At 57.9% G+C, this 55,097-nt stretch carries 46 protein-coding genes and 1 tRNA gene; 16 read left to right on the top strand and 31 right to left on the bottom strand.

All coding sequences use genetic code 11. From position 1 onward, the window contains the following. Positions 1-341: 341 nt before the first annotated feature. Positions 342-2,543, bottom strand: a complete 2,202-nt coding sequence (gene katG / locus AC2FIO_RS22040) for a catalase/peroxidase HPI (protein ID WP_496699982.1) — start codon at positions 2,541-2,543, stop codon at positions 342-344. A gap of 268 nt (positions 2,544-2,811) precedes the next feature. Continuing rightward, entirely contained in the window at positions 2,812-3,657 is an 846-nt protein-coding gene (locus tag AC2FIO_RS22035) for an SDR family oxidoreductase (RefSeq protein WP_496699981.1), read from the bottom strand. A 90-nt stretch (positions 3,658-3,747) separates the two neighbouring features. Between AC2FIO_RS22035 and AC2FIO_RS22030 the strand changes: the two genes are divergently transcribed. Continuing rightward, a complete protein-coding gene (locus tag AC2FIO_RS22030; RefSeq protein ID WP_496699980.1) occupies positions 3,748-4,380 on the top strand; it encodes a class I SAM-dependent DNA methyltransferase in 633 nt (210 codons plus the stop codon). Positions 4,381-4,385: 5 nt separating this feature from the next. Here AC2FIO_RS22030 and AC2FIO_RS22025 read toward each other — a convergent pair whose 3' ends face one another. From AC2FIO_RS22025 to AC2FIO_RS22015, 3 genes are read right to left on the bottom strand one after another with little or no spacing between them, the layout of a single operon-like run. Next, on the bottom strand, positions 4,386-5,165 hold the full coding sequence (locus tag AC2FIO_RS22025; RefSeq protein WP_496699979.1) for a carnitinyl-CoA dehydratase: 780 nt from the start codon (positions 5,163-5,165) through the stop codon (positions 4,386-4,388). Then, entirely contained in the window at positions 5,162-7,177 is a 2,016-nt protein-coding gene (locus AC2FIO_RS22020; protein ID WP_496699978.1) for an acetate--CoA ligase family protein, read from the bottom strand. The genes AC2FIO_RS22025 and AC2FIO_RS22020 overlap by 4 nt, the downstream gene beginning before the upstream one ends. 16 nt (positions 7,178-7,193) lie before the next feature. Further along, entirely contained in the window at positions 7,194-8,354 is a 1,161-nt protein-coding gene (locus AC2FIO_RS22015) for an acyl-CoA dehydrogenase family protein (RefSeq protein ID WP_109313076.1), read from the bottom strand. 78 nt (positions 8,355-8,432) lie between these two features. Here AC2FIO_RS22015 and AC2FIO_RS22010 point away from each other — a divergent pair, with 78 nt between their 5' ends. Further along, positions 8,433-9,374: a GlxA family transcriptional regulator gene (locus AC2FIO_RS22010; protein WP_472722444.1), complete on the top strand. Its 942-nt coding sequence runs from the start codon at positions 8,433-8,435 to the stop codon at positions 9,372-9,374. Here AC2FIO_RS22010 and AC2FIO_RS22005 read toward each other — a convergent pair. Together AC2FIO_RS22005 and AC2FIO_RS22000 are read right to left on the bottom strand one after the other, a co-directional pair. Next, positions 9,371-10,360, bottom strand: a complete 990-nt coding sequence (locus AC2FIO_RS22005; protein ID WP_496699977.1) for a sterol desaturase family protein — start codon at positions 10,358-10,360, stop codon at positions 9,371-9,373. The two genes, AC2FIO_RS22010 and AC2FIO_RS22005, sit on opposite strands and share 4 nt — an antisense overlap. Before the next feature lie 22 nt (positions 10,361-10,382). After that, positions 10,383-11,138, bottom strand: a complete 756-nt coding sequence (locus AC2FIO_RS22000; RefSeq protein ID WP_496699976.1) for a class II aldolase and adducin N-terminal domain-containing protein — start codon at positions 11,136-11,138, stop codon at positions 10,383-10,385. Positions 11,139-11,256: 118 nt separating this feature from the next. Between AC2FIO_RS22000 and AC2FIO_RS21995 the strand changes: the two genes are divergently transcribed. The 4 genes from AC2FIO_RS21995 (at position 11,257) to AC2FIO_RS21980 (ending at position 15,957) form a co-directional block, all read left to right on the top strand. Continuing rightward, on the top strand, positions 11,257-12,132 hold the full coding sequence (locus tag AC2FIO_RS21995; protein ID WP_108860449.1) for a LysR family transcriptional regulator: 876 nt from the start codon (positions 11,257-11,259) through the stop codon (positions 12,130-12,132). A gap of 144 nt (positions 12,133-12,276) precedes the next feature. Next, positions 12,277-14,079 (top strand): adenine deaminase, encoded by a 1,803-nt coding sequence (gene ade / locus AC2FIO_RS21990; protein WP_496699975.1) that lies wholly within the window; start codon positions 12,277-12,279, stop codon positions 14,077-14,079. Continuing rightward, entirely contained in the window at positions 14,076-15,539 is a 1,464-nt protein-coding gene (locus tag AC2FIO_RS21985; RefSeq protein WP_282154110.1) for an AMP nucleosidase, read from the top strand. The genes ade and AC2FIO_RS21985 overlap by 4 nt, the downstream gene beginning before the upstream one ends. Positions 15,540-15,669: 130 nt before the next feature. After that, a complete protein-coding gene (locus AC2FIO_RS21980; RefSeq protein ID WP_039533371.1) occupies positions 15,670-15,957 on the top strand; it encodes an HU family DNA-binding protein in 288 nt (95 codons plus the stop codon). A 99-nt stretch (positions 15,958-16,056) separates the two neighbouring features. Here AC2FIO_RS21980 and AC2FIO_RS21975 read toward each other — a convergent pair whose 3' ends face one another. Both AC2FIO_RS21975 and AC2FIO_RS21970 read right to left on the bottom strand, forming a co-directional pair. Beyond that, positions 16,057-17,952: an amidohydrolase gene (locus AC2FIO_RS21975; protein WP_496699974.1), complete on the bottom strand. Its 1,896-nt coding sequence runs from the start codon at positions 17,950-17,952 to the stop codon at positions 16,057-16,059. A gap of 182 nt (positions 17,953-18,134) precedes the next feature. Further along, positions 18,135-19,343: a BCCT family transporter gene (locus AC2FIO_RS21970; RefSeq protein WP_496699973.1), complete on the bottom strand. Its 1,209-nt coding sequence runs from the start codon at positions 19,341-19,343 to the stop codon at positions 18,135-18,137. A gap of 169 nt (positions 19,344-19,512) precedes the next feature. On the opposite strand from AC2FIO_RS21970, the gene AC2FIO_RS21965 reads away from it, so the two are divergent. Then, a complete protein-coding gene (locus tag AC2FIO_RS21965) occupies positions 19,513-20,400 on the top strand; it encodes a DMT family transporter (protein WP_496699972.1) in 888 nt (295 codons plus the stop codon). On the opposite strand, the gene AC2FIO_RS21960 is transcribed toward AC2FIO_RS21965, so the two are convergent. After that, positions 20,376-20,897 carry a glutathione peroxidase gene (locus tag AC2FIO_RS21960; protein WP_496699971.1) on the bottom strand — a complete coding sequence of 174 codons (522 nt, stop codon included), beginning with the start codon at positions 20,895-20,897 and terminating at the stop codon, positions 20,376-20,378. The genes AC2FIO_RS21965 and AC2FIO_RS21960 overlap by 25 nt on opposite strands. A 145-nt stretch (positions 20,898-21,042) precedes the next feature. Here AC2FIO_RS21960 and msrB point away from each other — a divergent pair, with 145 nt between their 5' ends. After that, positions 21,043-21,492: a peptide-methionine (R)-S-oxide reductase MsrB gene (gene msrB / locus AC2FIO_RS21955; protein ID WP_496699970.1), complete on the top strand. Its 450-nt coding sequence runs from the start codon at positions 21,043-21,045 to the stop codon at positions 21,490-21,492. Then, on the top strand, positions 21,489-21,998 hold the full coding sequence (gene msrA, locus AC2FIO_RS21950; RefSeq protein WP_496699969.1) for a peptide-methionine (S)-S-oxide reductase MsrA: 510 nt from the start codon (positions 21,489-21,491) through the stop codon (positions 21,996-21,998). The genes msrB and msrA overlap by 4 nt, the downstream gene beginning before the upstream one ends. A 26-nt stretch (positions 21,999-22,024) precedes the next feature. Here msrA and AC2FIO_RS21945 read toward each other — a convergent pair whose 3' ends face one another. From AC2FIO_RS21945 to AC2FIO_RS21915, 7 genes are all read right to left on the bottom strand, one after another. Next, positions 22,025-24,028: a hydantoinase/oxoprolinase family protein gene (locus AC2FIO_RS21945; protein ID WP_496699968.1), complete on the bottom strand. Its 2,004-nt coding sequence runs from the start codon at positions 24,026-24,028 to the stop codon at positions 22,025-22,027. Positions 24,029-24,100: 72 nt separating this feature from the next. Further along, on the bottom strand, positions 24,101-25,138 hold the full coding sequence (queG, locus tag AC2FIO_RS21940) for a tRNA epoxyqueuosine(34) reductase QueG (RefSeq protein WP_496699967.1): 1,038 nt from the start codon (positions 25,136-25,138) through the stop codon (positions 24,101-24,103). 80 nt (positions 25,139-25,218) lie between these two features. Further along, on the bottom strand, positions 25,219-25,884 hold the full coding sequence (fzlA, locus tag AC2FIO_RS21935) for an FtsZ-binding protein FzlA (protein WP_058275204.1): 666 nt from the start codon (positions 25,882-25,884) through the stop codon (positions 25,219-25,221). Between the two features lie 58 nt (positions 25,885-25,942). After that, positions 25,943-26,677 carry a monofunctional biosynthetic peptidoglycan transglycosylase gene (gene mtgA / locus AC2FIO_RS21930; RefSeq protein ID WP_496699966.1) on the bottom strand — a complete coding sequence of 245 codons (735 nt, stop codon included), beginning with the start codon at positions 26,675-26,677 and terminating at the stop codon, positions 25,943-25,945. A gap of 161 nt (positions 26,678-26,838) precedes the next feature. Beyond that, entirely contained in the window at positions 26,839-31,371 is a 4,533-nt protein-coding gene (gene gltB / locus AC2FIO_RS21925; RefSeq protein ID WP_496699965.1) for a glutamate synthase large subunit, read from the bottom strand. Continuing rightward, the gene (locus AC2FIO_RS21920) at positions 31,368-31,802 is read right to left on the bottom strand and encodes a GFA family protein (protein ID WP_496699964.1); all 435 of its coding nucleotides are present in this window, start codon (positions 31,800-31,802) and stop codon (positions 31,368-31,370) included. The genes gltB and AC2FIO_RS21920 overlap by 4 nt, the downstream gene beginning before the upstream one ends. Positions 31,803-31,828: 26 nt before the next feature. Then, the gene (locus AC2FIO_RS21915; protein ID WP_108860463.1) at positions 31,829-33,262 is read right to left on the bottom strand and encodes an NAD(P)-dependent oxidoreductase; all 1,434 of its coding nucleotides are present in this window, start codon (positions 33,260-33,262) and stop codon (positions 31,829-31,831) included. A gap of 229 nt (positions 33,263-33,491) precedes the next feature. Between AC2FIO_RS21915 and AC2FIO_RS21910 the strand changes: the two genes are divergently transcribed. After that, positions 33,492-34,295, top strand: a complete 804-nt coding sequence (locus AC2FIO_RS21910) for an undecaprenyl-diphosphate phosphatase (RefSeq protein ID WP_496699963.1) — start codon at positions 33,492-33,494, stop codon at positions 34,293-34,295. On the opposite strand, the gene AC2FIO_RS21905 is transcribed toward AC2FIO_RS21910, so the two are convergent. Then, complete coding sequence (locus tag AC2FIO_RS21905; RefSeq protein WP_496699962.1) at positions 34,296-35,279, bottom strand: complex I NDUFA9 subunit family protein; 984 nt, start codon at positions 35,277-35,279, stop codon at positions 34,296-34,298. A gap of 198 nt (positions 35,280-35,477) precedes the next feature. On the opposite strand from AC2FIO_RS21905, the gene AC2FIO_RS21900 reads away from it, so the two are divergent. Beyond that, positions 35,478-35,564: transfer RNA gene (locus tag AC2FIO_RS21900), tRNA-Leu, on the top strand. A 103-nt stretch (positions 35,565-35,667) separates the two neighbouring features. On the opposite strand, the gene AC2FIO_RS21895 is transcribed toward AC2FIO_RS21900, so the two are convergent. The 11 genes from AC2FIO_RS21895 to AC2FIO_RS21845 all read right to left on the bottom strand — a co-directional run bounded on the left by AC2FIO_RS21895 (position 35,668) and on the right by AC2FIO_RS21845 (position 47,354). Further along, a complete protein-coding gene (locus tag AC2FIO_RS21895; RefSeq protein WP_109313033.1) occupies positions 35,668-36,120 on the bottom strand; it encodes an SRPBCC family protein in 453 nt (150 codons plus the stop codon). A gap of 106 nt (positions 36,121-36,226) precedes the next feature. Then, positions 36,227-37,039, bottom strand: coding sequence for an XdhC family protein (locus AC2FIO_RS21890; RefSeq protein ID WP_282121213.1), 813 nt, complete (start codon positions 37,037-37,039; stop codon positions 36,227-36,229). An 11-nt stretch (positions 37,040-37,050) separates the two neighbouring features. Then, positions 37,051-38,238: a vWA domain-containing protein gene (locus AC2FIO_RS21885; RefSeq protein WP_496699961.1), complete on the bottom strand. Its 1,188-nt coding sequence runs from the start codon at positions 38,236-38,238 to the stop codon at positions 37,051-37,053. After that, the gene (locus AC2FIO_RS21880; protein WP_496699960.1) at positions 38,238-39,104 is read right to left on the bottom strand and encodes an AAA family ATPase; all 867 of its coding nucleotides are present in this window, start codon (positions 39,102-39,104) and stop codon (positions 38,238-38,240) included. Before AC2FIO_RS21880 ends, AC2FIO_RS21885 begins: the two co-directional genes overlap by 1 nt. A 105-nt stretch (positions 39,105-39,209) precedes the next feature. Then, positions 39,210-41,627: an aerobic carbon-monoxide dehydrogenase large subunit gene (locus tag AC2FIO_RS21875; RefSeq protein WP_496699959.1), complete on the bottom strand. Its 2,418-nt coding sequence runs from the start codon at positions 41,625-41,627 to the stop codon at positions 39,210-39,212. Continuing rightward, positions 41,624-42,118 carry a (2Fe-2S)-binding protein gene (locus tag AC2FIO_RS21870; protein WP_058279311.1) on the bottom strand — a complete coding sequence of 165 codons (495 nt, stop codon included), beginning with the start codon at positions 42,116-42,118 and terminating at the stop codon, positions 41,624-41,626. The genes AC2FIO_RS21875 and AC2FIO_RS21870 overlap by 4 nt, the downstream gene beginning before the upstream one ends. Before the next feature lie 14 nt (positions 42,119-42,132). After that, positions 42,133-42,966 (bottom strand): FAD binding domain-containing protein, encoded by an 834-nt coding sequence (locus AC2FIO_RS21865; protein WP_058275190.1) that lies wholly within the window; start codon positions 42,964-42,966, stop codon positions 42,133-42,135. 139 nt (positions 42,967-43,105) lie between these two features. Then, entirely contained in the window at positions 43,106-44,203 is a 1,098-nt protein-coding gene (locus AC2FIO_RS21860; RefSeq protein WP_496699958.1) for an MHYT domain-containing protein, read from the bottom strand. Positions 44,204-44,345: 142 nt separating this feature from the next. Continuing rightward, positions 44,346-45,350 (bottom strand): ABC transporter substrate-binding protein, encoded by a 1,005-nt coding sequence (locus AC2FIO_RS21855; RefSeq protein ID WP_496699957.1) that lies wholly within the window; start codon positions 45,348-45,350, stop codon positions 44,346-44,348. After that, complete coding sequence (locus AC2FIO_RS21850; protein WP_496699956.1) at positions 45,329-46,696, bottom strand: sensor histidine kinase; 1,368 nt, start codon at positions 46,694-46,696, stop codon at positions 45,329-45,331. The genes AC2FIO_RS21855 and AC2FIO_RS21850 overlap by 22 nt, the downstream gene beginning before the upstream one ends. Next, a complete protein-coding gene (locus AC2FIO_RS21845) occupies positions 46,686-47,354 on the bottom strand; it encodes a response regulator transcription factor (protein ID WP_282154090.1) in 669 nt (222 codons plus the stop codon). Before AC2FIO_RS21845 ends, AC2FIO_RS21850 begins: the two co-directional genes overlap by 11 nt. A gap of 108 nt (positions 47,355-47,462) precedes the next feature. Here AC2FIO_RS21845 and AC2FIO_RS21840 point away from each other — a divergent pair, with 108 nt between their 5' ends. The 5 genes from AC2FIO_RS21840 (at position 47,463) to AC2FIO_RS21820 (ending at position 52,458) form a co-directional block, all read left to right on the top strand. Further along, positions 47,463-48,440, top strand: a complete 978-nt coding sequence (locus AC2FIO_RS21840; RefSeq protein ID WP_058275185.1) for a tripartite tricarboxylate transporter substrate binding protein — start codon at positions 47,463-47,465, stop codon at positions 48,438-48,440. A gap of 69 nt (positions 48,441-48,509) precedes the next feature. Continuing rightward, complete coding sequence (locus AC2FIO_RS21835) at positions 48,510-48,992, top strand: tripartite tricarboxylate transporter TctB family protein (protein WP_058275184.1); 483 nt, start codon at positions 48,510-48,512, stop codon at positions 48,990-48,992. Between the two features lies 1 nt (position 48,993). Next, positions 48,994-50,505 carry a tripartite tricarboxylate transporter permease gene (locus AC2FIO_RS21830; RefSeq protein WP_058275183.1) on the top strand — a complete coding sequence of 504 codons (1,512 nt, stop codon included), beginning with the start codon at positions 48,994-48,996 and terminating at the stop codon, positions 50,503-50,505. After that, on the top strand, positions 50,495-51,682 hold the full coding sequence (locus tag AC2FIO_RS21825) for a CaiB/BaiF CoA transferase family protein (protein ID WP_496699955.1): 1,188 nt from the start codon (positions 50,495-50,497) through the stop codon (positions 51,680-51,682). The genes AC2FIO_RS21830 and AC2FIO_RS21825 overlap by 11 nt, the downstream gene beginning before the upstream one ends. Continuing rightward, positions 51,679-52,458, top strand: a complete 780-nt coding sequence (locus AC2FIO_RS21820; protein ID WP_496699954.1) for a citryl-CoA lyase — start codon at positions 51,679-51,681, stop codon at positions 52,456-52,458. The genes AC2FIO_RS21825 and AC2FIO_RS21820 overlap by 4 nt, the downstream gene beginning before the upstream one ends. A 4-nt stretch (positions 52,459-52,462) precedes the next feature. Here AC2FIO_RS21820 and AC2FIO_RS21815 read toward each other — a convergent pair whose 3' ends face one another. Next, positions 52,463-53,977 (bottom strand): heme biosynthesis protein HemY, encoded by a 1,515-nt coding sequence (locus tag AC2FIO_RS21815; RefSeq protein ID WP_496699953.1) that lies wholly within the window; start codon positions 53,975-53,977, stop codon positions 52,463-52,465. Positions 53,978-53,987: 10 nt separating this feature from the next. Further along, the coding region (locus AC2FIO_RS21810; RefSeq protein ID WP_496699952.1) for a COG4223 family protein at positions 53,988-55,097 on the bottom strand (1,110 nt) is incomplete at its 5' end.

Raw genomic sequence — 55,097 nt, 5'->3', positions numbered from 1 at the left:
CGTCTCCACCGTCTCTCCGATGCGTCCGGCCGTCTCTCCGACCCGTCAGCGCCGCCTCAGCAGCGCCGGTGAAGGGGTATTTACGGATTAGGTCTGGGACCTGCAACCCCCATTTTGAAAAAACTTCACATTTCTCTGCTGAAACTCGCCCATATTAATGAAAACAATAAGTTAGCTTAATAATTTGGGTAAGAAACTCGATCGGGCGCTGCGTGATGCGGGGGTTTGTCAGAGCTTTAGGCGGAATCGTACCCAATGGTTGGTATGCCTGCGGGATCCGACCCAAAGAAAACGCCGCCCGAGTCCCCTCGGGCGGCGCTATCTCTGCGATGATCGTCGATTTACTTCAGATCAAAACGATCCGCGTTCATCACCTTGTTCCAGGCCGAGACAAAGTCGCAGACAAATTTACCCTCGGCACCCGTCTGACCGTAGACCTCGGCGAGCGCCCGCAGTTGCGAGTTGGAACCGAAGACCAGATCGACGCGTGTACCGGTCCATTTGACCTCACCGCTGGCGCGGTCACGACCTTCATAGACGCCCTTGCCGGCCGGTTTCCACTCGGTGTCCATATCCAGAATGTTGGTGAAGAAGTCATTGCTGAGTACACCCACACGATCCGTGAACACCCCATGCTTGGCGTCACCGAAATTGGCACCAAGAACTCGCAGGCCACCGACAAGTGCCGTCATCTCTGGTGCGGACAAGGTCAACAATTGTGCGCGATCGACCAGCAACTCTTCGGGCGAGACGGTGTAGTCGGCCTTTTGGTAGTTGCGGAAACCGTCTGCTGCGGGTTCCAGCACTGCGACACTGTCCACATCGGTCTGCTCTTGCGATGCATCGGTGCGGCCCGGGGTGAACGGAACCTCAACATCCTGACCGCCAGCTTTGGCAGCCTGCTCGATGCCGACGGCACCGGCCAGAACGATCAGGTCGGCCAGCGACACTTTCTTGTTGCCTGACTGCGCGCCGTTGAACGCCTCTTGAACGCCTGCCAGCGCATCCAGCGCCTTGGACAGTTTCATTGGCTCGTTGACGTCCCAATCCTTCTGAGGCGCAAGACGGATACGGGCGCCGTTGGCACCGCCCCGCTTGTCCGACCCGCGGAAGGTCGAGGCCGAGGCCCATGCGGTCGAGATCAGCTCGGACACCGACAGACCGGATGCAGCGATCTTGGCTTTCAAATCCGCTACATCGGCATCATCAACCAGGTCGTGATCCACCGCAGGCACGTTGTCCTGCCAGATCAACTCCTCGGTCGGGGCTTCCGAACCGATATAGTTCGAACGCGGACCCATGTCGCGGTGAGTCAGCTTGAACCAGGCGCGCGCGAAGGCATCTGCGAACTCTTCCGGGTTCTCGTGGAAGCGTTTCGAGATCGGGCCATAGATCGGATCCATGCGCATCGCCATGTCGGCGGTGGTCATCATGGTTTTGACCTTCTTGGTCGGATCACCGGCCGCCGGGGCCATGTCCTCTTCCTTGACGCCGATCGGCTCCCATATCCATGCGCCTGCGGGGCTTTTGGTCAGGTTCCACTCGTATCCGAACAGCAGGTCAAAGTATCCATTGTCCCATTTGATCGGGTTTGCGGTCCATGCGCCCTCGATGCCCGAGGTCGTGGTATCGTCACCGACACCCGAACCGAACTTGTTGATCCAGCCAAGGCCCATCTCTTCGATCGGTGCCGCTTCGGGTTCGGGGCCGACCAGATCAGGATCACCCGCGCCGTGCGCCTTACCAAAGGTGTGGCCACCAGCAACCAGTGCGACGGTTTCCTCGTCATTCATCGCCATCCGGCCAAAGGTGTCGCGGATATCCCGACCCGAGGCCAGTACGTTTGGTTCACCATCCGGGCCCTCGGGGTTCACATAGATCAGACCCATCTGAACGGCAGCCAGCGGGTTTTCCATGTCGCGCTCACCAGAGTACCGGCTGTGCGGGTTGTCGGTGGGGGCAAGCCACTCAGTTTCGGAACCCCAATAGATGTCTTCTTCAGGCGCCCAGATGTCCGCGCGACCACCAGCAAAGCCAAATGTCTTGCCGCCCATGGATTCAATGGCGCAATTGCCGGCAAGGATCATCAGGTCGGCCCAGGAAATCTGGTTGCCGTATTTCTGTTTGATCGGCCACAATAGACGGCGCGCTTTGTCGAGGTTGCCGTTATCCGGCCAGCTGTTCAGTGGCGCAAACCGCTGGTTCCCGGTCGAGGCACCGCCACGGCCATCCGCCGTGCGATATGTACCGGCGCTGTGCCAGGCCATGCGGATGAACAGACCGCCGTAATGACCATAGTCCGCAGGCCACCAGTCCTGAGAATCGGTCATCAGCGCGTACAGGTCTTCTTTCAGCGCCTTCATGTCCAGCTTCTTGAATTCTTCAGCGTAGTCGAAATCAGGCCCCAGCGGGTTCGACGCAGGCGAATTCTGATGCAGGATCGACAGGTTCAGCTGGTTCGGCCACCAATCCCGGTTTGACCGGGTTCCTGCGCCGTGCATTACAGGGCATCCGCCCGTTTTGGGGTTATCACTTCCGTCCATGTCGATCTCCAATCCTGGCTAAAATCCGGCTCGTTCGCGCGGTGAGAAACGCGGGCGATCAAGAACATATATAGATGACACTTTTACCTCTTTTAGATGCGCGGCTTGGATTGCGCGCATTCTGTCAAAGGTATTGGCGACTCTTGTCTTGTCGCCGCCAGACCTAGCAAATTCGAACCATGCAAATAAGTTTTCTTTATGGATGGTTCTGATAACCAAAAACTATCACTAAGCATCCGGGCGCATCACCGCAAATCAGGGCGATAGCTCAGTCACCGGTCATCAGCGACCGCAGCCCGACCCGATAGTTCGGATACATCAGGTTTACACCCAGCTCATCCTTGATCCGATCGTTCCTGACCCGCTTGTTCTCATTGTAAAAGCTGCGCGCCATAGGGGTCATGTCGGCCTCGTCAAACGGTACTTCGGGCGGCAATGGCAATCCCTGCAATTCGGCCGCATAGGCGATGACATCCTGCGGTGGAACGGGTTCATCATCACATACGTTGTAAATCGCCCCCGGATTAGGCGCAGACATGGACGCAGCAAGAACCTGGGCAATGTCGGCGACATGAATTCGGGAAAAGACCTGCCCCGGCTTGATGATACGTCGCATACCCACGCGCTTGAGCTTGGAAAACGGCCCACGCCCGGGACCATAGATGCCCGCAAGGCGAAAGATGTGTGTCGGCAAGCCGGGGATGTTCTGCCACTGCTCTTCAGCCTGCACCCGCCATTTGCCGCGCTGCGCAGTTGGCGTCGCAGGGGTGGCCTCGTCGACCCAGTCGCCCTGATGATCGCCATACACGGCCGTGGTCGACAGGTAGCCAACCCATTTGAATTGCGCCGCCCGTTCGGCAATCTCATCTGCCAATGCAGCCAGAACCGGATCTCCGTCCGCGTTTGGCGCGGCCGAGATCAAAAGATGCGTCACCCCATCCAGCTGTGGCACTTGCCCCGGCCAAATCACCGGCTCTGCGCCGGACGCCTTGACCACCTGCGATTGGGCCGGATCACGCGTCGTGCCCAAGATACGCCAACCATGGGGTTGCAACTGACGGGACAAGGCCTGTGCCGAGTACCCGTGACCGAAGGAAAATAGTGTGCCTGTCATACGCTCTTAGATGATCCGCAATTTCGCCAGATGCAAGAACTCTGCCAAGGATACTTGATTCGAATCCCCCAATGCGCCTTTCTTTTGGGTATGAGTGACAAAACACCAGACCTGCATGCCGCCTACGCGCTGGATTCCCCGGAAGACCACAAGCGTCTCTATGCTGAATGGGCCGGGGATTACGACGAAGGCTTTGCCACGCGCGAGGATTATCAGCTGCACATCCATACCGCCCGCGCCTTTGTCGGCGCCGGCGGGCAAGGGCCTGTGCTTGATGTAGGTGCAGGCACTGGCCTGTGCGGCGCGGTTCTGGCCCGGCTGGGTGTGGGACCGATAGATGCCACCGATATCAGCGCCGAGATGCTGGATCAGGCCATGCGCAAGGATATCTACCGCGACGCCATTGAGGCCGATCTGAACGAAGGCATCCCGGCGCCGCGCGAAAGTTACTCCGGAATCGTTTCATCCGGTTCGTTCACCCATGGCCACCTCGGGCCAGAAGCTTTGACTGCACTGCTGCGTGTGGCCCGCCCCGGTGCTCAATTCGCGCTGTCGATCAATGCCCAACATTATGAAAAGCTGGGATTTGCCGAAGCCCTGCACCGGTTAGCGCAAGGCCAGATTCGAAACCTGACCCTGCCCGAAGTTCGCATCTATGGCGATCTTGCATCTGGCCCCAACAAGGATGACACAGCGCTGATAGCCCTGTTTGAACGCGCTTAGGCCGACTATCGACCTTTCCACACGGGATCACGCTTTTCAGCAAAAGCGCGGGCGCCTTCCAGATTGTCTTCAGAGCCATAAAGAGTATCAACCGTCGGCAATTGCCGCCCGGTGATCCGGTTCATGGCATCCTGAAATTTGGAATCTTCGGCATCGCGTACGATTGCCTTGATCGCGGCATAAACCAAGGGCGGGCCGCTGGCCAAAAGACGCGCCAGTTCCCACGCCCGATCCATCAGTTGATCACCCGGAATGACCTCGTTCACCAACCCCCAGTTCTTTGCCTCATGCGGATCGAACCAGCGCCCGGTCAGCAGCAGTTCCATCGCCACATGATACGGAATGCGTTTGGGCAGTTTTACGCTGGCGGCATCGGCCACTGTGCCTGAGCGGATTTCCGGCAGCGCAAAACTGGCGTGTTCCGCAGCAAGGATCATGTCGGCGCTCAGGGCCAATTCTAACCCGCCGCCGCAGGCAATCCCGTTGACGGCTGCGATGACCGGCTTGTTCATGTCCCGCAGCTCCTGCAGCCCGCCAAAGCCACCAACGCCATAGTCTCCGTCGACTGCGTCTCCGTCAGCGGCTGCTTTTAAATCCCAGCCAGGGCAAAAGAACTTCTCGCCACCCCCGGTCAGGATCGCGACGCGCAGATCAGGATCATCACGGAAGTCACGAAACACCTCGCCCATGACGCGGCTGGTCGCCAAATCAATCGCGTTCGCTTTGGGACGGTCCAAAGTGACTTCCAGAATTGCGCCATCACGCTTGGTTTTGACTGGGTTCATATACTTGCCTTTCGGATTAGAGCATCCACCGCTATGGCACGGTCCGGTGTGCAGATCAGTGGGTTTATTTCAACTTCGCTGACATGGGATGCATTGGCAATGACGTAGGCCTGCACCGCATCGACAGCGTCCAGGATGGCCTCAATCTCTGCCGCTGGATTGCCGCGATATCCCGCCAGCAAAGGGGCGCAGTTCAAATTACCCAGCGCCTCTTTCACCGCGGTGCGAGAGGATGGGATCAAAAGTGAAACCGTGTCGCGCAGGATTTCAGTCAACACACCCCCTGCACCCAGCGTCAGAACGAACCCGTGGGCCGCGTCTCGGGTCACGCCGACCAACAATTCTGCCACGCCGCCAACAGCCATTTCCTCAATAAGGACCTCTTCGGTTCCGATATCCGCCGCGACTTCACCCACAGCGTCAGCGTGAACCTCAAGGCGCACGGCCGCATGTTCCGACTTATGCGCCAGCCCGACGCCCTTGATCGCAAAAGGACCAGTCAGCGCGGCAGAGGCTTGTTTCGCCAGATCTGCCGACACAACAACGTTGTGCGGTACACGCACACCGAATTCCGCAAGAGCCTGCTTGGCTTCTGCTTCGGTCAGAACATGATCCGCAACGGTATCCGAGGGCAGCAGAACCGGTTCGGCCTCCGTTGCTTGCGGCCGCGCGGCCGCCTCAATTGCCGCAAGCGCTTCGTGCAATCCGGCAAAAGGGACAACACCGCCATCGAGTAACCGCTGCGCAACGTCTTCGGGTAAAAGCTCCGGCAGGGTCGCCGTTACTGCAAAGGGACGCCCCGTCTGAGCGACGCAGTTCAACGCAGCCTGCGTGGCGCATTCCCAATCGGTGGCGTCCGTGTGCGGATAGTCGAGAATCGCCATAGTCAGGGCCTGTTCAGGGTTCATCATTGCGGACCACGCCCGTGTCATGGCCTGCGTATCCCGCCAGATATAGGTGTGATAATCCAGCGGGTTCGCCAGTGCTACCATCGGTCCCAAGGCATCGCGCAGGTCAGCTTTTTGTGCTTGCGACAACGGCGGGAAGTGCAGATTGCGCCCCTCGGCCATGTCGGCAGCCAGACTTGCCTCACCACCCGAACAACTGATCGATCCCAAACCGTTCGTATCCAACCGCCCGGTCACGTGCAGCAGCTTGAGGCATTCCAGGAAACTGGGAATGTCATCCAAACGCGCGATCCCGAGCCGATCCAGAAATGCCTGCGCGCCCGCATCACCACCCGCCAACGAGGCTGTATGGGAAATCGTCGCCGCCTGTGCATGGGCGGACCGGCCCACTTTCAGCGCAACAATCGGCACGTTACGATCCCGAGCCTTTTTGGCCAGCGCCTCCCATTTACGCAGGTCACCGAACCCCTCGATATGGACGCCAATCGCTGTGATCCGGTCATCATCCAACAGGGCCGAGGCGATGTCGGCCTGATGGGTCTGCGCCTGGTTCCCACTGGTCAGCATAAAGGCCAGCGGCAAGGCCCGGCGCTGCATCGTCATATTGATCGCTATGTTCGAACTTTGCGTCAGGATCGCCACACCGCGATCTACCGGTCGCATGCCGTGCTGATCGGGCCAAACAGCGGCACGGTCTAGCCCGTTGACGAAGCCATAACAGTTTGGCCCGAGGATCGGCATCTCGCCTGCGGCCTGCACCAAACGGACCTGCAAATCTGCACCCTGATCGTCCTCGGCATGCGCTTCGGTAAATCCCGAGGCAAAACACACTGCACCCCCGGCCCCCATGGCCGAAAGGATCGCGATCGTCTCGATCGTTGCATGACGGTTGATGCCAACAAAGGCTACGTCGGGGGCCGCTGGAAGGTCCTCAAGGCGTGCAAAGGCACTCAGACCCGCGATTTGACCGGCTTTTGGGTGGACCGGCCAGATGTCGCCCTGAAACCCGAATTTCCGGGCCTGTTCGATCACTGAGACGCACCAGGCGCCGCCGCCAATCACGGCGATCGATGTGGGGTGCAAAACGCGTGACAGGGAAGACATCAGGCGGGCCCCACCATCACGCACCGAGTGCCCTCAGAAGATCGCGACTGATAATGTGGCGCTGAATTTCGCTGGTCCCGTCCCAGATACGTTCGACACGCGCGTCGCGCCAGAACCGCTCAAGCGGGTAATCGTCCATCAGACCCATGCCGCCGTGGATTTGGATGGCGGCATCGGTGACCCGCGCGAGCATTTCCGAGGCATAGAGCTTGGCCGAGGCGATTTCGCGGTTTGCGGGCAGGCCTTTGTCCAGGCGGTCGGCTGCGGCCAGCGTCAACAAGTCCGCTGCGTCAATCTCGGTGATCATATCCGCGATTTGGAAGGACACGCCCTGAAACTTGCCGATCTTCTGGCCGAACTGTTCGCGCGTGGCGGAATAGTCCAGCGCATAGTCGAAAGCGCGGCGTGCGCGGCCTACGGACATGGCAGCAACCGTGATACGGGTCGCATAAAGCCAGGTGTTCATCACTTCAAAGCCGCCATCAACCTCACCTAGAACCTGGGCGTCCGGCAGACGGCAATCATCGAAATCAAGAACCATGTTCTTGTAACCGCGATGACTGACCGATTTGTACCCGTCCCGGATGGTGAAACCGGGCGTTCCGCGATCCACCAGAAACGCCGTAATGCGTTTTTTGGGGCCTTTTGGCGTCTGATCCTCGCCGGTCGCGATAAAAACGATGATGAAATCCGCGTGCTCCGCGCCCGAGATGAAATGCTTGGTGCCATTGACCACCCAGTCTCCGCCATCCCGCACCGCGGCGCACTTCATTCCACGAACATCTGACCCGGCACCGGGCTCGGTCATTGCCAGCGCGTCCATCCTTTCGCCACGCACGGCGGGCATCAAGTATCGTTCGACCTGCTCGCCCTCACACGCCATCAGGATGTTCTGAGGACGCCCGAAGAAGTGATTCAGCGCCATGGACCCGCGGCCCAGCTCACGTTCGACCAGCGCGAACTCCAGATGGTTCAACCCTGCACAACCGACGCTTTCGGGAAAATTACAGGCATAAAAACCCAGTTCAATCGTCTTGCGCTTGATCTCATCCGCGATCTCTTCCGGGACTTCGCCGGTGCGCTCGACCAGCGCCTCATGCGGGTAGATTTCGTTTTCCACAAAGCTGCGAACGGTAGAGACGATCATCTCTTGTTCGTCGGACAATCCATATTGCATCGGGCGTCTCCACATCTGGCGTTGCGGCATATTCTGACGCGGCTTGTCATTTGAAACGTGCAGAAATAGAAGTTTACCATGCAAGAATGGACTAAATCACCCTCTGCACCGCAGCAAATCGGGGTTCTTCTGTTCGACGGATTCTCGAACCATTGCCTGGCCAACACGGTCGAGCCGCTGCGCGCTGCAAACACTCTGGCCGGACGTAATTTGTACGATTGGCAGTTCCTTGCGTTGGAGGGTGGTCCGGTGACATCCTCATCCGGGCTGCAGGTCGCGCCGCATCGCCCACTCCAGATCGCCAGTGGGGACATGCTGATGGTCATGCCATCTTATGGATTCCGCACGCATGGCGGGTGGCGCACTCTTTCAGGCCTGCGTTCTGCGGATCAGCGGTTCAAAGTGCTGGCGGGCCTCGACACTGGCAGCTGGCTTTTGGCTCAAGCAGGGCTGCTGGACGGGCATCGCGCCACGATACACTGGGAAGAGCTGACCGGATTTACAGAAAGGTTCCCCGATGTCGAAGCCCACCGCGAGCGCTATGTCATCGACCGCAATCGCATCACCTGTTCCGGGGCCATGGCGGCCTTTGATCTGGTGCTTCATCTGATTGCACGGGATCAGGGACAGGCCCTGGCGCTGGAAGTGTCGCAACTGTTCATGACCCGCGATTCAGCGCGCTCGCATGCGGGCGGTGCCGGCGCGACCAGCGGTTACGTGAACAAGGCGCTGGCCTTGATGCAGGAACACCTTGAGATCCCCTTGCCAGTGTCCGAAATCGCAAGCCGGGTTGGCCGATCGCAGAAAGCCTTGTCCGTCCGCATGCAGTCCGAGCTGGGCGCGGGTCCCGCGCAGGTTTACCGCCGCCTGCGCCTGAATCTTGCGCGCAAACTGGTGGCAGAAACCGACCTGAGCATCGGTGAGGTTGCCCTGCGCGCGGGCTATGACGACCCCAGCGCCCTGACCCGTGCCTTCAAAGCCGAATTCGGGGTCACGCCGCGCGCGCTTCGGGCCAGCTAGGTATACATCTGTTTCTTGTAGGCCCTTGTCCGGGTCGTCGCCTCGGCCGATCCGTCATGATATGTGCCAAACCACTTGTCGAACGGAATTTCAGAGGTGCCGTAGTTGCATTCAAAATACCGGTGGTGAAGCTGGTGAAAGAAATCACCGGCACGGGCGGCATCCGTGTCTCCGGCCTTTAGTTTTTCAAACCCGGAATGAGACAACACGGGGCTGATCTGCTGGAAGGAGGCGTGGAACAGTACATGCAAAGGGTGCGACGGCACGATCAGGTGAATGAAATAGGTCGTGAAGTACAGCAAGTTCTCGTACCAGTGGTTCGAGATTCCCGACCAAGGCCCAATGTTCACGTTTCGATGATGCACAGCATGCACGTATTTGTAGAGCTTCGGGTGATGTTCCAGCCGGTGCACCCAGTAAAAGTGCAGACCTGACCACATCGGGATAAACACCATCCACACAACGAACCAGACCGGCGCGCCGGACCACGTGATGGTTGGCACATAGCCGTTGGCCATCGCCCAGTAGATGATCCACTGATAAACGGTCGCGACGGTCATCGCGCTGCCCAGCGTCCACCAGATATTGTCCAGAACCTGATTGCGGAATGTGAACGTACCATTGTTGCGGGTCAGGTCGCGGCGGTCGAACTTTTTGTACATGCCCTGCCCTTTTCGCATGTACAGCCACCAGTGCAGCCCACCTGCGACGAGTATCTGGGGCACCATGTTCAGCAGCCAAATGCGAAACATCCAACCCGGGGCAAAGCTTTGCATACTTTCCAAGGACGGGAAAAAGATAGCATAGGCGGTAACCGCCAGCGCAAGGCACAAGGTCAATGCCGTAATCTGCAGCCACGCCCCGCTGTACCATTTCAGCACGGCTGACGGACGTGGTGGCCAATTGAACAAGGGGTTTAACCCCACCGGACCTTCAGGATGATAGTGCCAGCGGGCGGATTCCGGATTCTGTGTAGTGTCAGACATGGTCGTTACCCTGATAAGGTTGTCATGTGGCGTAGTCAGAGCCGCCATCGTCCAATATGGCCTTGATCTCTCGCAGATGAGCCTGGGCCTGATCGGGATAGTCTTCCAATTCTTGGGCAGTCTTTTCGGCAATCTCATCTGGCAGGACGCGCAATGGCTGGCCGGTCTGCAGCGCTCGGATGTAGGTTTCCGCTGCGCGTTCAAAATAATAAAGCCTGTTAAAGGCATCTGCCGGGTCACTGCCGATCACAAGAACACCGTGATTGCCCATGATCATGACCTTTTTCTTGGGGTCCGACAGCATGGATGCACAGCGCTCACCTTCGCTCTCAAAGGCGAGGCCTCCGAATTCCTGATCGATGACATACCGGTTATAGAAAGTAGCCGTGTTCTGATCGATCGGGGGCAAGGTGCTATCCGCCAACGATGCCAGGACCGTCGCAAAGATCGAATGCACGTGCATCACACAGCGCGCATGCGGACAGTGGCGGTGGATTGATCCGTGCAGACCCCAAGCCGTCGGATCCGGGGCACCGGGTTGGTTCATCACATCGGCATCATTTGCGTCCAGAAACAGCAGATTTGACGCTTTGACCCGTGCAAAGTGCATCTGGTTCGGGTTCATCAAAAATTGCGTACCTTCCGGGTTCACCGCAAGGCTGAAATGATTGGCAACGCCTTCGTGCATGTTCAATCGCTCGACCCAGCGAAAGGTTGCAGCCAGATCAACTCGTTCGGCCCAGTGGTCGATATTGGCGCGCAGGTTTGTAACAGTCATTCCGGGCTCCTTTGCGGATAGCTGAGAACTTTCGGAAATCGTGCCTGTAGCGTCAAAAATTGACCAACGAAAAAAACGCAACTATTCCATTAGCTGAACTAATGGCAAGGTTATACGCATGCAAAAACCACTTCCTCCGCTGGGTTGGCTCCGCACGTTTGAAGCAGCGGCGCGGCACTTGTCCTTTACCGGCGCAGCCCGGGATCTGAACATGACGCAAAGCGCGGTCAGCCAGCAGATCAAGTCCTTGGAAGGGTACCTTGGCCAGCCTTTGTTTTTGCGTCGACCACGTGCGTTGGAACTGACCGAAGCGGGCATCACGTATCTTCCGGTGGTGCGCGAGGCATTTCGGACACTGGTACGTGGAACTCAGGCCGTGACCGGCGCCCAGCAGAACGCGGTTCAGGTTCAAAGCAACATCACCTTTGCCGTGAATTGGTTGGCGCCCAGACTGCCGAAATTTCGGGTACAGCATCCCGAGGTGCAACTGAATATCTTTACTGAGCTTTGGGAGCCGCGCGAAATGGCCGAAGGGGCCGCCGTGGAAATCCGTTATTCACTACGGCCGTCAGATACGGTTAGGACCGAATTGCTGAGAACGGATCATTATTATCCAGTCTGTGCGCCGGGCTATCACGTGACGTTGGACAACCTGCAACAGCACCCGCTTTTTGACTGCTCAAACCTTCTGTCGAATTGGCTGGGGTGGACCGAGGAACAGGGTCTAAATTGGGAAAATCCTGCAATTACTTATTCGACCACCTACTTGGTCAGCCTGTCCGTAGCCATGGCTGGCGGAGGGCTGTGTCTGGCGCATGACACAATTGCCAGTGACCTGATTGCGCAAGGTCGTTTAGTAGCCCCGTTCGCCCATCGCGCACCCATGCCTGAAGCCTATTATCTGCTTCTGTCACCGCGCGCCGAAGAAAGCCCCGGTGCTATAGCGTTTGCCAATTGGGTTCGCCGCGAGCTGGAGCATGATACACAGAAATAACCGAGGCTTGCTCCCGCCCATCATCGATGCCCTGCCGGGCGTCTCTTCTGGTTGGACAGTGCAGCGCTGACGCGCTGCGTGACGGTTTGATGATACCTGTTCACAAGGGGTTGAACCTTCCTGCGCATTCGGGAAAGTTGGGCCATGGAACACACACCCTTCCCTAGTTGGCCCGATGTCGCCCCCCGTCTGATTGCCGTAGCCGCAGGTCGTGAAGCTGCAGATTCGGTCATTCGCGGCGGAATCTGGGTAAATGTGCACAGCCGCGAAACCCTTCCGAACCATGACATTGCGATCGCTGATGGGCGCATCGCTTACGTCGGACCCGATGCATCACATTGCACCGGCCCAGAGACTCAGGTCATCGAAGCCACCGGGCGTTATATGATCCCTGGCCTGTGTGATGCGCATATGCATATCGAATCGGGCATGCTAACCCCGGCTGAATTTGCCCGCGCTGTCATTCCGCATGGAACCACCAGCATGTTCACCGACCCGCATGAGATTGCAAATGTCCTTGGCCTGGACGGCGTGCGCATGATGCATGACGAGGCGATGATGCAACCGGTGAACATCTTTACCCAGATGCCGTCCTGCGCCCCATCTGCGCCGGGACTAGAAACGACGGGGTACGAAATCACCGCCGAAGACGTGGCCGAAGCGATGAACTGGCCCGGCATCATCGGCTTAGGCGAGATGATGAACTTTCCCGGTGTCATCAATGGCGACCCAAAGATGCTAGCGGAAATCGCCGCAACGCAACGCGCCGGGAAAACCGTAGGAGGACACTACGCTTCGCCTGATTTAGGGCCTGATTTTGCCGCCTATGTTGCTGGGGGTCCGGCGGATGATCACGAAGGTACCTGCGAGGCAGACGCGATCGCACGTGTTCGGCAGGGGATGCGGTCGATGATGCGGCTGGGCTCGGCCTGGTATGACGTGGAAAGCCAGATCACTGCGGTCACGAAAAAAGGGTTGGACCCGCGCAACTTTATCCTGTGCACCGACGATTGCCACTCAGGCACGCTGGTTAATGACGGCCATATGAATCGCGTGGTTCGGCACGCCATCGCTTGCGGATGTGATCCGCTGATTGCCCTGCAAATGGCGACGATCAACACGGCGACCCATTTCGGGCTGGAACGTGAGATCGGCTCGATCACACCGGGGCGGCGCGCGGATATTATCCTTAGCTCGGACCTGAAAGAACTACCCATCGACACCGTGATTGCGCGCGGTCAGATCGTCGCCGACAGCGGCAAAATCACCGTGGATTGCCCGCACCTCAACTGGCCTGATACCGCCCGGAACACCGTGCATCTGGGGCATACGCTGACCGCTGCCGATTTCGAAATCCAAGCGCCTGCAGGGGCAAACCGCGTGCAGGCCAACGTGATCGGTGTGGTGGAAAACCAAGCTCCGACCAAAGCGTTGAAGTCTGAATTGCCGATCATCGAAGGATTGGTCGAGGGCGACGACGATGTCTGCCAGATCGCGCTGGTTGAACGGCACCGGGCGACGGGCGGCGTGACGAACGCTTTCGTTTCCGGATTCGGATATCAGGGCAAAATGGCGATGGCCTCGACCGTGGCACATGACAGTCATCACATGATCGTAGTCGGCACGGACCGCGAACAGATGGCACTGGCGGCAAATCGGCTGGCCGAGGTGGGTGGCGGCATCACCATCTTCCGCGATGGAGAAGAACTGGCGCTGGTCGAATTGCCCATTGCGGGCCTGATGTCTGACAGCCCTGCATCGCAGGTTGCTGCCAAGGCCGACGACATGGTTGCCGCGATGGTGGCCTGCGGCTGCACCCTCAACAACGCATATATGCAGCACTCACTTTTGGCACTGGTCGTGATTCCGGAATTGCGGATATCGGATCTGGGTCTGGTGGATGTGCGCACCTTTGAAAAGATTGATCTTCTGGAACCACTTGCATGACAATAATAAAAACACCCGACGCACCTAAACCGGAACAATTCACCGACCCCAAAGCAGCGGTCGCTCGGTTGGAAGCGCTGTATGAACAAGCAACCCGCTTTCTGTGCGACAGTTTCTCGGCAGCCATTGAACACGGCGCACCAACAGCGCGGTTCAGAGCCTATTACCCGGAAATTCGCATCAGAACGTCGTCTTATGCCCATGTAGACAGCCGCCTGAGTTTTGGCCACGTCTCAGAACCCGGCATTCATGCCACGACGGTTACGCGGCCTGATTTGTTCCGGTCTTATTTGACACAGCAGATCGCGTTGCTGATCAAAAACCACGACCAGCCGGTTACGATTGGGCCGTCCGACACACCGATCCCGGTGCATTTCGCGGTTGCCAACAATCCCGATCTGCACGTCCCGCAACAGGGCGCGGCCGGGTTCACGTTGCGCGATGTCTTTGACGTTCCCGACCTGACCACGACCAACGATGATATCGTCAACGGGGTGTACGACCACGAAGATGAAGCCGGTCCGCTAGCCTTGTTTACTGCCCAACGCGTCGACTATTCGCTGGCCCGGCTTGCGCATTATACCGCGACGGATCCCAGCCATTTCCAGAACCATGTCCTGTTCACGAACTACCAGTTCTACGTCTCTGAGTTCGAGAATTACGCGCGTGCGCAATTGGCCGATCCGGACAGCGGTTACACCAGCTTCGTTTCGACCGGGAATGTCGAGATCAAGGGCTCCGAGGAAGAGTTGGCCCAACCGCTGAAGCTGCCGCAAATGCCAACCTATCACCTGAAACGCGAGGACGGGTCCGGGATCACGCTGGTCAATATCGGCGTTGGGCCTTCGAACGCTAAAACGGCCACTGACCATATCGCCGTTCTGCGGCCCCACGCCTGGCTGATGGTCGGCCACTGTGCCGGGCTGCGTAACACGCAGGCGCTGGGGGATTTCGTTCTGGCCCACGCCTACCTGCGTGAAGACAAGGTGCTGGACGATGACCTGCCGGTCTGGGTTCCGATCCCGCCGCTGGCCGAGGTTCAGGTCGCGCTGGAAAGCGCCGTGGCCGAGGTCACCGAGTTGGAAGGATACGAGCTTAAGCGGATCATGCGCACAGGCACCGTCGCCTCGGTCGACAACCGCAACTGGGAACTGCGCGACCAATCCGGCCCTGTGCAAAGGCTCAGCCAATCCCGCGCCATTGCACTGGATATGGAAAGCGCAACCATCGCCGCAAATGGCTATCGGTTCCGGGTTCCCTACGGCACCTTGTTGTGTGTTTCTGACAAACCGCTGCACGGCGAATTAAAGCTTCCGGGCATGGCATCTGCCTTTTATACCACCCAGGTCAGTCGCCATCTTGCAATCGGAATTCGGGCGATGGAACATCTGCGCGGCATGCCGTTAGAGCGTCTGCACAGCCGGAAATTGCGTTCATTCGACGAAACAGCCTTTCTCTGACGCAAAAAAGCAACGATTTCCCCATATTTTTAGGGTTTTCAACGCTACTATTCGTTGTGTTCGACCACAATATCCCGTTACAGTTACGCGGTGAGGCCCTATGTATCGGGCACGTTAAGGAGACCAAGAAATGGCAAAGCCTATGACAAAGACTCAGCTGGTGGCTGCTCTCGCTGAGGAAATGGGAACCGACAAGAAAGCTGCAAACGCAGCGTTGGAGGCCATGACCGGCCTGATCACCCGCGAAGTTTCAGCCGGCGGCGCAGTGACCCTGCCTGGCGTTGGCAAAATCTACTGCCGCGAGCGCCCCGAGCGCATGGTGCGCAACCCCGCCACCGGCGAGCAGTTCAAGAAAGAAGCGGACAAAGTGGTCAAAATGACCATTGCGAAAGCTCTGAAGGACAGCGTGAACGGCTGACCTCAGCTTTCACTGCAAACGATTGAGGGCCGCCGCTTGGGGGCCCTTTTTCTTTGCCTGATCTCAATTGACTTAATCAGAGCACCAGTATGCCCACTTTCACAGATGGGTATGAACAACCTTGAGCGCATGGTTCAGCATTGCTCGGTTGACCTCTTCATCAGCTAGAGAATTCGGAGCCAGCGTCGGCGTAAGTGAGGCTTTTTGCGTTCGCTCACCAACCGGAAGAACACGCCCCTCCATAACGGTTCCCCAAACATTAATGTCGCGGATCATCGCCGGGTCCACACTGAGGGGATTTTCATCCAGTATAGTCAGGTTAGCCCTTTTGCCTGGTTCGATACTTCCGATCTCATCACTCAGCCTAAGGGCATAAGCCGCCTCGATTGTGACTCCGCGAAGCGCCATTTCAGCGGGCACCCTCTGATCCGCGCCAGCGATGCGGCCGGACGTGGTTTCTCGATTTACAGCACACCACATCAGAAACAGCGGGTCCGCAGGTGCCATCGGCATGTCGGAATGCAGCGACCATGGAATTCCGGTGAGTGATAAGTCGCCTAAGCGAACCATCGAATCCGCTCGTTCCGAGCCGAGACCAACTTTTGAGTACTGATCCGCCAGCGCGGTAACGTAATATGGATTCCCGCTGACGATGGCTCCCAGCGCTCTGATCCGTTCGACTTGATCCGAAGCGCTGACTGCAAAATGCACTAATACGGTTCGGTGATCATATCTTGGGTTCCGGCGTAGATTCGATTCGAGCGTATCAAGAACCCGATCAAGCCCGGCATCACCATTGACGTGAATATGAATCTGATAGCCCGCGTCCCAGTAAATGCGGAACGCACGTTCAAACAAATCGCGGTCCATCATCCATTCACCGTCATGGCCATCAAGATAAGGATCACGTACCTGCATCAGCAGCGAATAAATTGCGCCATCTGCAAAAAGCTTTGCCTGCTTTGGCGCTAGACTTGTCATGCCACCATACCAAGAAGCCAGCTTTTCGGTTTCAGCAATGACTTGCGCATCATCCGAGTAGGTCGCGACCATCGACTTTGCATCCACGATAAATGACCAGCGAAATGGCATGTCCGGGTTCGAGAAGACTTCGTTAACGCCGTCCTGAACCGGCTTAGACAGAATCCCGCCCGGCTCATTGCCGAAGGTAATGCCTTTGGCGTGCATATAGTCGCGCGTGATTTCCAGACCGGATCGCAGGCGTTCGGGGGTTGCGACCATATTCGCGATGTTAGGCAAAACTGCGAACAGGCCCTGTTCCCAAAACCGCGCCTCTTCAAAACTGCTTTGCTCTTTTGCTGACGGGCTGAAAGTTTCAAACTTGTCCCGGGTGACACCGCCACGTTCCATTGCCGCCGAGTTCAGTACCATCTCGTGACATGAGCGCGCCCAAACAAGAATAGGACGTGTTTCGCTGATTGCATCGAGGTCAGAACGCGTCAACGGGCCGTAAAATGCCGGATGATACCCCCAGCTAAGCAAAGGTTCGTCTGGATCCGACTTTTCAGATTCCGCTTTGGCAAGACGCTCCATGAATTCTTGTTTGTCCGTGACACGCGGCACTGTTCCGCTCGGCAAAACCCAATCCTCAATTGCGAGGATTTCTGACGACATTGTTAGGGAAGCAAGCACCGGATGGTCATGTTGTGCAATAAACCCAGGAACGATCACGTTATCAGCGAACGTCGTATCGATTTCGTAAGGTTGGTCGCCTAAGACGCGCTGTACATCTTCCAGTGTTCCCGCCCAAAGAATTCTGTCACCGACAATGGCAACCGCTTCGGCCGTCGGGCGCGCATCATCCAGCGTGATGATTTCTCGCGCAGTGTAGATCGTTGCCTGAGGCAGCGAGACGATCGATCCGCCGATATCTTGTAATGATCCGGTTTCCGCCAAAACATGCTGCAAGGGTGTCAAAGTTGCAGCAGAAGCAATTCCAGCACCCACGAATCTCCGGCGGCCGATATCTTTCATAGTGAAGTTCCTTCAGACAGTACGGTTGGAATGGAATTCGGATTCAAAAAATGAACTACTTCCATTACATTATCTGAATTTCATTTATTGTCTCGCTCTGACACGAAAAAACCCCACAGAACATTCTGCGGGGTTTGATTTTTAGCGGCGCATCCGCCGCCTGTCGAAATTCAGGTTTTGGCTTAGTGAACAGTCTCAACCTTATGGAAGTCCAGATCACGATCTTCCGGCATTGAATCGATGCTCAGCACCTCTTTGCGCTTGGTGATCAGAATATAGACCACGCAGGCCAAGTACAGACCGACGACCACGGCTCCGATCCACTGGATCTGCAGCCACTGGCTCTGGAACAGCAGGGTGAGGACAAACAACAAAGCGACGTTGCCTGCGACGTAGATCGCCTTGCCGAACCGCTCGACAGTCAGGTTCAGGTTGTCGGTATAGAGGCGGATCAGGGAGTCCAGCGAGTTGATCACAAAGGTCACGCCCACGATCACCATCGCGATGTTGGTGATGCCCGCAGTGCTGATGCCGTTCAGGTGATAGTAATAGAGAACGGTGAACCAGATCGCCAACGGGATCGACGGGAAGATCAGCAGCGCCGCCAGCAATTGCCAGGTTTTCAGCCCACCAACAAAGCGCGAGGTGAACTGGCCAATCATGATCGACCACGCAAACCACCAGAACAGGTAGAAGGCGTGATAATCAGTCAACGGCAACACAAACTTGTGCAGATTGGCGAAATAGGCACCGATATTGCTGCCGGTTTCAACAATTCCGGTCATGCCCATCCCCGCGGCAATCCACATTCCGAGGATCAGCGTGAGGAACAGGATAGTCGAACCTACAGAAAGGATACGGACGTATTTCAGGTCGGTTGACGAATAAGCCGCCGCCAAAATGACAACAAATACGATGACATAGAAAGTGGTGACCACGGATTCGCCATCTCCGACCTCGGGCAGATAGCCGGGCAGGTAGATCAGGAACAGGCTGGCGGTGAAGGCACAGGTGCCAATGATGACCACGTTGTTTATCAGCTTGACCAGCGGGATCTCAAAGAACTTCACTCGGGGTTCGATGACGCAGAAATAGAACGCTGTCAGGAAGTAGAAGGCCCAGATTAGGAAACCCCAGAAGCCGAACTCGATGGCCAGCGGGTTTGCGAAGGCATAGGCTGGTTCCTCGGCATAGCCGCCAAACTCGGTCAGCGGGAACATGATCAGGCCGACATCCAGACCGGATGTGAACAAGATCGCAATGAAGGTGAACAGATGCACTGGCGTGACGCCCACACAACGCAGGTTCCACCATTTCACAACGAAGAAAGCGACCAGGCCCAATGCCAGTAGGACGCCGAAAGACAGAATATACTCCAAAAGCACCAACATTCCTCCCTTGGTTAGTCAGAGTGCGGATCGTATAGCTTTAATTGACTGGTCAATCAACAAAACTGCCAATGCTGAATGCAACTGGCGAAACCTGTGGTTTTTTTGACGCGCGGTGCTTGCACGTTTCAGATATTTCCGAAACAGTCGCGGCGTTTGGGAAAGGGTCACCATGGATCTGCGCGCCATTGCCATGGGGCTGGCATTTGCCTTTATCTGGTCGTCAGCCTTTACCTCGGCGCGGATCATCGTTGCCGATGCCTCGCCCCTTTTCTCACTGGCGCTGCGATTTTTGATATCGGGGTTGTTGGGGGTCGCAATTGCACGGGCGATGGGCCAAAGCTGGAGACTGACGCGCGCGCAATGGTACGCGACCATCCTGTTCGGAATATGCCAAAATGCCCTTTATTTGGGTCTGAATTTCTACGCGATGCAAACCGTACAGGCGTCGGTCGCGGCGATCATTGCCTCGACAATGCCACTGATCGTGGCATTAGCCAGCTGGACACTGTTTCACGAGAAGCTTCGGCCGCTGGGCGTGATCGGACTGCTGGCCGGTTTCGCTGGCGTGGCATTGATCATGAGCAGCCGGATAGGCGCGGGCGCAGACCTGTTTGGCGTCATGCTGTGCGGGCTGGGTGCGCTGGCGCTCAGCTTTGCAACTCTGGCTGTGCGCGGGGCAACATCTGGCGGCAATTTTATGATGGTGGTTGGGCTACAGATGCTGGTGGGTGCGGCACTTCTGTTCCTCGCCGCACCCATTTTTGAGACGATCTACATTCACCCAAACGTACCGTGGATGCTGGCATTTGCTTATACGACCCTGTTCCCTGGCTTGTTGGCGACACTGATCTGGTTCCATTTGTTGAACAGGATCGGCGCGATCCGGGCCGCGACTTTTCACTTTCTGAACCCGGTGTTTGGTGTGGCCGTCGCCGCAGTTTTCCTGGGCGAAAAACTTGGGCCCATGGATGCAGTAGGTGTCGGTGTCACAACGCTGGGTATTCTTGCGGTGCAGTTGTCCCGGCAAACCGATCAGCGGAGCAAGGCCTCAACCTGACGCAACAGTTTCGGTGAATCCGGCTTGACGTTCGACCCATAGGTCGCAATCACTTCACCCGCTGGATCTATCAGGATCTTGTTGAAATTCCACTTGGGTACGAATCCCGTCTGCTGAGCAACCGCACGGTAGAACGGATGGGCCGCAACGCCCTTTACCGACGTGATGTCGGTCATGGGCAAGGTCAAGCCATAGTTCATCTCGCAGAACTGTTTGACCTCTGCCGCCGTGCCTAATTCCTGATTGAACGAATCCGAGGGGACGGCCAAAACCACGAGACCTCGATCAGCATAAATGTCATGGATCTTTTGCAAGCCAGCGTATTGCCCTGTGAACCCGCAATGGGATGCCGTGTTCACAACCAATACCGGCTTGCCTCGCCAATCCTCAAGGGACAAAGTGCCACCGTCGATCGAGACAAATTCACCGGTCAAAGGTGCTGCTTGAACCACGCGGGCAACCAGCAATAGGACGGATAACAGAAGCAGTCTGAACATGGCGTCACCTCCTTTATTGTGAATTACGTACGCGTCTGGCATTCGGATCACCTGCACGAGAACGCGAGCCGATTGAAATATGATTTTGATTTCCGCGCCAGTATGCCCAAATAAAGGCCCAAGTCACATCAACACCGGAGAAGCCATGACCCGCTACACCAAAGACCCCGAGGCCATTGCCGCTCTCTCACCCGAAGAATACCACGTCACCCAGCGCAGCGGTACAGAACGCCCCGGCACCGGAAAACTGCTGAATAACAAGGACCCGGGTATCTACGTCGATATCGTCTCGGGCGAACCGCTGTTTGCCTCGGCCCACAAATACGAATCCGGGTGCGGTTGGCCCAGCTTTACCAAACCCATCGTGCACGAGCATGTCGAAGAAATCGAAGATCGCACGCTTGGCATGATCCGGACCGAGGTCCGCTCGAAACATGGGGATAGTCATCTGGGTCATGTGTTTCCCGACGGTCCGCGCGAACACGGCGGGCTGCGTTACTGCATCAACTCTGCCTCCTTGCGGTTCATTCATCGCGATGAAATGGAGGCCGAAGGGTATGGCGAATACCTGATCCATGTGGAGGACATCCAATGAACACTGAACGCGCTGTTCTTGCCGGAGGTTGCTTTTGGGGCATGCAGGACCTGATCCGCAAACTGCCCGGCGTTTCCAGCACCCGCGTCGGCTATACCGGCGGCGACGTGCCAAACGCCACCTATCGCAACCACGGCACCCATGCCGAAGGGATCGAAATCATTTTCGACCCCTCGCGGATCACCTATCGTGACCTGCTCGAGTTCTTCTTTCAGATCCACGACCCGACAACTGTGAACCGTCAGGGCAACGACCGTGGAATGAGCTATCGCTCGGCCATTTACTATGTAAATTCTGCGCAAAAACAGATGGCCGAAGACACGATTGCCGACGTGAATGCCAGCGGTATTTGGCCGGGCAAAGTCGTCACAGAGGTCGAACCCGTAGGCGATTTCTGGGAAGCCGAACCTGAACATCAGGATTACCTTGAACGTATCCCCAACGGCTATACCTGCCACTTCCCACGCCCCGATTGGGTTCTGCCCAAACGCGACGCAGCTGAGTAACCGGTTGGCCCCCTTCCTAGCGGGGGCTAACCAGACGCCATCCTAGGGCGCCCGCTGGCTTCGACCGTGATCATCGCTTCGACAAACACGTCCTGCGCTTCGATGCGCGCAGTGCGGATGTCGCGATCGACAACCACCCGGATATCTGCTGCTCCGGCCTGTCGCACTGCACCCTCGGCCTGATCCGTCAGAACCGTTTCCAGCAACGCCAAGGCCTTGTCGGATTCTGTGAAGTCCTGGGGCCCTTCTTCCAGGTGAACCCGGTAGCGGCCTTCTGACGGAGACGTCACCGTTCCCGATCGGCGCAGAGTAAGTCGTCCAACAACCGCCCCGATCGCGTTGGCCACGCCTGCGTGTTCCGGCAGGATCATAGTGCAATGCAAACGATCCCCGACAGCCGGATAATAGCTTGGAGCCGAAGCGCCAAGACCTACCACATCCACGTTCAGCGATGCGTCCAGTGCCAGCAAACCGCGATGCCGCGCCAGCCCCTTCTGCATCAGGACATGCCGAGCAAGGTCGGCGGGTGAGAGGCAAAAACTCTCGGATTCTTCTGCGAAAGCGGTCTCTAACAAGGTCAAAGATGTCTGTTCGGTCAGTTGATCCACAATCATCTGCGCCAACTGTTCCGGGGTGGCGGCCAATCTATCGCCAGTCCCCACCCGCTTGCGCGCAACCAGCTCCAACGCCTTGTGGGCTGCGTCCGCATCCCAGGTATCCAATCGGCCCAAAACATGGCTGGCATCCGATGGCGTCACACCCGAAACCTGAACGACACCGCGATCCACCAGACGCGACAAAGCTCCGTTTTCCATACGGGTGCGCAGCAGGTCGCTTAGGGGCATGACGTTCTCGCCCAGCCTCTCCAACAGCGACTCTTCGCGCGCACCCAACCCGTCGGCGTTGATGCCGGGAACACGGCGGGCGAACCGCGTGTCATGCTCACCCACAGTCGTCGCCCTTAGTTGGGTATCCAGAACGGCGTGAACGACCTCAGGTGCCTCTGCGGCAATCAGGGAAACCGGCAGCACCCGTCGCGGCCCCAAAAACACACCGCCACCCAGCCCTTCGGTGACCACATGCACCTGGCTGTCTCCACCCAATCCGTGGGTGCGCATGGCAACCGCCTCAACCATCGTACGAAACCCGCCGACTTGCGCGCCCGCTGGGTCAATCGCCGGTTTGCCGTCCCGGATCAGCGCGACATCGGTGGTCGTACCGCCAATATCTGACACCAGCGCGTTTTGAACCCCAGTCAGCCAGCTTGCACCGACGATCGAGGCCGCAGGACCACTAAGGATGGTTTCAATCGGCCGCTCCCGCGCCTGTTCTGCGCTCATCAGCGCGCCGTCACCACGCACAACCATCATCGGGGCCGTGATCCCCAGATCAACCAACCGATCCTGCGCCCGCCCGATCAGACGGTCGATCATGCCGATCAAACGCGCGTTCAAAACCGCCGTGACCGCGCGTTTCGGACCGTTCAGCTTGGCCGACAACTGATGAGAGCACGTTACCGGAGCCCCGGTTTTCTCGGCAATGACACGCGCGGCATGCAATTCATGCGCCGGGTTCCGCGTTGCGAACTGCGCGGCAACCGCAAACCCAGAAACATCTTTGTGCGACGCCAAAAATGCTTCCAACGCATCGACATCCAATGGAGCAGCCTCACCCCCGGCGTGGCTATGCCCACCGCCAATCACCAGCGCTGGATCACCCTTCAGCGCGTCCCGCAGCCCATGCTTCTCAAGGTCTGCTTCCTTGAACCCGATGTAAATCAGCGCGACTCGACCACCCTGCCCTTCGACCAAGGCATTCGTTGCCAACGTCGTCGACAAAGACGCCATTGAGATCTGGTCCGGCGAAACCTGCGCCTGATCCAACACGGCCGAGATCGCCCTGCCGACGCCAATTGCAAGATCGGCGCGTGTGGTCAGGGATTTGGCCGAGGCGATCACCTCTTTCTCGTCCCGGATCAGCACCGCATCCGTATAGGTTCCACCCGTATCCACCCCCAAAGCCAACGCCATCGGGATCTCCTTCCTGTTCGCTGTTCACGGGTGTAGCGGTTTGGACCGACACGTCCAGCCTGTTTGCGTCACTTACGATAATCGTTTCACCGCCCAGCGCGCGGCGTCCGCCACCGTTGGGTCAGGATCATCGGCAAGCGACTGCGCGACGGGCATCAAATCCGACTGTTCCGAATTGCCAATCGCATAAAGCACATTGCGCACAAACCGATCCCGCCCGATCCGCTTGATCGGCGAGCCCGAGAACTTGGCCCGAAACGCCGCATCATCCAACACAGCAAGCTCGGCCAACGGCGGTGCTTTCAGATCATCACGTGCGGCATACCGCACATCGCTCGCTGCGATGGCGAATTTGTTCCACGGGCACGCTGCCAAACAATCGTCGCATCCATAAATCCGGTTTCCCAGCTTTTGGCGCAGCTCTTCGTCGACCGGCCCTTTATGTTCGATCGTCAGATATGAAATGCATCGCCGCGCATCCAACTGATACGGCGCGGGAAACGCATCCGTCGGACAGGCGCTCAAACAAGCTCGACAATTACCGCAATGGTCAGATTCAGCCATGTCTGCAGGCAGGTCCAACGTCGTAAAAACAGAGCCTAAAAAGGCCCAATTTCCCCAGTCGCGGCTTACGAGATTGGTGTGTTTTCCCTGCCAGCCCAGCCCTGCCGCATAGCCCAAAGCCTTCTCCGGAACAGGCGCGGTATCAACAAAGACCTTTACCTCTCCACCCGCTTCCGCAATCAGCCAGCGCGCCAACCGCTTCAGCCGCTTCTTGACCAGATCGTGGTAATCCTTGTTCTGCGCATAAACAGAAATCGCTGCCTTGTCCGGATGCTGCAGCACTTCGGTCGGATCATGGTCAGGCGTATAGCTCTCGGCCAGCATGATGACCGACCGCGCCTCGGGCCACAATGCGGCCGGATCGCCGCGCCAATGGGTCCGCTCGGCCATCCACCCCATCTGCCCGTGATACCCGGCATCCAAAAACGCCTGCAAGCGCGACGGAACTTCAGGCACGTCCCAAGGTCGGCAAATACGACAGGATACAAACCCCTCGCTCAGCGCCTGCGCCACAACCTTTTCTTTTAGACCTGATCCGCTCTTCATCTGGCTACAAGTACCCTCGGGGGTGAATTGGCCCACACCCGGCCAAGAGCGGGCAGTCAGCCCGCTACACCCTTACCCTATCAGAAATCCAGATCAGCGTAATGCGGTGGCGGTCGGAACCCAGGAACCTGATCTGCCAATATAGACCGGAACGCAGGTCGTGACTTGATCTTGGCATACCAATCCTTGACCGCCTGAGAACGGTTCCAATCTACGTCCGAGATGTAATCCAGCGCAGACAGATGCGCAGCAGCTGCAAAATCGGCCAGTGTCATCTGATCCCCCGCCAGCCAGCGCCGGTGATCTAGCAGCCAAGCCATGTAGTCCAGATGATACTTGATCGCCTTTGCACCCGCCTTGACGTTTTTACTGTCGGGATAGCCCTCGCCGGTCACCTTCTTGTTCACCCGTTCATACAGCAGTCTCGATGTCACTTCGTGATGGAACTTGTCATCAAACCACCCCACCAGACGCCGTACCTCGTACCGCGCTTCAGGTTTTTTGGGCATCAGCGGAGGTTCAGGGCGGGTTTCTTCGATATACTCACAAATGGCGGCGCTCTCCGCCATGACCTGCCCATCAAGACGCAATACCGGTACTTTTCCGGCAGGGTTGCGGCGCAGGAAATCCGGGTCTTGTTCCCAGTATCGTTCCTCGACCAGCTCAACCTCGATCTTCTTTTCCGCAAGCGACAGGCGCACCTTGCGGCAATACGGGGACAGGGGAACATGAAACAGACGCGCCATAATCTTCCAATCGAACCAGTGAATACCCCTCAGCTTTAGCCTTGAGAGGCATAGGGTTTCAATCCTCGAAACAATCCGCGCGACCATCTGCGCGGATGGTGGCCGCCCCATCCAGTATGGATGCTGCCCGTCTGCGGGTCCGAACCGATGGGTCTGTGACGGATCTGTTTCGAGGCGAAGGCAGGATCGCCGCCAGCCGTGCCGCCTGTACTGGGGACATCTTGGCCGCACTTGTTCCGTAATACCGCTGTGCCGCGGCCTCGACCCCGAATACCCCCTGTCCGGTCTCGGCAACGTTCAGATAGACCTCCAGAATCCGCTGTTTGCTCCAGAAGATTTCGACGACGGGCGTAATCGACGTTTCAAACGCTTTGCGCACCCAACTGCGCCCCTGCCACAGGAACACGTTCTTCACGACCTGCTGTGTAATGGTCGAGGCCCCTCGACTGCCGCCATCTTCCAGCGCATCGCGGATTGCTTCAACGTCAAAGCCCCAATGCAGGCAGAAATTAGCATCTTCGGCGGCGACAGCAGATCTGCCCATAACCGGGGCAATTTCCTCTATCGGCACCCAATCACGCTCAACCTTTCCCAATCGTCGCCATTCTGACCAGATCGTATGAGTCACCGGCGGATTGACCACCGAGTACAGCAGGACCAACCCAACGATGAAGGCCACGACACCCAAAGCGGCGCGTGTGACCCAACGACGAATCCGCGGGATCAGTGGCCTTTTTGACTTTGACGCCTTGCTTTTCTTTTTGCTCGACTTGCGCGCTGCTGTTCTTGCCATTTTGTTGCTATACGACGCTGTGGCCGGGTTTGGAACGGTTTATCTTGCCTGATCTGAGCGTTGCGCGGGTATGCAATCTTAAGCAAGGCCGGTCCGTAAATTGAAAACCCCGCGTGTCCTTGGTGACACGCGGGGTTCTGATTTAGTCTAACTATTTCCGCTTACTCGGCGGGAACAGCAGTTGCCTCGGTTGTCAGAGGATGGCTGAGCTTGTTCAGCATCTCTTTCGGGCAAACCTGAAGGAAGTTGGCCTTTTCGACCTCCCAATGTTGCAGAATGTCGGCGGCCTTGCGGCTGTTGGTTTCAGCCTGATGTGTTTCGATCAGCGATTTCAACTGATCTTCCCAATGGTCGACGGCCACCGGACAGGTCACCAGCGTTTCCATGTTCATCAGCTGCTCGGCCTTTCCTTCGGGGTCGTACAGATAAGCCATACCGCCCGTCATGCCTGCGCCAAAGTTGGCACCGATGCCGCCCAGGATCACCGCGATACCACCGGTCATGTATTCACAGCCGTTCGAGCCACAGCCCTCGATCACCACAGTGGCGCCCGAGTTCCGAACCGCGAACCGCTCACCCGCGCGGCCAGCCGCAAACAGGTGTCCATCGGTTGCGCCGTAAAGAACGGTGTTGCCGATAATGGTGTTCTCGTCCGCTTTCAGGGGGCTAACCTGCGGCGGACGCACGACGATTGTGCCCCCGGACAGGCCTTTACCGACATAGTCGTTGGCATCACCCGACACCTCGAGCTTTAGACCCGGGGCCGCGAAGGCCCCCAGCGACTGACCGGCCGAGCCCTGCAGTTTCACGTGCAAGTGGTCCGGCTGGAACGTGTTCCGCATCCCGAAATTCTGCACGATATGGCTGGACACTCGCGTGCCCACGGTCCGATGCGTGTTCTGAACCGCATAGGACAGCTGCATTTTCTCACCGTCTTTCAGGAACCGTGCAGCATCGCGCACAATCTCCGCATCAAGCGTATCGGGCACTGCATTGCGATCTCTGTCGCGGTTGTAGACGATGTTATGGGCACCATCGACGGTGATCAGCAGCGGGTTGAGGTCCAGATCATCCAGATGCGCTGAACCGCGGCTGACCTGCGCCAGCAGATCTGCCCGTCCGATGATATCGTCAATCGATCGTGCGCCGAGGCTGGCCAGCAACTCGCGCACTTCCTGTGCGTAGAAGGTGATCAGGTTGACGACCTTATCGGCATTACCGGTGAACTTTGCCCGCAGGGATTCGTCCTGAGTACACACACCGACCGGGCAGGTGTTCGACTGGCACTGACGCACCATGATACAGCCCATCGCGATCAGCGCCGCGGTGCCAATACCGTATTCCTCGGCTCCCATCATCGCGGCCATGACGATGTCACGACCGGTGCGCAAGCCACCATCGGTTCGCAGGGTCACGCGGTCGCGCAGGTTGTTCATCGCCAGAACCTGATGTGCCTCGGTCAGGCCCATCTCCCACGGCAGACCGGCGTATTTGATGCTGGTCGCGGGGGACGCACCGGTGCCGCCATTGTGCCCCGAGATCAGGATCACGTCCGCTTTGGCCTTGGCCACACCGGCGGCAATCGTGCCAACGCCCGAGGACGCCACCAGTTTTACCGTCACTTTGCAGCGCGGGTTGATCTGTTTCAGGTCATAGATCAGCTGCGCCAGATCCTCGATCGAGTAGATATCGTGGTGCGGTGGTGGCGAGATCAGGGTCACGCCCTTGGTCGAATGACGAAGACGTGCAATCAGGTCGGTGACCTTCATGCCCGGCAGCTGACCGCCTTCACCGGGTTTTGCACCCTGGGCGACCTTGATCTCAAGCTCTTCACACTGGTTTAGGTATTCGGCAGTCACACCGAACCGGCCCGAGGCCACCTGTTTGATCTTGGCCGACGGGTTGTCGCCATTGGGCTCCGGCACGAAATGCGCCGGGTCTTCGCCACCCTCGCCGGAGTCGGATTTCGCACCGATCCGGTTCATCGCAACGTTCAGCGTCTTATGCGCCTCGGGCGACAGCGCGCCCAGCGACATGCCTGGCGTGACAAAGCGTTTACGGATCGAAGTGATCGATTCCACTTCTTCAATCGGGATTGGTTTGCCCAGCGGTTTGAAATCCATCAGGTCACGCAGATGGATCGGCGGGTTCGACTGCATTTTGGCCGAGTACTGCTTCCACAGCTCATAGGACGCCCGGTTACAGGCCATCTGCATCATATGCATCGAGGTCGCTTCCCACGCGTGGGTCTCACCCGATTTCCGCGCCTTGTAGAACCCACCGATGGGCAGCACGTCCAGACCATTGACCCATGCCTTGGCGTGGATTTCCTCGGCCTTGGTCTGAATACCGGTAACCCCGATGCCGGAAATCCGGCTGGTCATTCCAGGGAAGTATTCGGCCACCATCGCACGGCTCAGGCCAACGGCCTCAAAGTTCAGACCGCCGCGATAGGACGAGATTACCGAGATTCCCATCTTGGCCATGATCTTCAACAGGCCCTGATCGATCGCTTCGCGGAAGCGGGCGACATTTTCGGTCAGGCTCCCGTCCAAAAGGCCGCGATCAATACGGTCAGCCAGCGAATCCTCGGCCAGATAGGCGTTCACCACTGTCGCACCACAACCGATCAGAACGGCAAAGTAATGCGGGTCGACACATTCCGCCGAGCGTACGTTCAACGAACAGAACGTCCGCAGGCCCTGACGGGTCAGGTGCGAGTGCACCGCACTTGTGGCAAGGATCATGGGCATCGCCACACGACCTTCGCCCGAGTTCATGTCGGACAGAACCAGATGCCCAGCGCCAGATCGGACGGCCTCTTCTGCTTCGGCTCTAACACGGGCTAATGCGTCGCTTAGTGCGCCTTGGCCGGGCTCAAAGCTACAATCGATCTCGGCCAGCGGTGCATCAAAGCTTTCAACCAGCTTGTCCCATTGCGCGTTGCCGACAAAGGGGCTTTCCAGAACCACAATCTCGGTCTGGCTGCTGTCTTCATCCAGCACGTTCTTGAGGTTCGCAAATCGCGTTTTCAACGACATCACGCGGTATTCGCGCAAAGAGTCGATCGGCGGGTTGGTCACCTGGCTAAAATTCTGCCTGAAGAAATGGCTGAGCGGGCGGTATTGCTTGGACAGAACCGCCGAGGGCGTATCGTCACCCATCGAGGCCAGCGCCTCTTTGCCGTCCTCCGCCATCGGGGCGAGAATCTGTTCCAATTCTTCTACCGAATACCCCGCTGCAATCTGGCGCTTGCGCAGTTCTTCACCCGAAAAAATCGGGGTTTCGGTCACGCCTGCCAGCGTGGCATCCAGATCGTGAATCTTGCCGACCCATTCGCCAAACGGCAGCGCACGGGCCAGTTTGTTCTTGATCTGTGTATCGCGGAACAGCTTGCCCTTCTTCATATCGACGGCCAGCATCTGACCCGGGCCAAGCGCGCCTTTTTCGGTCACAGTGGCCTCATCAATCGGCACCATCCCGGCCTCGGACCCTGCAATGACCAGACCATCGCCAGTTACGACATAGCGCATCGGGCGCAGCCCGTTCCGGTCCAGTCCCGCACAGACCCAACGACCATCCGTCATCGCCAGTGCGGCAGGGCCGTCCCACGGCTCCATCACCGAGTTGCAGTAGGAATACATGTCGCGCCACGCCTGCGGCAGCTCGACCGCCTGTTTGGACCAGCTTTCCGGCACCAGCATAGTTTTCGCCATTGGAGCCGAACGACCCGCACGCACAAGAACCTCGAATACCGAGTCCAGAGCCGCCGAATCCGACGAACCACCCGCGATGATCGGCTTGATGTCCTCGGCATAATCACCAAAGGTCCCGCTGGCCATGCGGATCTCATGGCTTTTCATCCAGTTGATGTTGCCCTTCAGCGTGTTGATCTCGCCGTTATGGGCCAGCATGCGGAAAGGCTGTGCCAGCCACCACTGCGGGAACGTATTGGTCGAATATCGCTGGTGGTAGATGGCAAAGGCACTTTCAAAGCGCTCGTCCATCAAATCGGGGTAGAACACCGCGACCTGCTCGGCCAGCATCATGCCCTTATAGATGATCGACCGGCAGCTGAGCGAGGCCAGATACAGATCAGAAATCCCGGCAGCCAGTGCCGCCTTTTCGATGCGGCGACGGATCACATAAAGCTCACGCTCAAACGTGTCTTCATCCACACCTTTTGAGTTCGAGATCAGGATCTGCTCGATCTCAGGGCGGGTGGCGTTGGCTTTTTCACCCAAGCAGGTCACATCGACCGGCACATGACGCCAGCCATATATGTAATAGCCCATGCGCAGGACTTCGGTTTCCACGATGGTCCGGCACTGTTCCTGCGCACCGAAATCGGTGCGTGGCAAAAAGACCTGGCCAACCGCAATCAGTTGATCCAGTCGCGGCTCATGCCCGGTGCGGCGGATCTGGTCATAGAAGAACGGAACCGGGATCTGCACGTGGATACCCGCGCCGTCACCGGTCTTGCCGTCTGCGTCCACCGCGCCGCGGTGCCAGATTGCCTTGAGCGCATCGATCCCGGCATCCACCACCTTACGCGACGCTTTGCCGTCAATCGAAACCACAAGACCTACGCCGCATGAAGAATGCTCTTCATCCTCGGAATAGAGACCATTTTCGGCCATCCATTTGCGCTTGGCTTCTACTGCCCGCACCCAATCGGCATCATATTTGGTCATTGGCTGTCTCCTTCTTCCGGCGGTGCATACATGGCTTCGACCTCGGCTTTGGTCATCTGCCGGCGCTCTCCTGCGAACGCGTAGCCCTCGGGCTTTTTATCTATGTAAAGTTCAAGTTTCAGCAGGTTGCCGGTGTCGTCAAAAAGACCGGCAGCCATTTGCGTTTGTCCGTGCATCTCGCCCGGCAAAGTGATCCGATACCACAGCGCCGAACCACAGTCCGAGCAAAACGCCCGCTCGGCCCATTCCGACGAGGTGTAGGTCTTGACCGGTCCTAAGGCGGCATAGCCGGGCTCGGCCGCGAAGGTTACCAGCATCGAACTGGTCCAGCGACGGCATTGATCACAATGGCAGGCACCCAGCGAATCCCGCGCCGGGGTTGCGGTCACCGTGACCGCGCCGCACATGCATTGACCTTGCAATTCGGGCATCAGACCCTCCTGTCGCTGGGCTAGGGTTATTCGGCTGCGATGGCAGCCTTGGCGTTGAAGCGATCAATAATCGCATCGGCGCAGTCGCGACCATCACGAATGGCCCAGACCACCAAAGATGCACCGCGCACGATGTCACCAATGGCATAGACGCCGTCCATCTCGGTCGCGCCAGTCTCAAACGCTGCTTTGACGGTGCCCCAACGGGTGACGGGCAGGTCGGGCTGGCCGAACAGGGTGGGCAGGTCTTCAGGCTCAAAGCCCAGCGCCTTAATCACCAGATCGGCATCTTCGACATAATCCGCGCCTTCGATCACTTCTGGCGCTTGACGGCCGGTCGCATCGGGTTGACCCAGACGCATCTTCTGCACCATCACGCCAGCAACGGTGTCGTCGCCGGTAAAGCCCTTGGGCGCGCTCAGCCATTCGAACACCACGCCTTCTTCCTCGGCGTTTTGGGTTTCGCGCTGCGAACCTGGCATGTTCGCCCGGTCACGACGATAGAGGCATTTGACCGACGTGGCACCTTGCCGGATCGAGGTCCGCACACAATCCATCGCGGTATCACCGCCACCAATAACGACCACCTTCTTACCTTCGGCATTCAAGCGGCCATTGTCGAAATCTTCGACGTCATCGCCAAAACTTTTGCGGTTCGAGGCGGTCAGGAAATCGATGGCTTTTTCGATTCCAGCCAGACCGCTGCCGGGCATAGACAGATCGCGCGATTTGTACACACCTGTCGCAATGATCACCGCATCATGCTTGGTGCGGATTTCTTCGAACTTGGCGGCGTCCACATCGCAGTTCAGCACAAACTCGACTCCGCCATCGGCCAGCAGGTCATTGCGGCGCTGCACGATGTCTTTTTCCAGCTTGAACCCCGGAATGCCGTACATCAGCAGACCACCTGCGCGATCATAACGATCATAGACGGTGACCTGAATGCCCGCCCGTCGCAGCATGTCCGCGGCAGCCAGGCCGCCGGGGCCGCCACCGATGATGCCAACGCTTTCGCTGCGCTCGGCACCAGGAGCGGTGGGTTTCACCCAGCCTTTGTCCCAGGCGGTGTCGGTAATGTACTTCTCAATCGTGCCAATAGTGACCGTGCCGTGGCCCGATTGCTCGATCACGCAGTTGCCTTCGCACAGACGGTCCTGCGGGCAGATTCGGCCACAAATCTCGGGGAATGTGTTGGTGGCCTGACTGGTTTGGTAGGCTTCTTCCAGACGACCCGTCGCGGTCAAATGCAGCCAGTCAGGGATGTTGTTGTGCAGTGGGCAATGCGACTGGCAGTATGGAACACCACATTGACTGCATCGGCTGGCTTGCTCCTTGGCCTTCTCTGCTGCGAATTCGGCGTAGATTTCATCAAAATCTTCTCTGCGGTCATCGGCGGCACGCTTTTCGGGCATGACGCGGTCGATCTGCACAAATTTCAGCATCGGTTGCTTGGCCACGGGTCAAACTCCATGAATTGGCTTGGTCACGTCTCTTTAAGAGATGCGACATCGGATGAAAAGTCAACTGTACTGACCTAATTTCAAAAACTGGAGAGAAATTTAGTGGTCGTTTAAATTTAAGTGCGGTTTTTAGTTCCGATTCGGACCTATATGCACGCTTTCCTTTTCCACAGCGCACTTATACCCATTGGGCAAACAAAGACGTGACCACAACACGGCGGGACAGATGGGTCTTTTTCAATTGATTCTCGCGGCGATTATTCAGGGTATCACTGAGTTTTTGCCGATCTCTTCATCTGGTCACTTGATACTGCTGCCCAACCTGACCGGGCTGGACGATCAAGGTCTGGCCATCGACGTGGCCGTGCATGTGGGCACTTTGGGCGCTGTGATTCTGTATTTCTGGTCCGATGTGAAACAGGCCGTGTCCGGTCTCCCCCGTGCGTTGACCGGCCGGGTCGACACACCACAGGCGCAGCTGGCCATGGGTCTGATCATCTCCACGATTCCCACAGTGGTTGTCGGGGCTATCCTGTTCAAAACCGGCCTGATCGAGGCCTTCCGGTCAATGGCGGTCATTGGCTGGACCATGCTGGTTTTTGGCCTTGTCCTGTATTGGGCCGATCAAAAAGGGCCGCAGACCAAAGAAGCAAGCGAATGGGGTCTGCGCGATGCGTTGATCATGGGGCTGTGGCAGGTTCTCGCCCTGATACCCGGAACATCCCGATCAGGCATTACGATCACCGGCGCGCGCCAACTGGGCTATACGCGAGAGGATGGCGCGCGGATCGCGATGTTGATGTCGATTCCGACCATTATTGCCTCAGGCGTTTTGTTGTCGGTAGACGTGATCCGCGAAGCAGACGCCCAATTGGCCCGAGATGGGGCAATCGCGGCATTTTTTGCCTTTATTTCAGCTCTGCTGGCCCTGGCCCTGATGATGCGCCTGTTGCGCAGTGTCAGCTTTACACCTTATGTCATCTACCGCGTGATCCTGGGCGCCATCCTGCTTGTAATCGCCTATAGCTGATCAGGTCCGCAGATTGTTGGCCGAGTTCTGAATGTCGTCGTACTGACCCGATGGGCGAAACTTCCAAAGGTAATCTGGCAGCACCGATTCCAGCGTCGCTGGCTCAATCCCAAGATCCGCGAACCCCTTGGCCCCTTCGGACACGACATTGTTGCGGCGGAGGTTCTTCAGCTGATCGCGCGTCAGGATGTGGTTCGGGAACAGTTGGAAGCTGACGAACTTCAAGATGTCCAACACGCCCGCCATTATGCGGGCCACAAAGAAGGGCATTCCGATGATCACTCGGCGTCGGTAGATCACATCAAGCATCTGCTGCATCAGTGCGCGGAAGGTTTTAACCTCGGGTCCGCCCAGCTCATACACACCGGCCTCAGCTTGGCCCAGGACGCCCTGAACAGCGGCCTTGGCCACATCATCCACATAGACCGGCTGGAACTTGGTGTCGGCGCCGACCAGCGGCAGGAAAGGTCCCATCCGGGTCATCCCGGCAAAACGATTAAAGAACTGATCTTCGGTTCCGAAAATCACAGACGGCCGCAGAATAATTGCATCTGGCATATGGGTCAGCACACCGGCCTCACCATGCGCCTTGGTTCGCGAATATTCGCTGTCGGACTCGGCGTCCGCTCCGATGGCTGAGATATGAACCATCCGGGAAATGCCCTGTTCGGCCGCCAAACGCGCGATCCGCTCGGCCCCATCAGCCTGCACCGCGTCAAAGGCGGTCTTGCCCAGCTCGTTCAGAACACCGACGCAATTCACCACCGCATCTGCCCCATGCATCGCCGCCGCGACCGAGGCATCATCACGGATGTTGCACAAAATGGGTTCGACCTGGCCGACCACACCATAGGGCCTGACAAACATCGCCTCATTCGGGCGCCGCACCGCCACCCGGACACGCCACCCTTCATTTGCCATGCGCCGCGTAATATACCGGCCGACAAATCCCGATCCGCCATAAATCGTGACCATTTTAGACATGAGAGGGCTCCTGCTTGTGGGTCCTCTATCGATCTAGCGCTCTGAGGCCTGTCAAACAAGGCGCAATAACGCCGCGCGTCAGTGAAAAGACCAACCAATTCAAACTGAATTTGGATGTGTGAAAAAAACTTTCAAAAATCTTCCCGAATCTGGTTGACCCTTCCAGCCAGTGGGCTTAAACGCCCCTCCACGACACCTGCCCAGGTGGCGGAATTGGTAGACGCGCTAGCTTCAGGTGCTAGTGTCCGTATGGACGTGGAGGTTCGAGTCCTCTCCTGGGCACCAAATCTCCTTAAAATCAAACCACTGATATTCTCTTACCGGAATTGAGTTTCCGTGGGATGTGATCTGACGCGGGCCGGTCCATTCACCGGCCCTGTCACGCACCTTAAGTAACGGATTGTTCAGAAACAACTTCGCCAAAACGGGTAAAGAACTTGCCCGACAGCTTTTTTGCCGTTCCAGCGATTAGGCGGCTGCCCAGTTGCGCGATTTTTCCACCAACCTCGACCTTGGCTGTATAAGCCAGAACGGTTTCGTCCCCATCTTCGGTCAGCGTCACGTCGGCACCACCCTTGGCAAATCCGGCAGCGCCGCCCTTGCCTTCGCCAGTCAAGGAAAACCCGTCCGGTGCATTGGCAGTGTCCAGCGTCACAGCGCCCGCAAACCGGGCCTTGACGGGGCCGATCTTCAAAACCACCTTGGCTTCCAGATCTTCGGGCGAATTTTGGATCAGCTCTTCGCAACCCGGAATGCACTCCTGCAGGATTTCGGGATTATTCAGAGCCTTGTATACCACATCCCGCGGCGCAGAGATGCGGACTTCGTCACTCAGTTCCATTCAACTTTCCTTTGTTCAACAGCATCTTGGATAAACCAGAAGCGCGGTCTCTGTCGCCTCTTCCGGAGTTTGTTCGGGACGCGCGGGCCACAGGGACCTCAGGCGTTTAAGCACGTTTCTCATCATGGGACTCCGTTTTGGATTTGTCACTGTTTCGCCAAAGCACAATTTCAGCCAGGATCGACACGGCGATCTCATGCGGGTCGATCGCGTGGATGTTCAGACCTGCCGGTGACTTCAGCCGCGCAGCTCGTATCGGGTCCAAACCTTGCGATATCAGCTTGGCCACCAGCGTTTCGGCCTTGCGATGGCTGGCCACCATCGACACCCGCTTGGCGTCCGTTTGCAGAGCGGCGGCCAGGGCCGCGGCGTCGCCCTGGCCTTGCGAAGCCACGACAACGAAGTCCCGCGGCTCAACCCCTAGGTTTTGGACGGAATCCAGAGTGAACCGTTGAAAGTCACCTTCTGTCTCTGACGCGTCACTGAGACACACGCGAAACCCAGCCAGTGCCCCATGGACTGCCAGTGCCTCTGCAATCAGCGACTCGCCAAAAATCACCAATCGCGGTGCGTGCTGATACGGCTCGACAAGCAGATCGACAGTGCCGCCGGACGGGCAACCGCTTTTGAACGTCTGAATGCCATCAGGATCGGCCATGTTCACCACCTTTTCCGAAGGTTTGACCCGGATCATTTGCGGCGAACCACTGGCCAACGCCTGCTGGGCCGAGGATCGAACCGCACGTTGAACGCAGCCCCCGCCCAAATGGCCCAGGATCCGTCCATCTTTTGTAATCGCAGCCTTGCCCCCGGCTTTCGCCGAAGTTGCATCCGCAGTCCGCAACACCGTGGCCACGCAAAAGGCTTCATCAGTTTTGCGCAGCTGCTCAATCGTGTCGAATATGTCGAAGCTTGCCATGTGGGCTCCTTTCACAGCTTACGGAATTGCGGTTCCAGCGCCGCCAGCGCCTCAAGCGTATTTGCGGGCAGGTGCGCGTCCAGATACGGCTCAGCTGCCTGCATTGCGGCGGCAATGGGCTGGTAGTCGTGCCAGCCCTTCAGCGGGTTCAGCCAGACGATCCGCCGGGCCTTGCGTCGAATCCGGGCCAATACAACGCCCAGCGCTTGCGGGTCCGAGCTGCAATACCCGTCAGACAGGATCAGTACGATGGTCCGACCGTTCAGTGCGCGCGCGCCATACCCATTCAGAAAATGCTCAAGACTGCCCGAGACATCCGTGCCCCCGCCAAACCCTTCGGCCATCAGCGACAACCGCCCTGCTGCGCGCAGTGAATCGTGGTCGCGCAACGCATCCGTGACGCGCATCAAGCGCGTATGGAACAGATATGCGTCCGCTTCGGTTCCTGTGCCAATCAAGCCTTTCAGGAAAGCCAGAAAGACGCGCGAGTATACAGTCATTGATCCGCTTACATCGCACAGTGCAACGATCCGCATCGGACGCGGTGGGCGGGCGCGACGATACAGTTCCATCGGCTCACCGCCCCGTGCAAGGCTGGCGCGCTGTATTCGGCGCATGTCCAGAGCAGGCCCCTTTAGCGCTTTTTTCCGCCGGCGCGAGCGGCGGTCGCGGATGGCGCGCGCCAGCGCCGTCGCCGCTTGTTCGGCCTGCTTCAGTGCGTCTTCATCCACCAGTTCACGCAAATCCCGACGCGACAGGTTGGCCGTACGGGTCGCAATCAGCTTACCGTCTCTCCCCACGGCCTCTCCGTCGCCCGGATCAGGGGTTGCGTCCTGATCCGAACCGGAACTGGACTCCTGAATGTCATGGCTTTCTTGCTGCCAGATCATCGGCTTGGCGGATTGCACCCGAACATGCGCGGTTTGCGCCACTCCGGTGCGCTGCTTTCCGGCATTGAGCCAATAGGAATCGAAAAGATCGTCAAACCGTCGCCAGTCTTCCGCGTCACCGGCCAGCAAGACACACAGCGCTTGTCTGGCCTGCGGCAAATCCGTCGCCTCTACTTCCGCCAGCACCGCCAATGCATCCCCAGTCTCAGCCGGTCCGACGCGCATCCCGTTCATCCGCAAATGTGCAATGAAGCCAGACATGCGATCCGCCAGACCAGAGGCACGAGAAGGGAACCGGGTGACCTGCATCACGCCACCTTTCCAATCAGGCGATCCATCACTTCAGGCGGGGCCGCGTCATAATCGGCTGCGGTTTTCAGAAGACAGACAAGAGTCACCTGAACCTCTTCGCGGGACTGCGCCATGTCGTTAACACCCAATCCGGAAAGGGCTGCCGCCCAGTCCAGCATCTCGGCAATGCCCGGAGTCTTCTCCAAGTCTTCTTTGCGCAAAGCCTGCACAACGCCAACAATCTGGCGCGCCAACTGCCCTTCAACTTGGGGCATGCGGGCTTTCAGGATCGCCATTTCGGTTTCACGCGATGGGTAGTCGAGGAAACTGTACAGACACCGGCGGCGCAATGCATCGGACAAGTCCCGCGTGCCATTCGCCGTCAAAATAACGATGGGTTTTGAACGCGCCGGGATTGTACCCAGTTCGGGAATTGTGATTTGAAAATCCGAGAGGATTTCCAACAGATACGCTTCGAATTCTTCGTCGGCCCGGTCAATTTCATCAATTAGCAGAACCGGAGGAGCATCTTGCGAAATGGCCTCCAACAAAGGACGTTTCAGCAAATATTCATCTGAGAAAAGCTGTGCTTCGCTCGTTCCGCCCTGCGCCTCGCTCGCTCGGATCGCCAGAAGCTGACGCTGATAGTTCCATTCATAAATGGCATGACTGGCATCGAGCCCTTCATAACATTGCAGCCGGATCAGCCGGGCGTCCTGCCACGCGGCCAGGGCCTTTGCCACTTCGGTCTTTCCAACGCCAGCAGGACCTTCCAACAACAATGGCCGCCCAAGTTGCTGTGCCAAATGCAGCGCCATCGCCAACCGGTCATCGGAAACATAGCCCTGCGCGGCCAATCCGTTCTGAACATCACTCAAAGTCAAAACCAGGATCCAATCTTCATCTGGCCAAAAATATCCCGGGGGAGGTTCGGAGGGGGTTCTACCCCCTCCGTTCGGTCGGGCCGGCAACAGCCGGTTCGAAACCGTTTACCCGTGCATCCCCAACCCGTTGGCGATCTTCCAGATCCGCCAATGATCATGCGGCATATGGCTTTGCACCAATCCAAAGGGCCGGAACGCATCATGCACCGCGTTCGAGAACGCAGGCACGCCGCCGACATTCGGACTCTCGCCCACGCCCTTGGCACCGATCGGGTGGTGCGGAGATGGCGTGACCGTGTGATCGGTGGTGTAGTTCGGCGTCTCCCATGCCGTAGGCAGGAAGAAGTCCATCAGCGTCGCGGTCTTGACGTTGCCCATCTCGTCATAGGCAATCTCCTGCCCCATCGCGATGGCCAGCGCTTCGGTCACACCGCCATGGACCTGCCCTTCGATGATCATCGGGTTGATCCGCGTGCCGCAATCGTCCAGCGCATAGAACTGCCGAACATCCCATTCCCCAGTATCCACGTCGATCTCCATGACACAGATATAGGCCCCGAATGGGTAAGTCATATTTGGTGGGTCATAGTAGCTGACGGCCTCCAGACCGGGCTCCAGCCCCGGAATCGCCTGGTTGTAGGCGGCAAAAGCGATCTCTTTCATGGTCTTGAACCGCTCAGGCGCGCCTTTGACGGCAAACCGATCGACATCCCATTCGACATCATTGTCATGCACCTCGAGCAGATAGGCCGCGATCATCTGCGCCTTGGCGCGGATTTTGCGCGCGGCCATGGCTGTCGCAGCCCCGGCAACCGGCGTCGACCGAGACCCATAGGTGCCAAGCCCGTACGGTGCAGTATCAGTATCGCCTTCCTCCAACGTGATATCGTCCGCAGGAAGCCCGATCTCACTGGCTATGATTTGGGCAAAGGTCGTTGCGTGGCCCTGACCCTGACTGATCGTCCCCAGCCGCGCGATGGCAGAGCCAGTCGGGTGGATGCGAATCTCACACGAGTCGAACATGCCCAGCCCGAGGATATCACAATTCTTGACCGGTCCGGCCCCGACGATTTCGGTGAAATGCGTCAGGCCGATGCCCAGCAGTTTGCGAGTCTTTCCGGCTTTGAAGTCCTCTATCCGCTGAGCCTGTTCCGCCCGCAGACCTTCATAGTCCACGGCCTTCAATGCCTTATCCCACGCAGTGTGATAATCGCCCGAGTCATATTCCCAGCCCAGCGCGGACTGATACGGGAACTGGTCGGCCTTGATAAAGTTGATCCGACGCAGCTCGGCCGCGTCCATGTTCAGCTTGATGGCCAGAACCTCGATCATACGTTCGATGAAATAAGCAGCCTCGGTCACCCGGAAGGAACACCGATAGGCCACGCCACCCGGAGCCTTGTTGGTATAGACCCCATCCACAGCCAGATAGGCGGTGGGAATGTCATACGACCCGGTGCAGATGTTCATGAACCCAGCCGGGAACTTGGTCGGGTCGGCACAGGCATCAAATCCACCATGATCCGCCGTGGTATGACACCATAGGCCGGTGATCTTGCCGTCTTTAGTGGCCGCGATCTTACCTTGCATCCAGTAGTCCCGTGCAAAGGCGGTGGACATCAGGTTTTCCATCCGGTTCTCAACCCATTTCACTGGCTGGCCGGTGACGATCGAGGCGACAACCGAGCAGACATAGCCCGCATAGGCGCCAACCTTATTGCCAAAGCCACCACCGATATCAGGACTGATCACCCGGATATTGTGCTCGGCCAGACCCGAGATCAGCGATACAACGGTGCGGATCGCGTGCGGGGCCTGGAACGTGCCATAGAGCGTCAGTTTGCCGGTCACCTTATCCATCGAGGCAACACAGCCGCATGTCTCCAACGGGCATGGGTGGGTTCGATGGTAATAGACCATCTCTTCGGCCACGACATCTGCCTCACCCAGAACTGCTTCGGTGGCTTCCTTGTCGCCCTGTTCCCACGTGAAGATGTGATTATGATGTTTACGCGGACCGTGGGCACCCTCGGTTTGACCCGCAAGGTCTTCACGCAGGACAACATCTGATTTTAGCGCCTCGAACGGGTCGGTCAGAACGGGCAGCTCTTCATAGTCAACCTCGACCAACTCTGCCGCATCTGCTGCGATATACCGATTTTCAGCGACGACATAAGCAACTTCCTGGCCCTGGAACAGAACCTTGCCATCGGCCAGCACCATTTGCTTGTCGCCCGCCAACGTCGGCATCCAATGCAACCCCAATGGCGCAAGGTCTTCGGCGGTCAGAACGGCAACAACGCCAGGTATCGCCAGCGCAGCCTCTTTGTTCACGCTGACGACGCGGGCATGGGCATAGGGAGAGCGGACAAAGGCGCCAAACAGCATCCCGTCCATCTTGATGTCATCGACGTAGTTGCCCTTGCCCTGGGTAAAGCGCACATCTTCGACGCGTTTGCGCGAACTGCCCATCCCTTTGAGGTTGGCGACGCGTTCTTCGGGGGTCAGAGTCTGGTCGTTCATTCCGCAGCCTCCTTCTGAGCGTTCAGCATGTCGGCAGATGCCGCGATCGCCTTAACGATGTTCTGATATCCGGTGCAGCGGCACAGGTTGCCGGACATGCCAAAGCGGATGTCTTCCTCGGTCGGGTTCGGGTTCTCTTGCAGAAGACGATGCGCGCGGGTGATCATGCCCGGCGTGCAAAAGCCGCATTGCAGCCCGTGATGTTCGCGGAACATCTCTTGCAGAACCCCAAGGCTGCCATCGTCGTTGGTCAACCCCTCAACGGTGGTGACGTCGGCGCCGTTCACCTGCGCCACAAAGGTTGTGCAGGACTTGACGGACTTGCCATCAATATCCACGGTGCAGGCCCCGCAATGACTTGTTTCGCACCCGATATGCGGGCCTGTGATTTTCAAATCTTCCCGCAGGAAATGGATCAACAGCGTGCGCGGCTCGGCCAGACCTTCGACCTGCTTGCCGTTCACGGTGAGTTTTACGTGCATTTTTGACATCGTTATTCCTCCCCTCAATCCGCGCGGCTTTGCGCGCGTTCGATGGCGCGGCGCAGCATCACAGCGGCCACGTGTTTCTTGAATTCGACGGGACCACGATTGTCGGCCACCGGGTCGATGGCTTCGAGCATCGCGGCGACACAACCGCTGACATCCCCATCCGCCAGCGCATTGCTTGCGCTTTCAGACCAGACGGGTGTGTCCGCCAGATTGGTCATCGCTACCGAGGCCTGACCATTGCCAACCATCACGGCAGCTGCCGCTGTCGCATAATCACCGATCTTGCGTTTCTGCTTTTCATAGGCCTGACCCACACCCGCGCCCGGCACCGGGATCGAAATCCGGGTCAGGATTTCCTCATCGTCACGCGCAGTGAAGTAAGCGGCCTCATAAAACTCACGCGCAGCGACACTGCGGCGACCATCGGGGCCAGACAGTTCGAACGTCGCGTTCAGGCATTGCATCAACCCCGGCATATCATTGCCCGGATCACCATTGGCGACGTTCCCACCAACCGTTCCCACATATCGCACCTGAGGATCCGCGATTTGCAGCGCGGCCTCTCGGATCAACGGAATGGCTGTAGCCAAGCCGTCATGAGTGATCAGCTCATGCTGGGTCACCATTGCGCCAAGCGAAACCGTGTCGGCACCAACCTCGATGCCCTTCAGCTCCTCGATAGCTTGCAGATCGACTAGGTGGCCCATTTCGGCCATGCGCAGCTTCATCATCGGGATCAGGCTGTGCCCGCCCGCGATCACGCGCGCCTCATCTCCGTGTTCCTGCAAAATGCCAATAGCCGAGGCGATATCGCCTGGCCGGTGATACTCAAATCCGGCTGGTATCATGTTTTTCCTCCCTGGGTCCAAGCGGTATGCCTTGGGGGACCTGCGGTAAGGAAAGGACGCTGAAGCCATCCGTTCCAGCCAGTGGAAACGGAGAGCGCGGCTTATTTCACGAAATGCGAATGCGCTGCACGAGCTGCGATCAAAGGCCCAGCGCCTCGCGAATGTCCGTCAGGCGGGATCGGCTGACCGGCACCTTGGCTAGCGCATCGACTCCATCGAAATAGCAGGTGCCGTTATCCTTGTGCCTCTCGAACCGCGAGACCTGCTTGGGGTTCACCAGATAACTGCGATGAGCCCGCAAAAACCCGTCAGGCGCCAAGCGCGATTCAGCTTCGGTAATGGACCACGGGCAAAACAGTTTCTCAGCGTTTATATAAAGAACGGTGTAATGCCCTTCGGCCCGGATGGCTGCGATATTGGAAGGCTGGGCGAAAAAGGTTTGTCCTTCCCGCTCAAATGGAACCCCAGCCCGCAATGTGGGCTCTGGCTCCCGGGCAGGTTCCGGCGCGCTGGGCGATATCTCTGCTGCCGCAGGTTCGATGAAGGTGATGCCCGTTAGCAGGAATGCACCACAGATCAGGAACACGGAAACCGTTACCCCCATCGCCAGCACCTGATTGTTTAGTGCAGGTCCGGCACGACCAGCGGTATCGCTTGCGACAAAATCAGTCAGGCCGGTGGCGACGAAATGCATGGTGAAGACCGCCAACCCGAAACACACCGTTCCCAGCAGAATGTTGCGCTGCGTACGGTTGTCATAGGCAACCCAGATTGCCAGCACCGACAAAACGACCGAGGCCAGGGTCGAAATCACCACGTCCCAAACATTGTAAACGGGGCGGCACAGCTCCATCCCGGCCATGCCGACGTAGTGCATGACAACAATCCCCAGACCCACGATCACTCCCGCACCGACAATCGTTCCCATCGTGCGGGGACGGAAATGCAGTATCAGCAGCGCAAGGCCAACCATCAGGATCGCGACCAGGGCTGAGATCAGGGTGATCAAAGCATCGTAGTAAAACAGGATCGGCAGTTGCAGGCCCAGCATGGCCACGAAATGCATCGACCAGATGCCACCGCCCAGAATGATCGCAGCCAACGCCACGACCAGTTTGCGTTTCTGATCGTCCAGTTTTGAGGCCCCATGCGTCAGATAAAGCCCTGTGAATCCAGCCATCATCGCAACAGCCAGAGACGCCGCCACAAGCCAAGCGTTATGAGAATAGTCCAACATTTGGATTTACACGCCCTCCCCGACGCGTGGGTGACGTTAGCAAACGGAATTGATTGCGACAATTGATGTTGGAAAGGAATTCCAACAGCACCGGCGCCGGTTTCAGTTTTCACCGACCCGTCGGGCTTAGGTGACGGTCTTATTACTGAATAACGGCATCTTCCCATGCAGAAAGAAACTTTGTTCGTTTCAACCCGTCAAGAAAGGTCAGTAAAGCGGGATCAAGGCCGATTGTCTCGCGCCCGTCAGAACCATCACTTGGCTGCAAAAGAGGAAGCGGGCTGGCCTCTTCGGCCACTGCTGGCCGCTCAGTTACGAGGTATCGCAGCAGCAACTCGGCTGCTTTGGGTTCTGGCGTGGCTTTCGAAACCATCGCTGTGCGCATCATAATTGTTTGAAAATCAGACGGCAACACGACCTCAAGGGCGTCTTTGCCCTCGGCTCGGACAGCGGCGTAACTGCCCAGAACATTGTAAGCAACCAGGATCGAGCCATCCGCTAGGTCATTGATCATTTCGCCCGAGCAGCAATAGAGCCGTACATCCAGGCCGCCCATAACCTCCATCAAGCGCCAATACGTCTCAGACGCGCGCGCATCCTGGGTTGCAAACAGATATCCCAGACCAGATTGGCGCACGTCATAGGTGCCAACTTTGCCCCGAAATTCTTCGGGCCGTTTGCGCAATGCCTCGATCAGGCTTTGCCGGGTCTGGGGGATGGGCTGCCCTTCAAATGCGGTTCGGTTTATCACGATTGTCGCGGGTTCCGAGGTGAATGCGAAAAGGCTGTGGTGCCATTGCGCCCAGTGCGGGACGGGCACATCGTCGATAGACAGGGCAAAGCCGTCATTTGCCAGTTTCAACTGCAGGTCCATCGCGCTCGAGATGATCACATCGAAGGCATCGGGCGTTGCGCGGACTCGACGGTTGATGTCGGCGGTTCCGGAAACGAGGTATTCGACACTAATCCGGGGGTTCTCCGCAACAAACCCCTCGATCACCGGCGCGAACAAAACAGTATCGGTGCTGGAAATCACACGAAGGCGCGGACCTTCGGCGCTTTCATTAAAGACCAGACGGTCTTCCCAATCGTCGGCCCATCCGAGGCAGGGAACCACCAACAAAACTAGAGCGATAAGATAACGCATGCGCCCCCCTTTGACCGGTTCTTTAGGATCAACACGCCCCCATGTGCCGTTGCCACATCCTGCGCGATCGTCAACCCCAGCCCGGACCCGATGGTCCCAACGGCGTTCTGTCCACGTTCGAACCGGCGCGTCAGTGTGTCGATTTCATCAGGCGGAAAGCCAGGACCCGAGTCGCGCACCTGAATCTGGGGGTCGGGATGTGCAATGATCGTGATCTCAACAGCACTGTCAGATGGTGCGTATTTCATCGCGTTATCGACCATATTTCGCACAGCATTCTGGATCAGGATAGAGTCGCCCGAGTAAGGAACCGAGGGCTCACCCGACAATGAAAGCGTCAGCTCCTTCATTTCGGCAATCGGGATCAGGCGCTGCACCAGATCGCGGATCAGTACGACCAAATCAATCTCTTCTCGTTCCAGATGATCCGCTCGGAAGGTGATCATCGCGTGATCCAGCAACTGCCCTGCCGCGCGCGAGCTTTCGTCGATGGCACGTACCATGGCCTTCAAGGCCTCGCGGTTGTCTTCCCGTTCCACGCGGTGAAGTGTTGCCTCGGCATAAGACCTGACCGTCGCCAAAGGTGTTCGCACCCGGTGCGCGGCTTCGGCGATAAAGTCCTCGGATTGGCTAAGCGATTGGTCCAGACGGCCCATGAGCGAATTCAGCGACGTCACCAGCGGCGCCATCTCTTTTGGCACGGGTTTCTTGAACGGGCTTAGATCCTGCGGACCTCTGCGTGTGACCGAGGTCGTCAGTTTGTTCAACTGGCCGATCGTTGATGATGTCACCCAGAATGACAGCGCGGCGGTCAGCAGAAAGAACCCGATCCCCAAATACGCTGCATTGCGTGAAATCTGATCCAGCGTGTCGGATAACGCGTCCTGCGTTTGCCCCAACGCTACCTCAATCTCGGTCTGGCGGCCCAAACCGACCAGCGTTCGGCTGGCGCTGACCTGTCGGACACGCTCGCCGCGGACCTGACCGGTTTGAAAGGCCCACCTGCCTTCAATCGGGCCGTCTGCGAGGCTCAGATCCTCATATCCGGACAAGAATTCTCCATCCTGATAAATGGCATAGAACACCCGGTCATCCGACGGCGTGCTGAGCATGGAAAACGCGGCATAGGGGATGTCCACCTCTAGGTGACCATCCCTAAGCGCTGCGGCATCAAGGATCGACGAGACGGACGCCCCCAATATATCGTCCTGTCCCTGTTGGGCGACTTTTGCGGCATAACTGCGCACCGTCAGGAACAATAGGATCGCCAGGACCGCCGCTCCGCCGATCAGCGTCAACACCAGCCTATTTCTTAGTGATCCCGAAACGGTTGGGCTAGTCGTCATGATCCAACCTGTATCCCAGCCCGCGCAACGTAGTGATTTTCATGCCGGATTTTTCAAGATGCTTGCGCAGGCGTCCGACATAGACCTCAATCGCGTTGTCCGACACGTTGTCATCATAAGAAAACAACCTGTCCGCCAGCTTCTGCTTGGAAAACACCTGACCCGGCGCGTTTATGAACAGCTCGATCATTCTCAACTCGCGATTGCGTAGGGAGAGCGTGACACCATCGACGGTCAAATGACCAGCAACCGGATCAAAGATAATTCCGCCAACTTCAATCGTCGACTTTGAGCTTCCGGACTTCCGACGCAGAACAGCGCGGCAGCGGGCCTCAAGTTCCGCATGATCGAAAGGCTTGGTGACGTAGTCATCCGCCCCCAGATCAAGCGAACCGATTCGATCCGAAACCTGACTGCGCGCAGTCAGAACGATCACCGGCGTGTCCAAACGGCTTGCGCGGTGCTGCCTTAGGAACTCGCGGCCATCCCCATCGGGTAACATGATATCCAGCAGGATAAGGTCGTATTCTTCGGTCGCAACAAAGGCGCGCGCATCCTCTAAATTTGCTGCGTGATCAACAACATGACCATCCAGCTGCATGCGGGAACTGATCGCGTTCGCGAGGTCGAGATTGTCTTCGACAAGCAGAAATTTCATGGGCGAAAATCAGTTTCTTTTTGCATGACAGGTTGATGTCAGGTTGGCGTGTTTAGGTGCAGGATAATCTGTGCCGCTGAGCGGCCAGTTGTCAAATGGGAGGACATAATGACAACATTTAACCTGGGCCGTCGGGCCCTGATCGCAGCTGTTGCAGCAATTGGTCTGGTTGGACCTGCCGCATCCGAAGAAGTCGTCGACAGCATCCACTTTCTGATCCCCGGCGGCGCCGGCGGTGGCTGGGACGGTACCGCCCGCGGAACTGGCGAGGCCCTGACCAATGCTGGTCTGGTCGGCACGGCATCTTATGAGAACATGTCGGGCGGCGGCGGCGGTAAAGCCATCGGCTTCCTGATTGAAAACGCGGACAGCAACCACGGCACGCTGATGGTCAACTCGACGCCCATCGTGATCCGCTCGCTGACCGGTGTGTTCCCGCATAACTTCCGTGACCTGACACTGGTCTCGGGCACAATCGGCGACTACGCAGCGATTGTTGTAGGCAAAGATAGCCCGATCAACTCGATGGCGGACCTGCTGGCCGCCTATGACGCTGACCCGGGCGCAACCGCGATTGGTGGCGGCTCGGTACCTGGCGGTATGGACCATCTGGTCGCCGCAATGGTCATGGAAGCTGCAGGCAAGGACGCGCTGGGCGTAAAATACATCCCTTATGATGCGGGCGGAAAAGCTATGGCTGCCCTGTTGTCGGGTGAGATCGCCGCACTGTCGACCGGTTTCTCCGAAGCTGTCGATCTGGCCAACGCGGGAGAGGTTAAAATCATTGGCGTAACCGCAGAAGAGCGGGTCGATGCAGCACCTGACGCACAGACCATGAAGGAACAGGGCATCGACACCACTTTCGTGAACTGGCGTGGATTCTTTGCTGCCCCCGGCCTGCCCGAGGACAAGCTGGCTGCCTATCAGCAAGCCATCGCCAAGATGTACGACACGCCCGAATGGGAAGAGGTTCGTGCCCGTAACGGTTGGGTCAACATCCACAACTCGGGTGCCGATTTCGAAGCGTTTCTGGAAGGTCAGGAACAGCAGATCAGCGACCTGATGAAGAAGCTGGGCTTCCTCTGAGGCAATCTACGGCAGAGCGTTTGGTCGCTCTGCCGTCCCAAAAAACCAAGATACAGGGGAGGGGACGTTATGGCGCTGGATCGCTGGATCGCGCTTATTTTATTGGGTGTTTGCCTAACGTATGGGTACACCGCCTGGTTCACGATGGACGGAAGTCTTCCTCCTTTCATGCAGAGAAATCCGATCTGGCCCAGCACATTTCCAAAGGTGCTGTCTATTCTAGGCGTGGTCGCGTGTTCGATCATCCTGCTTGGCTTTGAAAAGAGCGAAGTCAAAGAGGCCGATATCGATTACCGCAGACTTGGGGAATATCATCTGGGTCAGGCAATTTCTCTTCTGGTGCTCATGGTTGTCTATGCCCTGTGCCTGCGCCCGGTCGGTTTTCTGATCGCGACATCCAGCTTCCTGATCCTCGGGTCTTTCATTCTGGGTGAACGCAAGTGGCACATCATGCTGCCTGTCGCGTTCGTGGCAACCGGATCCGTCTGGTATCTGGTTCAGGAAGTTCTTGGAATTTATATGCGCCCCCTGCCGGGCGTGTTCGGAGGCTGACATGCTTGAAGGACTTCTGATCGGCCTGCAAACGGCATTCTCAATTCAAAACCTGCTGATGGTTGTCGCGGGCTGTCTGATCGGCACGTTTATCGGCATGCTTCCGGGTCTGGGCCCAATGTCGATCATCGCAATCATGATCCCGGTTGCTATTTCGATGGGCGATCCATCCGCCGCACTGATCCTGTTGGCAGGCGTTTACTATGGCGCGATCTTCGGCGGTTCGACCTCGTCCATTCTGCTGAACGCGCCGGGGGTCGCGGGCACCGTGGCCTCAAGCTTTGACGGTTACCCAATGGCCCGGCAGGGCAAGGCGGGCAAGGCCCTGACCATCGCAGCAATCGCCAGTTTCGCAGGCGGCACGATCGGTGCCATTTTGCTGATGGTCTTTGCTCCGGCACTGTCTTCGGTCGCTCTGCTGTTCCATTCCGCCGAATACTTCGCGCTGATGGTGGTAGGTCTTTCGGCCATCGCAGCCTTTGCCGGTTCGGGGCAAGTGGCCAAGGCCATCATCATGACGACCATGGGATTGATCATGGCCACCGTCGGAGAGGGGGCGCTGTTCAATCTTCCGCGTTTCACAATGGGCATCATGGACCTGCAATCCGGGTTTGGCTTCATCACCCTGGCCATGGCGATGTTCGCCCTGCCCGAAGCGTTGTTCCTGGTGCTTAAACCCAAGGACCTGAAAGGTGATGACGGCAAGATCAAGGATCTGCGCATTACCAAGGCCGAGGCGAAGGCCATCACCCCGGTCATCGGTCGCCAATCGGTGCAGGGCTTCTTTATCGGCGTCCTGCCCGGCGCGGGCGCGACAATTGCAAGTTTCCTCGGCTATGCGGTGGAACGGAACATTGCCCCCAAGGATGAGCAGGAGGAGTTCGGTAAAGGCTCGATCAAAGGTCTGGCCGCACCCGAATCGGCGAATAACGCGGCCTGTACCGGATCTTTTGTGCCGCTGCTGACACTGGGCATTCCCGGTTCCGGGACAACGGCGATCCTTCTGGGTGCTTTGATTGCCCTGAACGTCACCCCGGGTCCGCGTTTGATGTTGGATGAACCTCAGATCTTCTGGGCGGTAATCATGTCGATGTTCATTGGCAACCTCGTCCTGCTGATCCTGAACCTGCCGCTGATCCCCTACATTGCCAAAGTACTGGCCGTTCCGCGTAACTATCTGATCCCGTTCATTTTGTTCTTCACACTGATGGGGGCCTATATCGGGCAGAACAATGCCACCGAATTGCTGATCCTGGTGGGTTTCGGCGTATGCGCAACGGCCTTAAAGTTCGCAGACTATCCGCTGGCACCCCTGCTGATCGGCTTCATCCTTGGCGGCATGATGGAGGATAACTTTTCGCGTTCGATGCAGCTGTATGATGGCATCGCCTTTATCTGGGAACGCCCGATGACCCTGGGACTGCTTGCCATTGCCGTCCTGCTGGTTCTGCTGCCCAGCTACCGCGCACGTCGTGCACGGGCGCGGGCCGCTGGTGTGGCTGATGGGGACTGAACCGCTTAGGGGTGTTCGGGTCCTTGATCTGACAAACGTGCTGGCCGGCCCGTATTGTTGTTACCAACTGGCCCTCATGGGGGCCGAGGTGATCAAGGTCGAACGCCCCAAAAGCGGTGATCTGGCCCGTGTATTGGGGGCTGATCCTGACCGGAACAACGCCGGTATGGGGGTCAGTTTTCTGGCGCAGAACGCGCAGAAGAAATCGGTCACGCTGGATATGAAATCCAGTCGAGGCAAGGCTCTGCTAAAGCAGCTTGTGAAAACGGCGGATGTTCTGGTTGAAAACTTCCGGCCCGGCGTGATGGATCGGTTGGGTCTGGGGTACGAGGTTCTGCGTACCGAAAACCCCACCTTGATCTATTGTGCAATCAGCGGGTTCGGACAGGACGGTCCGCGCCGCGACGACCCTGCCTATGACCAGATCGTTCAGGGCATCAGCGGGGTCATGTCGATCACCGGCGCACCGGAGACAGCACCCTATCGTGTTGGTTATCCGTTGGCTGATACAGTTGGGGGGCTGACAGCCGCCTTCGCAATCAGTGCTGCGTTGAACGCACGACCACGCGGCGCATTCCTGGACATCGCCATGTCCGAGGCCGTGATCTCAACCATGGGATGGGTTGTGTCCAACTACCTTGTCGGCGGTGTGATGCCCGGCGCGCATGGCAATGAAAACACAACGTCGGCACCGTCCGGTACCTTCGCCACATCCGACAGCCCGATCAACATCGCCGCCAATCGCGATGAACAATGGCAAGCCCTCGCCCGGCATCTTGGCCGCGAGGACCTGTTGGATGACCCTGAATATACAACACGCGAAGATCGCAAACGAAACCGCCACGCTTTGCGGGACGAGTTGGAGAAATCCCTGAAATGGCGTCCCGCGAGCGAGTGGGTCAGCGAATTGAATGGCTTGGGCGTACCCACGGGGCAAGTGCTGACAGTCCCCGAGGCGTTGGCCGACGAACAACTCTCTGACCGGGGGCTGATTGGATCTCTGCACGCGCACGGAGAGGAGATGCAGCTGGCAGGCAGCCCCGTGGTGATGGACGGGCAGCGAAATATGCCGAAAGTCTCACCGCCGGAATTGGGCGCGGATAACGATTCAATCTGGTCCGAAATTGGCTTGTCACCGGATGAGATCAAGGAACTGGCCAAGGATGGTGTGATATGAGCGATGTTTCCGACTGGTGGAGCACATCCATCATTGACATGGAACCCGGACGCATCGCCCTGCGCGGTGAACCCATCGAGGACCTGATCGGCAACCTCAGTTTCGCCGAAATGATCTGGTTTCTGGTTCGCGGCAACCGCCCGTTACCCGCGCAGGCAGATCTGTTCGAAGCGGCCCTGGTCGCCGCCGTAGATCACGGACCACAGGCACCTTCTATTGCGACGGCCCGGATGGCTGTAACTTGCGGTTTGCCTTTGAACAACGCAATGGCCAGCGCGGTGAACATGCTGGGCGACATCCACGGCGGCGCCGGTGAGCAGGCGGTTGAGCTGTATCACTTTGTCGGGTCCCACTCGGGCGGGATCGGTGCAGCGATTGACGACTGGATCGACGACCACGGAAAGATACTGCCGGGTTTCGGCCACCGGTTTCACACACCGACCGATCCACGCGCACCGCGGTTGATGGCCCTGGTCTCTGAGGCAGTAGAACGCGGCGCGTGTGACGGACGTTTCCGGAAAATCGCGTTGGATATCGAAGCAGAGCTTGCACGTCGCAAAGGCAAACCCGTCCCGATGAACATCGACGGGGCCACGGCCGTCATCTATGCAGAGCTTGGGTTCGAACCACCGCTTGCGCGTGGTTTGTTTTGCCTCTCCCGGTCAGTCGGCATACTGGCACATGCGTGGGAGCAAATGCAGCAAGGTGGCCGCAACAAAGGCCCCACACCTCCGACGTACCGCTGGACTTATGTCAGGAACTCGCCTGAGGAATAGCGCGTCAGGCCTGTTTCTCGACCACGGGTTCGACGTCGGGGCGGACTGGTTCCACATCCAATTCGATGATCTCGGGATCACCCGGTTCCTCGACGTCTTCCACTTCAACCTCGACCTCAGCTTCCGGCTCGCTGCTGTCTTCCAGCGCACCAACGATCAGAGGCAGCATATGGACACCCGTCGCGCTTGCGATTTCCGGCGTTTGCGGTGTTTGCCAGCTGAGCGTGTCAAAGCTGCTGCAGTTCTGACAGACCGGAGCCCACCCGGGCTGGATGTCATGACAATTGTCGCAGACCCATTGTGGCCCGCGCGGTGCAGTCAGCGCCTTGGCCAGCCAACCCTGTACTACCGCGTCCGAGGACCCCTCGCCCCGTTCAATAGCGGCCATCAACGTGTAACCGCGCGCATCCGCCTGCTTTTCGACCACATCGCCCAGTGCGCGACGCGCCTCGGGGAAGTCTTCGGCCACGATGTTCAGCTCCGCCAAAATCAGACGGGTTTCCATATTCTCAGGGTGAATACGGGTCAGCGCAGTAAAGCGTTTGATCCGTTCATGTGGCGTTTCATCCGGCGCAATCTCTGCAAAGACATGGGCGAGGTCGGGGTGCGGCTGCACCTCCCACGCTTTTTTCACTATTTTGGTCGCATTGCGCGGTTTGCCTTTTTCAATGTAAGCGCGCGCTGCCATTGCGGCCGCAGGAATCAGATCAGGAGACAGGCGGTTCGCCTCAATCGCGCGCTCTTGCTGTTCGACCGTGGCGTTCTCGTCCAGAATCCCCTTGGCCTCGGACAGGGCCAGCACAGCATCGCGGCGCTTGAACACGTCGCGCGGCAGGTGGCCGGATTTCAACTTGGCTGTCAGTGTAGACCGCGCGCCTGCCCAATCCTGCGCCTTGGTCTGAAGACCTAACAAAATGTCCTGTGTTTCCAGATGGCGCGGCTTCATGGCCAAGGCTTTTTCGGCCAGTTTGCGGGCGGTTTCGTCATCCCCTTCGGCCAGTTTCTGTTTCATGATACCGCGCACACCGACAAAGCGGGTTGCATTGTCCGTCACCAGCTTTTTGTAGGTGTCAGCCGCCTTTTGGGTGTCACCGTTCATCTCGGCAGCCTGAGCCACCAGCAGGTTGGTCAACTCGGGTTTGTTCAAAAGCCGCTCTGCCTTGGTGGCCTTGTTCAAAGCCACGCGCCCTTCGCCCGATGCCAGCGCCATCAGACCATCGGACAACGCTTGATACCCACGCTGCTCGCGACTGCGGTCGAAATAGCGCGACAGGGCGGTTTCGTCTCCGTTGAGGAACTTCAGCGTGGCGATCAACAGGGTCAGCAGCTTGAACAAAAGCCAAACTGCAAAAACCAGAACGCCCAGCGCGATGACCGATTGCAACGGCCCCAAAGTGTACTCCGTCCCGCCGGCTGTGATCTGTATACCACCGCTGGTTTCCATGAGGGAACCCGCACCCACGGCCAAAAGACCGATAATCGCAACAAAAACTAGAATCTTAAACAGTGACCACAGCATGGCAGGTCCTTCAGTTCGAGTTCACGCTAGGCTGAAGCGCATTGGCGGCATCCACCGCGGAAACCCGCGCCTGGGCTGCCTGCTCCCAATCAGCCATAGCTGCCTGCGCCGCTTCGGGCAGGGATTTAAGTTCGGTCAGGGCCGTTGAGACGTCGCCACTGGACAGAGCCGACTCGGCACGAGACAGGATCGCATCCGGACCATCGCCATCTTGTGGGGTGACCGAACGCGCCCCGGTCTGTCGCTGCAGGAACGCCACCAGACCAGTGGCTTTGTCCGCATCCCGTGCTTCCGCCAACGCGGTTCGCGCAGCGGGTGAGAACGATGCCCGCAAGGTCGACACGCTTGCAACACCCTTATCGGCGGGGCCGGATAGCGCCTCAGGCACATCAACGCCGCCTGCCTTCAGTTCGGCGACAAGGTCTGCGTAAGGCTGACCAGCATCCAGTTGACCATGCAGGCGCGACAGGATCGCCGCGTTGGTCGCTGCCAGAGCCTCTGCCGAGGCTTTCGCCTCAAGCGTTTGTGCGTCCGACACCATTTTTTCCACTTCGGCCCGCTGCGCCGCCAGTGAATCCTGCAATTTTTTCAGTTCGGCCTCAAAGGCTGCCGACGTTTCGGGGGACGCGCCTTGGGTCAGAGCGTCGCTTTCAATTTTACTTAGGCGGCTGGCCAAAGGATCAATCTTGCCCGCCAGCTCATCGACACTGGATTTGAGCGTATCCAGATCGGAGGTGATCGGTGTCACCTGATCGGTCAGCGCTGAAATCTTGCTGTCGACGCCAGATGTGTCGGACAGGGATTTGGTCAGCGCCTCGATCTGAGTGGACTGATCGTTGAGCTTCGCCTCGAGCGTCGTAAGCGCATCTGTATCACCAGATCCGAACAAGCCCGCGCTGCCGGCTGCAAACCCGATTCCCGCCGCGATAACACCGCCGAGCAAAGCGGGGACGAATCCACTGCGTTTTTCTTCCTGCTGCGACTCTTCACGATGCGATTTTTCCGGCGGCGCGGAGTTCTCTTCCTGGGTCAGTTCCACAGCCGCTTCGGCTTCGGCTTCGGCTTCGGCTTCGGCTTCGGCTTCGGCTTCGGCTTCGGCTTCGGCTTCGGCTTCGGCTTC

The organism is Ruegeria sp. CDSB086 (genome assembly GCF_059611065.1).
The sequence above is the reverse complement of the archived record's forward strand: the minus strand, read 5'-3'. Positions and strand labels throughout refer to the sequence as shown.

Excerpts from the sequence above, each read along its gene's own strand:
- katG (WP_496699982.1), bottom strand. The coding sequence starts at position 2,543 with ATGGACGGAAGTGATAACCCCAAAACGGGCGGATGCCCTGTAATGCAC.
- AC2FIO_RS22035 (WP_496699981.1), bottom strand. The coding sequence starts at position 3,657 with ATGACAGGCACACTATTTTCCTTCGGTCACGGGTACTCGGCACAGGCC.
- AC2FIO_RS22030 (WP_496699980.1), top strand. The coding sequence starts at position 3,748 with ATGAGTGACAAAACACCAGACCTGCATGCCGCCTACGCGCTGGATTCC.
- AC2FIO_RS22025 (WP_496699979.1), bottom strand. The coding sequence starts at position 5,165 with ATGAACCCAGTCAAAACCAAGCGTGATGGCGCAATTCTGGAAGTCACT.
- AC2FIO_RS22020 (WP_496699978.1), bottom strand. The coding sequence starts at position 7,177 with ATGTCTTCCCTGTCACGCGTTTTGCACCCCACATCGATCGCCGTGATT.
- AC2FIO_RS22015 (WP_109313076.1), bottom strand. The coding sequence starts at position 8,354 with ATGCAATATGGATTGTCCGACGAACAAGAGATGATCGTCTCTACCGTT.
- AC2FIO_RS22010 (WP_472722444.1), top strand. The coding sequence starts at position 8,433 with ATGCAAGAATGGACTAAATCACCCTCTGCACCGCAGCAAATCGGGGTT.
- AC2FIO_RS22005 (WP_496699977.1), bottom strand. The coding sequence starts at position 10,360 with ATGTCTGACACTACACAGAATCCGGAATCCGCCCGCTGGCACTATCAT.
- AC2FIO_RS22000 (WP_496699976.1), bottom strand. The coding sequence starts at position 11,138 with ATGACTGTTACAAACCTGCGCGCCAATATCGACCACTGGGCCGAACGA.
- AC2FIO_RS21995 (WP_108860449.1), top strand. The coding sequence starts at position 11,257 with ATGCAAAAACCACTTCCTCCGCTGGGTTGGCTCCGCACGTTTGAAGCA.
- ade (WP_496699975.1), top strand. The coding sequence starts at position 12,277 with ATGGAACACACACCCTTCCCTAGTTGGCCCGATGTCGCCCCCCGTCTG.
- AC2FIO_RS21985 (WP_282154110.1), top strand. The coding sequence starts at position 14,076 with ATGACAATAATAAAAACACCCGACGCACCTAAACCGGAACAATTCACC.
- AC2FIO_RS21980 (WP_039533371.1), top strand. The coding sequence starts at position 15,670 with ATGGCAAAGCCTATGACAAAGACTCAGCTGGTGGCTGCTCTCGCTGAG.
- AC2FIO_RS21975 (WP_496699974.1), bottom strand. The coding sequence starts at position 17,952 with ATGAAAGATATCGGCCGCCGGAGATTCGTGGGTGCTGGAATTGCTTCT.
- AC2FIO_RS21970 (WP_496699973.1), bottom strand. The coding sequence starts at position 19,343 with ATGTTGGTGCTTTTGGAGTATATTCTGTCTTTCGGCGTCCTACTGGCA.
- AC2FIO_RS21965 (WP_496699972.1), top strand. The coding sequence starts at position 19,513 with ATGGATCTGCGCGCCATTGCCATGGGGCTGGCATTTGCCTTTATCTGG.
- AC2FIO_RS21960 (WP_496699971.1), bottom strand. The coding sequence starts at position 20,897 with ATGTTCAGACTGCTTCTGTTATCCGTCCTATTGCTGGTTGCCCGCGTG.
- msrB (WP_496699970.1), top strand. The coding sequence starts at position 21,043 with ATGACCCGCTACACCAAAGACCCCGAGGCCATTGCCGCTCTCTCACCC.
- msrA (WP_496699969.1), top strand. The coding sequence starts at position 21,489 with ATGAACACTGAACGCGCTGTTCTTGCCGGAGGTTGCTTTTGGGGCATG.
- AC2FIO_RS21945 (WP_496699968.1), bottom strand. The coding sequence starts at position 24,028 with ATGGCGTTGGCTTTGGGGGTGGATACGGGTGGAACCTATACGGATGCG.
- queG (WP_496699967.1), bottom strand. The coding sequence starts at position 25,138 with ATGAAGAGCGGATCAGGTCTAAAAGAAAAGGTTGTGGCGCAGGCGCTG.
- fzlA (WP_058275204.1), bottom strand. The coding sequence starts at position 25,884 with ATGGCGCGTCTGTTTCATGTTCCCCTGTCCCCGTATTGCCGCAAGGTG.
- mtgA (WP_496699966.1), bottom strand. The coding sequence starts at position 26,677 with ATGGCAAGAACAGCAGCGCGCAAGTCGAGCAAAAAGAAAAGCAAGGCG.
- gltB (WP_496699965.1), bottom strand. The coding sequence starts at position 31,371 with ATGACCAAATATGATGCCGATTGGGTGCGGGCAGTAGAAGCCAAGCGC.
- AC2FIO_RS21920 (WP_496699964.1), bottom strand. The coding sequence starts at position 31,802 with ATGCCCGAATTGCAAGGTCAATGCATGTGCGGCGCGGTCACGGTGACC.
- AC2FIO_RS21910 (WP_496699963.1), top strand. The coding sequence starts at position 33,492 with ATGGGTCTTTTTCAATTGATTCTCGCGGCGATTATTCAGGGTATCACT.
- AC2FIO_RS21905 (WP_496699962.1), bottom strand. The coding sequence starts at position 35,279 with ATGTCTAAAATGGTCACGATTTATGGCGGATCGGGATTTGTCGGCCGG.
- AC2FIO_RS21895 (WP_109313033.1), bottom strand. The coding sequence starts at position 36,120 with ATGGAACTGAGTGACGAAGTCCGCATCTCTGCGCCGCGGGATGTGGTA.
- AC2FIO_RS21890 (WP_282121213.1), bottom strand. The coding sequence starts at position 37,039 with ATGGCAAGCTTCGACATATTCGACACGATTGAGCAGCTGCGCAAAACT.
- AC2FIO_RS21885 (WP_496699961.1), bottom strand. The coding sequence starts at position 38,238 with ATGCAGGTCACCCGGTTCCCTTCTCGTGCCTCTGGTCTGGCGGATCGC.
- AC2FIO_RS21875 (WP_496699959.1), bottom strand. The coding sequence starts at position 41,627 with ATGAACGACCAGACTCTGACCCCCGAAGAACGCGTCGCCAACCTCAAA.
- AC2FIO_RS21870 (WP_058279311.1), bottom strand. The coding sequence starts at position 42,118 with ATGTCAAAAATGCACGTAAAACTCACCGTGAACGGCAAGCAGGTCGAA.
- AC2FIO_RS21865 (WP_058275190.1), bottom strand. The coding sequence starts at position 42,966 with ATGATACCAGCCGGATTTGAGTATCACCGGCCAGGCGATATCGCCTCG.
- AC2FIO_RS21860 (WP_496699958.1), bottom strand. The coding sequence starts at position 44,203 with ATGTTGGACTATTCTCATAACGCTTGGCTTGTGGCGGCGTCTCTGGCT.
- AC2FIO_RS21855 (WP_496699957.1), bottom strand. The coding sequence starts at position 45,350 with ATGCGTTATCTTATCGCTCTAGTTTTGTTGGTGGTTCCCTGCCTCGGA.
- AC2FIO_RS21850 (WP_496699956.1), bottom strand. The coding sequence starts at position 46,696 with ATGACGACTAGCCCAACCGTTTCGGGATCACTAAGAAATAGGCTGGTG.
- AC2FIO_RS21845 (WP_282154090.1), bottom strand. The coding sequence starts at position 47,354 with ATGAAATTTCTGCTTGTCGAAGACAATCTCGACCTCGCGAACGCGATC.
- AC2FIO_RS21840 (WP_058275185.1), top strand. The coding sequence starts at position 47,463 with ATGACAACATTTAACCTGGGCCGTCGGGCCCTGATCGCAGCTGTTGCA.
- AC2FIO_RS21835 (WP_058275184.1), top strand. The coding sequence starts at position 48,510 with ATGGCGCTGGATCGCTGGATCGCGCTTATTTTATTGGGTGTTTGCCTA.
- AC2FIO_RS21830 (WP_058275183.1), top strand. The coding sequence starts at position 48,994 with ATGCTTGAAGGACTTCTGATCGGCCTGCAAACGGCATTCTCAATTCAA.
- AC2FIO_RS21825 (WP_496699955.1), top strand. The coding sequence starts at position 50,495 with ATGGGGACTGAACCGCTTAGGGGTGTTCGGGTCCTTGATCTGACAAAC.
- AC2FIO_RS21820 (WP_496699954.1), top strand. The coding sequence starts at position 51,679 with ATGAGCGATGTTTCCGACTGGTGGAGCACATCCATCATTGACATGGAA.
- AC2FIO_RS21815 (WP_496699953.1), bottom strand. The coding sequence starts at position 53,977 with ATGCTGTGGTCACTGTTTAAGATTCTAGTTTTTGTTGCGATTATCGGT.